Genomic DNA, 57,671 nt, shown 5'->3' on the forward strand with positions numbered 1-57,671 from the left:
GCCATCAGCAACCGCGACCTGATCGTGGTGCGCAACTGCGTGATGCTGCTGGCGGCCATGGTGGTCATCGTGAACTTCGTGGTCGACGTGCTCTATGCCGTCATCGACCCGCGCATCAAGGCCAGCGACATATGAGCGCCATCAACCCGACCTCCGGCGCGCTGCCCGCCGCCACCGGCGTGGCACTGAAAGCCCCCGGCTTCTGGCACCGCGCGCTGCGCCATCGCAGCTTCTGCATCGGCGGCGTGCTCGCCGCGCTGCTGGTGCTGGCCGCGCTGCTGTCCTATCTGTGGACGCCGTACTCGCCCTACGGCATGGACATGGCGAACAAGCTGCAGGCGCCCTCCGGCTCGCACTGGCTCGGCACCGATGCCTTCGGCCGCGACGTGGCCTCGCTGCTGCTGGTTGGTGCGCGCGCGTCCATCCTGGTCGGCGTGATCGCGGTCGGCATCGGCCTCGTGGTCGGCACCGCCCTGGGCCTGCTCGCTGCCGCCAAGCGCGGCTGGGTCGAGGAAGCGGTGATGCGGCTGTCCGACTTCACGCTGGCCTTTCCCGCAATCCTGTCAGCCATCATGATGACGGCCGTCTTCGGCGCGGGCATCGTGAATGCCATCGTGGCCATCGGCATCTACAACATCCCGACCTTCGCGCGCATCACGCGGGCGTCGGCCAATGCGATTTGGTCGCGCGAGTACGTCGCCGCCGCGCGCGCCTGCGGCAAGGGCAGCTTCTCGATCACCATGCAGCACGTGCTGCCGAACATCTCGGCCGTGCTGATCGTGCAGATCACCATCCGCTTCGCCATCGCCATCCTCGCTGAAGCCGCCCTCTCCTACCTGGGCCTGGGCACACAGCCGCCGCAACCTTCGTGGGGCCGCATGCTCAGTGAAGCGCAGACCCTCATGTTCCAGCAGCCGCTGCTGGCCGTCTTCCCCGGCATGGCCATCGCGCTCGCGGTGCTCGGCCTGAACATGCTCGGCGACGGCCTGCGCGACCTGCTCGATCCGCGCCTCGCACGCGCCCGCTAAGCGATATGCCACTCCTCGAAGTCAACAACCTCCAGATCGGCCTGCAGACCCAGCGCGGGCCGGCGCAGGCCGTGCGCGGCATCTCGTTCTCGCTGGAACGCGGCGAGACGCTGGGCATCGTCGGCGAATCCGGCTGCGGCAAGTCGATCACCGTGATGTCGCTGATGGGCCTGCTGCCCTCCAGCGCCAAGGTCGCGGGCAGCATCAAGCTCGACGGGCAGGAGCTGGTCGGCCTTCCCGAAAAGAAGATGTGCGAGATCCGCGGCAACCGCATCGGCATGATCTTCCAGGAGCCGATGACGGCCCTGAACCCGGTGCACACCATCGCGCGCCAGGTGGGCGAGCCGCTGCGGCTGCATCGCGGCCTGACCAAGGAACAGGCCCGCAAGGAGGCGCTGAACCTGCTCGAGCGGGTGGGCATTCCCGACGCGGCCTCGCGCCTCGATGCGTACCCGCACCAGTTCTCCGGCGGCCAGCGCCAGCGCATCGGCATCGCGATGGCGCTTGCCTGCGGTCCCGACCTGCTGATCGCCGACGAACCCACTACCGCGCTCGACGTAACCATCCAGAAGCAGGTGCTCGACCTGATCCAGGGCCTGGTCAAGGAAATGGGCATGGCGCTGATCCTGATCTCCCACGACCTCGGCGTGATCGCCAGCAGCGTGAAGCGCATGCTCGTGATGTACGGCGGCAGTGCGGTGGAAAGCGGACCGACCGACGCCGTCTTCGCCAGCCGCGCCCATCCCTACACCCGTGGCCTGTTCGCGGCACGCCCCGCACTCGGCGCGGTGCGCGCCGGCCGGCTGCCCACCATCAAGGGCAGCGTTCCGGAACTGGTCGACATGCCCCGCGGCTGTGCATTTGCCGGCCGCTGCGCGCACACCATCGACCTGTGCCAGAGCACGAAGCCGCGCGAGACGCTGCTGCCGAACAACCACACGGTGCGCTGCCTGCGGCTGGGCGAGATCGCCGCATCGAACGCCAGGGCCGCCGCCGCATGAGCCAGTCAGCCACCGCCCGCCAGCCCCTGCTGGCCGTGAACAACCTCTATCGCCACTACGCGCTGCCGCGCGAGAAGCTCTTCGGCCCGCCGCCGACCGTGAAGGCGCTCAACGGCGTGAGCTTCGAGGTGCAGGCCGGCCAGAGCATGGGCATCGTCGGCGAGTCCGGCTCGGGCAAGTCGACCATCGCGCGCCTTGTGATGGCGCTCGACACGCCCACCTCGGGCACTGTCTCGCTCGAAGGCCGCAACCTGCACGCGCTGTCGAAGGAAGAGCTGCGCGTGGCGCGGCGCGACTTCCAGATGGTGTTCCAGGACCCTTACGGCTCGCTCGACCCACGCCAGACCGTCGCGCGCATCGTCGCCGAGCCCTTGGAAGCACTGGCCGCAACGAGCCGTGCTGAGCAGCGCGAGCGCGCCAGCGAAACGCTGGCCGCAGTGGGCCTGCGCACCACCGATCTCGACAAGTACCCGCACGAGTTCTCCGGCGGCCAGCGCCAGCGCATCGCCATCGCGCGCGCGCTCATCACGCGCCCCAAGCTCATCGTGGCCGACGAGCCCGTGAGCGCGCTCGACGTGTCGGTGCAGGCCCAGGTGCTCAACCTCATGCAGGACCTGCAGCAGCAGTTCGGCATCAGCTACCTGCTCATCAGCCACGACCTCGCGGTGGTCAACCACCTGTGCGACGAGGTCTGCGTGGTCTTCAAGGGCCGCATCGTGGAGCGCGGCCGACCGGCCGACCTGTTCGAGCACGCGCAGCACGAGTACACGCGCACCCTGCTTTCCGCCGTCCTGCATACGCCCTCCCGTTAGCCGGGCCGGGCCTTCCTTCCCTTTCCACACTCACCTCCAGGAACTATCGAATGTTGAAGCGACGCACACTCATGACTTCCGCCATGGCCGCGGCAATCCCGGGTGTCTTCCTGCCCCAGGCCCGTGCGCAGGCCGGCAAGAACACGCTGACGATCGGCATGCCGCTCGAACCGCCGGGCCTGGACCCGACGAGCGGCGCCGCATCGGCCATCGCGGAAATCACGCAGTACAACATCTTCGAGACGCTCACCAAGGTGAACGCCGACGGCTCGGTCACGCCGATGCTGGCGGAGAGCTGGTCGTCCTCGCCCGACATGAAGACCTTCGTCTTCAAGCTGCGCAAGGGCGTGCGCTTCGAGAACGGACAGCCCTTCAACGCGAACACGGTGAAGTTCTCCTTCGACCGCGCGGGCGGCGCCAAGAGCACGAACAAGGACAAGCGCTTCTTCAGCGAGATCGGCACCGTCGTGCTCGACGAGCACACGGTGGGCGTCAACAGCACGCTGTCGAACCCCGACCTGCCCTTCATGCTCGGCCAGTCGACCGCCTGCATCGTGGAGCCCAAGAGCGCCGAGACCAACGCCACCGCGCCCGTGGGCACCGGCCCCTACAAGTTGAGCGCATGGCAGCGCGGCGCCTCGTGCACGCTGGTGAAGTCGCCGACCTACCGCGACCCCAGCCTCGCGAAGACCGAGAAGTTCGTCTTCCGCTTCATGTCGGACACGGCCGCGCAGACCGCCGCGCTGCTCTCGAACGACATCGACATCTTCCCGCGCGCGGGCACGCGCTCGGTGAGCCAGTTCAAGGGCAACGCGCGCTTCCAGGTGATCGAGGTGGGCACGCGCGGCAAGGTGATCCTGACCATCAACAACCGCAAGAAGCCGCTGGACGACGTGCGCGTGCGCCGCGCGATCCTGGCGGCCATCGACCGCAACGCGATCATCCAGGGCGCGGCCGACGGCTTCGGCAGGCCCATCGGCAGCCACTACGCGCTGGGCGCGCCGGGCTTCATCGACACCACCGCGATGAACCCCTTCGACGTGGAGAAGGCCAAGAAGCTGCTGGCCGAGGCCGGCGTGAAGACGCCGCTCGAACTGCGCCTGCAGCTGCCCCCGCCCTCCTACGCCCGGCAGGGTGGCGAGGTGATCGCCGCGCAGCTCGCGCAGATCGGCATCAACGTGAAGATCCAGAACGTGGAATGGGCCCAATGGCTCAGCGGCACCTTCGGCGGTGCGCACGACTTCGACCTGACCATGGTCGCGCACGTGGAGCCCTTCGACCTGGTGAAGTACACCGAGCCCGACTACTACTGGGGCTACGACTCGAAGAAGTTCCGCGACCTGTTCGTCACCATCCAGAACGAGGAGAACAAGAAGCGCCGCGCCGACCTGCTGGCCGATGCACAGCGCATGCTGGCGACCGACGCGGTCAACGGCTTCCTGTACCAGGCGGTGTTCCCGACCATCGCGCGCAAGGAAGTGAAAGGCCTGTGGCCGAGCATGCCGATCGTGGTGAACGACCTGGCCGCGATCTCGTGGGGTTGATGCGATGAGCACGTCGACATCGAAGCCCCTGTATTCCCTGGGCGTGCAGGAGCTGCACGCGGCCTATGCCTCCAAGGAACTCTCGCCGGTGGAAGTGGCGCGCTCGGTGAACGAGCGCATCGCGGCGTACGAGCCCGAGCTGCATGCCACCTGGCTCTTCCGCCCCGAACTGGCGCTGGAACAGGCCCGCGCCTCCGAGGCACGCTGGCTGGCCGGCAAGCCGCTCGGCACGCTCGACGGCGTGCCCGTGACCATCAAGGACAACCTCGCGACCGAGGGCGATGCGATGCCGCTGGGCACCGCCGCCTACGACCTCGTGCCGATGAGCTACGACTCGCCACCCGCCGCGCGCCTGAAGGAAGACGGCACGGTGCTGGTGGCCAAGACCACCATGCCCGACCTGGGCATGCTGTCGTCGGGGCTGTCGAGCTTTCATGAGCTCTCGCGCAATCCGTGGGACCTGTCGCGCACGCCCGGCGGTTCCAGCGCTGGCGCCGGTGCTGCTGCCGCCGCCGGCTACGGCCCGCTGCACGTGGGCACCGACATCGGCGGCTCGCTGCGCCTGCCGGCGAGCTGGTGCGGCATCTACACGCTCAAGCCCAGCTTCGGTCGCATTCCGCTGAGCTCGCCCTACATGGGCCGCTGCGCCGGCCCGATGACCCGCACCGTGGCCGATTCGGCGCTGATGATGGCTTCGGTCGCGCAGCCCGACGACCGCGACTATTCGGAACTGCCGCCGCCCGTCATCGACTGGAATGCCTTCGAGGTCGATCCGTCGTTCATCAAGGGCAAGCGCGTGGCGCTGCACATGGACGCGGGCTGCGGCCTGCCACTGGACCCGCAGATCGCCGAAGCCGTGCGCCGCGCGGCGAAGCGCATCGAGGCTGCCGGCGCGCACGTCGAGGAAATCCCGGCCTTCATGACCCCGAAGATGCTCAAGGGCATGGACCACTTCTGGCGCATGCGCTCGTGCATCGACATCCAGGCGATGGCGCCGGAGAAGCGCGCGAAGATCCTGCCGTACATCCGCGAATGGGCCGAGAGCGCGGCCGGCTTCTCGGGTGCGCACATCTTCGAGGCCTACAGCGAGTTCGTCGCCACGCGCGCCGCCGCCATCGCCGCGACCAAGGCCTACGACTTCGTGATCTCGCCGGTGTCGCCCAACATGCCCGCGCCGGCCGACCACGCCTCGCCGACCAACGATCCGATGCTGCCGCTGGAGCACATCGGCTTCACCGTGCCCTACAACATGTCGGAGCAGCCCGCTGCCTCGATCAACTGCGGCTACTCGGCCGAAGGCTTGCCCATCGGCCTGCAGATTGCCGGTCGCCGCTTCGACGACCTGGGCGTGCTGCAGTTCAGCCGCGCCTTCGAGCAGATCCGCGAAACGCAGAAACCCTGGCCGGAACCCAACGCGACCCGTTGACCGCCCCCTAGGAGACAAGACACCATGAACGCAGCAGCTCACTACATCGACGGACGCCACGTGCAGTCCGAAGGCAACGCCACCATCGACGTGATCGACCCGAGCGATGGCAGCAAGTTCGGCGAGATCGCACGCGGCACCGCCGCAGACATCGACACCGCCGTGCGCGCCGCACGCCAGGCCATGGGGGAGAACTTCGACGGCCCCTGGGGCGGCCTGACCGCGCTGCAGCGCGGCCGCCTGCTGGCCAAGCTCGGGGCAGCCGTCATGGAGCACCACGAGGAGCTGGCCCAGCTCGAGGCGCGCGACACCGGCAAGGCACTGCGCGTGGCGCGCAACGACGCCACCGCGCTGGCCCGCTATATGGAGTACTACGCCGGTGCCTGCGACAAGCTGCACGGCGACACCCTGCCCTACGAGCGCGGCTACACCGTGCTGACGGTGCGCGTGCCGCACGGCGTGACGGGCCACATCATTCCCTGGAACTACCCGATGCAGATCGCGGGCCGCAGCGTGGGCGCATCGCTCGCCGCAGGCAATGCCTGCGTGGTGAAGCCGGCGGAAGACGCGAGCCTCTCGCTGCTGCGCCTGGCCGAGATCGCGACCGAGGTGGGCTTTCCGGCCGGCGCGCTCAACGTGGTGACGGGCTACGGCAAGGAAGCCGGCGCAGCGCTGTGCGCGCACCCGGGCATCGACCACATCTCGTTCACCGGCTCGACCATGACCGGCCGCAGCGTGGGCCTGGCCGCGGCCGAACGCCACTGCCCGGTGACGCTCGAACTCGGCGGCAAGTCGCCGCAGATCGTGTTCGCCGATGCCGACCTCGACGCGGCCGAGCCGGTGCTGCTCAACGCCATCATCCAGAACGCCGGCCAGACCTGCTCGGCGGGCAGTCGCGTGCTGGTGGAACAGTCGGTCTATGAAGAAGTGGTGCAGCGCCTCGCCAAGCGCTTCACCGCCGTGCGTGCGGGCACGCCCGCCGAAGACCTGGACATGGGCCCGCTCATCAACGAAAAGCAGTTCCGCCAGGTGCGCGACATGGTCGCGACCGCCGAGGCCGCCGGCCTGAAGGTGGCGGCACGCGGCACGGTGTCGCCCAACGCTTCGTCCACCGGCTACTACCAGGAGGCCGTGCTGTTCCGCGACGTGCCGCACGAGAGCGACATCGCGCAGCGCGAGATCTTCGGCCCGGTGCTGGCTGTGACGCCCTTCGCTGATGAAGCCGAGGCGGTGCGCCTGGCCAACGGCACGGACTTCGGCCTGGTGGCCGGCGTGTGGACCCGCGACGGCGCGCGCCAGCTGCGCATGGCGCACAAGCTGCATTGCGGCCAGGTCTTCGTCAACAATTACGGTGCGGCGGGTGGTGTAGAACTGCCTTTCGGCGGCGTGAAATCCAGCGGCTTCGGCCGCGAGAAGGGCTTCGAGGCCCTGCTCGGATTCACGACCCTCAAGACCATCGCCATCAAGCACGGATGAAGACAACACATGACAACCACCACTGAACAGCAGCAAGCGCCGCGCAAGGTCGGCCTCGTCGGCGTAGGCCTCATGGGCCACGGCATCGCCAGCAACATCGTCAAGCACGGCCACCAGCTCACCGTGCTGGAGCACGCGGGCAACCAGCCCATCGACGGCCTGCTGAAGGCCGGCGCCACCTCGGTGAAAGACGTGGCCGCGTTGGCCGCGCAGGTCGATGTGCTGATCCTGTGCGTCACCGGTACCCCGCAGGTCGAGGCCGTGATGCTCGGCGACAGCGGCGCACTGACCACGCTGCGCCCCGGCACCGTGGTGATCGACTGCTCGACGGCCGTTCCCGCCTCCACAGCCAAGGTGGCCGAAGCCGTGAGCGCCAAGGGCGGCAAGTTCATCGACGCGCCCATGACCCGCACCGCGAAGGAAGCCGCCGAAGGCCGGCTGAACCTGCTGGTGGGCGGCGATGAGCAAGTGCTGGCCTCGTGCCTGCCGCTGCTGCGCTGCTTCGCCGAGAACATCACACACGTGGGCGGCATCGGTGCAGGCCATGCGATGAAGCTGCTGCACAACTTCGTCTCGCTGGGCACTGTGGCGCTGCTGTGCGAGGCGGCCGCCTGCGCGGAGCGCGCCGGCGTGAAGCCCGACGTGTTCGTCGACGTGCTCGCCAAGGGCGGCGGCAACGGCGTGGCGCTGGAACGCGTCAAGCCCAAGCTGCTGACCGGCAGCACCGATTCGCTGAAGTTCTCGATGGCGAATGCGAAGAAGGACCTGGGGTACTACAACGACATGGCGGAGCAGTCTTCTTCGAGCCATGGCATTGCGCAGGCCGTGGATGCGCTGCTGACTCATGGGGTCGAGAAGTTCGGTGGGGACCGGATGGTGCTCGATCTGGTTGAAGCGTTGCGCTGATCTCTTGCCCGCACTTGCTCTGTGCGGGCCGCTCGCTGTTCGGGGCGCGTGCGGCTATGAAGTTCGTGGTTCGACCGCTGCGGCGGATTGCGGATGGATATGCGCGGGCGCAACACTGAACATTTGCCGGACCTCGTCCATCCCAGCTCGAAGCACCCAATCTCGCACCATCACTCAAACCGTATCTCAGCCACGGTAGGCGCATTCGGCTCCCTGGTTTGGGCATTCGCAATGCCACCGTCCTTTTCGTTCCTGAACCAGTAGCGGCAGCCGGTTCGAGAAATCATCGTCACGCACATCGAGCCGTCGGAGTTGAGAACCCACTTGCCCGACGCCTTGCCGGGCCCGCTTTGATTGACAAAGTCGACGCGGCCATCCGAATAGAACTGCCAGCGCGACACCATGCCGGTCGAAAGATTGCTTGAAACGATGGGCTTGCCGATCAAGGTGGTCTCTACCTCGGCTTTGGTCAGAAACACCCGGCCATGGATGGGTGCGGACTCCTCGGAGATGGCCGGCACGGCGGCAATGCAAAGCAGCGTGCGGACGACGTATCGTGTGAACATGACATGCCCCTCTGACGTCGCGCAGTCGGCGTGCGTTCAGCCCTGCGCGTGCGTTCAAGCGCCTGGTTGGCCTGTCGGTAACGCCCGATGGCGTTACATGGCATTAACCAAAAAGCGCTACATCTCTGAGCGCTGGATCCGGCCGGTGCACGCGAACGAGGCCTGCTTCTTCCTGCGCTCCACAGCCATGCCGGGAGGTGGTGGCCCGAGATCGAGACGAGGAAGGCGGCGTTCTTTTTCGGCGACGACACGACTTGTGCTCCGATGGCCCTCCGGCAAGGTGGCCGAAGGGCGTTGTGGGGTGGCTTACGCAAACTCCGTAGCAACGCGCCGGCGACGGCGGAAGAGCACTATGAAGGCCACGGTGCAGTTGCTTGTATTGCGCTGTGTCGTGCGTACGGCGCTTGTAAACGGCCCGTTGATTTCCGCGCAGACGTAACCCACGTTTCCGCTGAATCTCGGCCCTTCCCACACCTCGAATCGCAGGCCTTCGCTCCAGTACATCGGCACGCGAATGGTTGAGGCCCCGACTTCAGGGCGAGTCACGCGTGCGGCTCGAGTCGGCCAGAGCTAACTAGTCACGCTCGCCGGCACAATTCGGTCAGAAGCGGTCGCGTGATTTCGCGGGCTGACTCACAGGCTGGGGACGGCACAATCTCACAAGTCATGTTTTCTTGGCCAAGCCTAACCAAAGTGCTGTCTGTTTGGAGCGTCGCAACCTTTTTCGCGTGCGTTGCTTACGTGCTCCATGCCAGGTCCCTGCCGCCTGGTGACCTGGCTATCGCGAGCACTCTCGAGTTTCAGGCAATGATGAGCTTCATCATCGTTGCGCTGCCGAGTGGTGTCTGTCTCTTGTTCTTCTTGGCTGTCGGTGCTCTGATGAAAGGCTGGGTCACCAAGTCCAGATGCGGGGACAGTGATGCGGCCGGCATCGACAAATAGAACTCTGAGGCCTCAGTCGGCCAAAATCCGCCGTTCACTACAGGGATTCGATTTGTGAGCGTGCCTTTCAAGGAAAAATCTGCGCAATCCTGTCCATGCTGCTCTTGCTTCACTCTTCTGGAGCGAGGCGCATACGAGATATGCCCGGTGTGCTTCTGGGAGGATGACGGGCAAGACGAACTGGACGTGTTTGTCGCTCGGGGCGGCCCAAACCGCAGTCTCAGTCTGGCTCAGGCCAGGGCTAACTACAGATCTGTGGGCGCCTGCGATGAGCGAAGCGTGCAGTATGTTCGGCAACCATACTCTTTCGAGCTACCGTGACGCCTTGCGGCCACAACCAGCCGGTCGCGCCGGCGGGCAAAATTCGGCCAGAATCAGCCAATCGCTGCGTCAGGCAAAGTTCGCCCGGAACAGACATCGACTCTCTTCCCCCAGCATCAAGGTCGCCCATGCGCTCAAGAGCAATATCGTCCGGTCTTGCATGTTCCTTATTGACTTTCGGCGCTTCGTCCATAGCATGCTCGCCCCCCAGTGACCCAACCCTTCGGGCCGAGTTCTTTGAGAGTATCAATGGGCGCTACAGATTCTGGGCAGTCGTTCTCGCAGAGGAGTCCGTCACGGTAAGCGCGCAGGGGGTGCGACCTGCGGCGACGATGGCAGGTCTGCGCGTTCGGATCCTGGAAAGCACATATGCAGGTCTTCCCGTGTCGAGAGAGTTCACCTTCTTGGAGGCCGCAACGGGACCGGCCTGTGAACCGAGCTATCGATCACTTTCGATCTTCAAATACCCTGTCGGAACAGAGCTGCAGCTCGGCTCTGAGGATCTGGTTGGCATCCGAGTCCTGGGTTTCTCGCGTGCGGCAACTCGGCAGTGCCCCGAGGCTCTTCCGGCCATGCCTACGCGGACTCGGTCCGAAGGCGAGATCGAGTGGGTTGCGATGCCGAGAACCGTACCTACCGGTTACAGCGGATGTCGGTATTCGTGGTTTCGCTTCATCGGTAGCGCAGCTCCCATGACCTCCGGCGCCACCAGCTACTTTCTGAGTGGACGTCTGCAATGGCTTCGAACGCCGGAGATGTTTTGTACCTACAAAGGCGGCGCACTCGTTGCGGAGGAGTCGTTCGGTGCACATATCTGTCCAGCGTCGGAAACCATTGCGTCGAGACTTTGGAGCTTCTCGTGATTGACCTCTGTGCGGCCGACAGGACATCGGCACGCCGCTGGATCCAGTCGGTCAAGCTGTTCACGGCAAACATCAGGCGCAAAGAAATGCATCGCTTCCTTCTACGAGGCCTTCTCACCTCTGCGGCGCTGGCCAGCATTGCCGCAGTGGCTCAGTCACGCTATGAAAATCCGGTCGATGGGAAGACCTATGAAACGCTTGGCCAATTCCGAACATATGTACCCGCAGTACCGAGGCCGCTCGGTGAGCATCGCACCACCACCGCGGGCGTCACGCTCCTCGTGGGAGAGCCGGAGCTTCAATCTCGCGTGAAGGTAGAGGAACTGGCAGGCTTCATCAAGGCAGTTGAAGCGCGCGCCTATCCCGAACTCGAGAAAAACAAGGCGCCGATGGCGGTGATCGTGCAATTCAACTGCCATCCTGGAAAGTGCGAGGTCAAGCTCATGAGCCAAGGAAACGCAGAAAAGTCCACCCTTCAGGCTTTGTACGATTCGCTCTCGAAGCTGGAGCCTCTCAAGGCAACAGGCGAGGTCATCTTTCAAATCGAATTCCGCATTCGCGCATAGAAGCCGGGGCTGATCGGCCAACCGAGCCTCAAAAAGCTCGCGCGCAGCCGACGCTCGAAGCTGAGCCAAGCAGCTGCAACGAGTTCAACCCACAGATTTGCGGCAGCCGGTCATTTGGAATCAACGACATCGAACTCGAACTGCACCGGCGTGGAGTCTTCGACGTAGGCGGTTATCAGGTAGTGGCCGGCAGGATCGCCACGGACCACGTCCCACGACTTCGAAATGGTGCCGTCGTAGACGTTCAGGGTCACGTCCAGCGAGATGGTCTTGCGATCCGCCGACATACCGTGGGGCTGGCCACCGGTGCCCCACGTCTTCGGGGTTTCCGGCAATGTCATGCGTTCGAGAACGCGGACCTTGCCGGACTTCTGGTTGAGTTTCAGGATCCAGCCGTAGTTCTGGTTGACCGTTCGAGGGACGGTGTTCGAAGCCTTGAAGTCCAGCACGTCGTTGTTGGGCGCGAGCTTGAAGAGGCCGAAGACCGCATCGAGCGGACACGCGCCATTCGTTTTTGGAGCGGCGGCGCAGGCTTTGAACACGGCGGCATTGGATTCGGCCATGGACCCATGCGACGTTGCGCCCACCGTTTGAGCGCCGATCTGTGTGCACGTGAGTGCGGCGAAAAGAACAAGAAGGTGGCGGAAATGGTTCATGGCAAATGAGGCTCTTCAAGCGGCGGTCAAACGATCAAGCCTTGGATGTCTTGTGGCGTGGCTGGGGCCAAGAGCGAGCATCGACCTTCGATGCGAGATACGCCCGCCGGGCTCTTCCGGCGAAACACAGCAGCAGTATCGCCAGCGAAGCCTGCTTGAATGTACGGTGCAATGGCTGGCTTCCGTCAATCAAGCGTACCGGGCGCAATCCTAAGCGTCCGCTTTCGAGAACGTCGTATGGTCGCCTCGAGCCCACACACCGGAAGTTAGTCGGGCTGAATCGAATTGCCAGCAAGCGGTCACCGAACCTTTGGCAAGAAGCCGCTTGCGGCTATGCTAGGTGTTACTCATCTGACTTCAATTCGGCAGGACGCATCAGGCTCAACCAACCTTGAATGGCCTCCCTTCTTGCGCGCAGCGCCCGTTCGCGAGAACCGGCGGCAATCATCGGCCGAATGGACCCCATGGCGAAGGACTCATCCTCCCAGGCCACCCATCGCTTGTTGAACTCCTTCCACGCGGCATGCAAGTCGCGGAATCGTGTGCGCTCCCCTTTCTGGGTCGCCACAGCCAAAGCTGCCCTGATTTCTGTCGCGAGAGCTCGTCGCTCAGCCTTGCAGCAAGACCAAGCCTCGACATTCATTTCGTACTGCGTCAGCGGCAAGTCTTTCCAGACTGTGGACCACATGACGGCATCTAGCGCGTTCACGAACGCGGCACATGAATCGACAGCGGACTTCGCATCGTCAAACGAAAGCTCAAACTTAGTCGCTGCCTCATGCGCCAAGATGTGTCGCCTCTCGAAAGCAAGTGCGAGCCCGCGCCACAAGTCATCTACCGAAGCTACCAGAGTGTCAGCGACGCTTACGTGCCCATTCCGCAGGCGATAAGGGTCGCGTGCTTCTGCAACTAAGATCTTGATATCTGCATCGAGAAGCGCGCGAAACGCGGCCTCAAGACTGGAGACCGCGTTGAAGGGAATGACGTGCGCTACTACCTCACCAATCGTCACTGACTTTCGGTGAAGCAACGGAACGACATCCACTGCGGATTTCAGCCGATCCTTTGCCAATGCGAGCCCGCGCTCGAGATACGGCGAGCCGGCATTGATGATGGATGCCACCGTCGTTTTGAAGTGGCTTTCAAGCACCGCTACAGCGGCGACAGGGAAGTGGCGGAACAGTTCCGGGTCACTCGCCGGACCAATGCCTCGTAGGCTGCGACCAAGCTGCTCCAAGCGCACGCTCGTTTCGAAGAGCTCTACTCCATCCACATGGCCCAACTGCATCCGTGCCCGCATGCTCTGCACCTGCGACTCGATTTCTGCCCCGAACCCTCTTGCCATACTCCGCCCCCCTGTGGTCTGAAGTCGCATTTTGTCTGACTGCAGTGGCGCGCCCTTGGCGCATGGCTCTGGGGAGGGCCGCGGGTAGGCCTCTCGATACCCGACATCGATGAGCTTCCGCTCGTGGCCGATTCACGCCGCTGAATGCGCCGGCGTTCATCGAGCAATACGCGCGGCCAATGCGTCGAACACCTCGGCAAGACCACGATCCTCTGAGCTGTAGGGGTAGTCGAAGTGTTCAACTTGCAGCCACTGCGTTTCCTGGCCGGGATGAACGTACTTCTCGAAGTCGTCGACCAGCAATACTTGGTGGGGATCTACGCCCGGGACAAATTGAAGGTCTTTGGTCTCGCCCTGCCAGGTGATGTACTCCATATCCGCAAACCAGGTGGGCGCGACCTTCTCATCCACCAATAGGCGCGCGATCTTTCGGAATCGCTCTTCCTTGACTGTGGTGAACATGACGATGCGGGGGAACAACTCAGCGCAACGAGTCAGGAACTCAGCCAGGCCTGGCCGCGGTATCTGGCTCATCGCGTTTGAGATCAAGGTGCCTTCGAGATCGAGGGCAAGGACATAGCTATTCATGTGGACTCTGAATCGACTGCGGGAAAGTTTGGTCTTGGCCGACTGAGATCATCGCGCGACAAGCTACATGTCATCCCAGTCCAAGTTTTCGCCATTCCATCTTGCAGCATTCAAACTCTTGGCAAGTTGACGCCAGAATTCGTCGAAGGAGCTCGCCTTGAGCTGCTTCTGATCCTCGTCTCTACCAAAACTGATTACCTGACCAGCCGTGCCGTCTCTGTCCGGGTCAAAGTCAAGGCCGATGTGGTTGCCACTCCAATCGTGGGTAAGCGGAATCCACTTCGGGTTGGTGTACTGAGGTTTGATGACGCCCGTTGGCAACGATGACATGAAGTCAGCGCAATCCGCGTTCATCGAGGCTTCGTCGATTGATCGCCACACGTCCCAGTTGGAGCGAATCTCACCAACAGAGAGCATCTGTTGACCAAAGATCAATTCAGTGCCGCTCGCTGCTTGGCCATCATGCTGCAGCAAGACCTCTCTGAGCGACTGTGGAAGCTCGACACCGATACGGCGCTCTAAATCCCGAATCGAATCCTGAGTTGCCCCTGCATTGAGTCCAATCTCGGTTCGGCAACCTAGATTCACCAGGGCCCTTTCGACTCTTTCCCAGCGATCTCTCATATTCAGCTCAAACCCTTCTCGTTGAAAGCTTGGCCCGAAGGACCACTTCTGGCCGATAACGCGAGTACAACACGAGTGACCAACTGACAGCAATCGCTGCAAAGCAGCTGCTCGCGTTGTCTTTCGACGATCAGCTGGAGCGCATCGCTGACACCGCCCCCACAAGCAGCCTTAACCGAACCGAATGCACTCCATCACGAGGACTTCAACCGCCGTACCCCAAAAGAGCCCGCTCTCCAGGGCGGGCCGCGAAACGCGGCCCGCAGACCGGCCACTAACCGCCAGTCTCAGGCGCCCCACGTCGCGCCCTCTCGCCCAGTTGAAACAGCTCACCAGCCTTGCGAGCAAGTTCAGCCGCAAGCCAGAGCAGGTTGTCCAATCGTCGAGGCCCATCCCCGCTGCACCAGTCGATGTCTTGCCCGTGGCAGACCCACAGTAGAGCTTCGAGCTGAGAGAGGGTGTTTTCAAGAAGATCCGCCGGGTCTTGGGCGTTTTCTTCGGAAGCTACCGGCGTAGTTGGCCGGGCTATAGTCTTGGTAGCCATTTTTGTGCGTTCCTTCCAAGGTAGTTGCACGAACTTGGTTAGACGGCTGGGGTGCTCGCTACATCCCGGCCGTCGCCTTTTGATACCTCGCATCTGCATCGCTGCTTTCGCACCGACAACCTGCCGCGAGGCAAGCAGCCTTCGAACATCTCGGAGATGGCTTGGTGTATTGCGCCTTTCTGTTCCCCTTGGTGGGGTATCGAGTGACAGGGGCATTCACTCTAGAGAAGAAGCCGGCAAAGCAGCCGCTGCCACAGCACGAAGTCACGGAGACTGCGAACTAATGCAGCTTCCGCAACACGCCGCGCGCAGGCCTCGCGAGCCCCGAGCCATATCAGCCCACAGCGGCTCCAAAACGCTCACGCCGATGGGGTACCTTGCGCAGCGAAATAAAGGGGGAGGCCGAAGGCCGGAGGACATTCGCGGAGCAAGGTACCCCGTCGGCGTGTGCGTCGCCCTGAATGAACCCGAACCCGAGCCCCTGCCTCAAGACATCCCACGTGCCAGCAAGTGATCCACCAGCCGCCGCTGCGGAAAACTCAACGCCTCCTGCCGCGTGCACAGGTACATCCGTCGTGAAGCCCACGCATCGGTGAGGTTGATGAAGCGCAGCTTCATCTCCTTGCGATAGGTCACCGCGGCGCCTTCGGGCAGGATGCCGACGCCCATGCCCGCTTCGATCATCCGGCACACGGCCTCGAAGCTCTTCACCCGCACGCGCAGGCGCAGCACCTTGCGCGCGCTCATCGCAGCGTCTTCCATGGTGCGCGAGATGGCCGAGTCGTCTTCCAGGCCGACGAAGTCGTAGTCGAGCAGTTCCTCGAACGACACCTCGCGGCCGCGCCACGGATGCTTCTGCCGCACGATGGCCACCAGCCGGTCGGTGCGGTACGGGATGAAGTGCAGCGCGGGATCGGCCGCCTCGCTGGTGATGACGCCGACGTCGGCCTGCCGGTCGCGAATCGCCTGCACGATGTAGACGCTGCGGTGCTCTTCCACGCTCACGCGGATCTCGGGATAGCGCTGGCGGAAGCTCGCCACGTCGTCGGGCAGGAACTGGCCCATGGCCGACGCGTTGGCATGCAGCCGCACGCGGCCGGTGGCGCCCTGCGCGTAGTCCGAGAGATCTGCGCGCATGCGATCGACGTCGCGCAATATCTGCCGCGCATGCACGGCCAGCGATTCGCCGGCGCCGGTGGGCGTCACGCCCCTCGAGGTGCGGTTGAGCAGCGCCACGCCCAAATGCTCTTCGAGGATGGCCAGCCGGCGGCTGGCGGCCGACAGCACCATGTGGCTCTCGGCCGCGGCCTTCGACAGGCTGCCGTGCTCAATGGCGCGCAGGAAAAGCGCCAGCGAATCGAGGTCGGGTCTCATGGTGTGCGGGGTCGGTCTGCGAGGCCGACATTGTCGGGCCAGCAAGGGCCATGGCCTCGGCCGAAATACTTTCGGCGGATCGCGCCCGCAAGAGACAGATCTTCCGCAAAGCGCCGCGCTTTGCCCAAACGAAGAAGCACTTTCCGCGGGCGAAGCGGAAGAATCGTTGCTGTTCCGGCGTCTACCCCGCCGGGGCGTTCCGCGAGCCGGCCCTCTACCGGGGCCATGCCCGCATTCCAACGAGTCCTACCCGGAGTCTTTTCCTGTCATGGCATCCCACGAACTGGCCAGCGTTGCGCTGGACGACAAATACACGGCCACCGAAGGCCGGATCTACCTCAGCGGCATCCAGGCGCTGGTGCGCCTCATGCTCGTGCAGAAGTGGCGCGACCAGAAGGCCGGGCTGAACACCGCGGGCTTCGTCTCGGGCTACCGCGGCTCGCCGCTCGGCGGCCTCGACGAAGCGCTGTGGAAGGCGCAGCCGCAGCTCGAAGCCAACGCCGTGAAGTTCCTGCCCGGCGTGAACGAAGAGCTGGCCGCCACCGCCGTCTGGGGCACGCAGCAGGTGCACCTGACGGGCGAGTCCGCCGTCGATGGCGTCTTCGCCATGTGGTACGGCAAGGCGCCGGGCGTGGACCGCTGCGGCGACGTGTTCAAGCACATGAGCCACGCGGGCACCTCGCCACACGGCGGCGTGCTGCTGGTGGCGGGCGACGACCATGGCGCGTCTTCGTCGACGCTGCCCAACCAGAGCGACCACCTGTTCGCCGCGTCGATGATCCCGATGCTCTATCCGCAGAGCGTGGAGGAGTACATCGAACTCGGCCTGCACGGCTTCGCGATGTCGCGCTTCGCGGGGCTGCCGGTGGGCTTCAAGGCGCTGGCGGACACGGTGGAATCTTCGGGCTCCATCCCGGCCGGCGCGCTCGACGTGCACACGCGGCTGCCTTCGGACTTCGTGTTCCCGCCCGGCGGCGTGCACGCGCGCCTCTCAACCGACACGCTCGGCGTGCAGGCCCGCAAGCAGGAAGCGCTGATGCAGGACTACAAGATCTACGCAGCCATCGCCTATGCGCGCGAGAACAAGCTGAACCGCGTGACCATCGATTCGCCGAAGGCACGCCTTGGCATCGTGGCCTCGGGCAAGTCGTACCGCGACGTGCTGGAGGCGCTGGAAGAACTGGGCATCGATGCCGACGAGGCCGCGCGCATCGGCATCCGGCTCTTCAAGGTGTCGATGCCCTGGCCGCTGGAACCCGATTCGATCCGCGAGTTCGCCGACGGGCTCGAGGAGATCCTGGTCGTGGAAGAAAAGCGCCAGATCGTCGAATACCAACTCAAGGAGCATCTCTACAACTGGCGCGAGGACGTGCGTCCGCGCGTGATCGGCAAGTTCGACGAGCAAGGTGAATGGGGAGCGCATCCGCGCGGAAAGTGGCTGCTGCCGGCCACGGCCGACTTCTCGGTGGCGCAGATCGCGCGCGTGATCGCGGGGCGCGTGGCGCGCTTTCACACCAGCGACCGCATCCGCATGCGGCTCGCCATCCTCGACGCGAAGGACGTGGTGCTGGGCAAGGCCGTCGCCACGCCCTCGCGCCCGGCCTGGTACTGCTCGGGCTGCCCGCACAACACCTCGACCAAGGTGCCCGAAGGCAGCCTCGCGCTCGCGGGCATCGGCTGCCACGTGATGGCCACCGCCATCTACCCCGAGCACAACCGCACGACCACGCACATGGGCGGCGAAGGCGCGCCGTGGCTCGGGCAGGCGTGGTTCTCCAAGCGCAGGCACGTATTCGCGAACCTGGGCGACGGCACCTACTACCACTCGGGCTCGCTCGCCATCCGCGCCGCCGTGGCAGCGGGCGTGAACATCACCTACAAGATCCTCTACAACGACGCGGTCGCCATGACCGGCGGGCAGCCGGTGGACGGCCCCATCACCGTACCCCGCATCGCGCACCAGATGGCCGCCGAGGGCGTGAAGCGCCTCGCGCTGGTGGCCGAAGACCCGTCGCGCTGGGCCGACCGCAGCGTGCTGCCGCCGGAGCGCGAGGGCTTCGTGCTCACCGTGCACCACCGCGACAGCATGGACGCCGTGCAGCGCGAGCTGCGCGAGTTCGAGGGCGTCTCGGTGCTGATCTACGACCAGGTGTGCGCCGCCGAGAAGCGCCGCCGCCGCAAGAAGGGCGAGTTCCCGCAGGCCGCGCGGCGCGTGTTCATCAACGACGCGGTGTGCGAAGGCTGCGGCGACTGCGGCGAGCAGTCGAACTGCACCGCACTGCTGCCGAAGCAGACCGACCTGGGCCTGAAGCGCGCCGTAGACCAGAGCGCCTGCAACGCCGACGAGTCGTGCATCAAGGGCTTCTGCCCCAGCTTCGTGACGGTGGAAGGCGTGAAGCCGCGCAAGCAGGCGCCGGTGGCCGCGAAGGCTGCGGCCGAAGAAGCACCGCTCCCTGAGCCGAAGCAGCTCGCGCTCGACGGCATGCACAACATCCTCATCACCGGCATCGGCGGCACGGGCGTCATCACCATCGGCGCGCTGATCGGCATGGCGGCGCACCTCGAGGGCAAGGGCGTGAGCGTGCTCGACATGACGGGCATGTCGCAGAAGAACGGCTCGGTGACTTCGCACGTGCGCATCGCGCGCGATGCTGCGCAGCTGAAAGCGCAGCGCATTCCCACCGGCGAGGCCGACCTGATCCTGGGCTGCGACATGCTCACGGCCGGCGCGCCCGACGCCATCGCGCGGATGCGGCCGGGCCGCACCTATGCGCTGGTCAACACCTTCGAGCAGCCCACGGGCCATTTCGCGCAGCAGCCCGACTGGCAGTTCCCGGCCGCGCAGGTGCGCGCGCTGATCGAGGAATCGGTGGAAGGCCGCGCCGACTTCGTCGATGCGACGCAACTGGCCACGCGGCTCATGGGCGACGCCATCGCGGCCAACCTGTTCCTGCTGGGCTTCGCCTTCCAGAAGGGTTATGTGCCGCTGTCGGCCGAGGCGCTGGACAAGGCCATCGAGATCAACGGCGTGGCGGTGAAGGCGAACCAGTCGGCATTCCGCTGGGGCCGCAAGGCGGCGCTCGACCTCGCGGCGGTGACGCGCGAAGCCTCGCCGCAGAAGGTGGTCGCTCTGCAGCGGCCGCAGAGCTTCGAGGCGCTGGTGAAGAGCCGCACCGAGTTCCTCGTCTCGTACCAGAACGCCGCTTACGCGCAGCGCTATGCGGAGCTGGTGGAACGCGTGCGCGCGGTCGAACAGCGCGAGCGCGGCAGCAACGTGCTGGCGAAGGCGGTCGCGTCGGGCCTCTTCAAGCTCATGGCCTACAAGGACGAGTACGAGGTCGCGCGGCTGTACACCGACAAGCGCTTCATGGAAAAGCTCGGCGAGCAGTTCGAGGGCAAGCCGGTGTTGCGCTTCCATCTCGCGCCGCCGGTGCTGGGTCGCCGCGACGCCGAGGGGCGTGCGGTGAAGACCAGCTTCGGGCCCTGGATGATGGGCGCGTTCCGCATGCTCGCCGCTTTGCGCGGCCTGCGCGGCACGGCTTTCGACGTGTTCGGGCGCACCGCCGAGCGGCGCATGGAGCGGCAGCTCGTCGCGGACTACCGCGCGATGGTCGAGGGCCTGCTCGCGCGCTTCGACTCCATCGACTTCGACACTGCGCTCTCGCTGGCACGGCTGCCCGAGCAGATCCGCGGCTTCGGGCACGTGAAGCAGGAAAGCGTGGTGTCGGCGCGGGTGCGTTGGGAGGCGCTGGCAAGCCAACTGGACGCGACCCCGGCGCAACGCGCGCCGAGGCAGCTGCAGCCGGTCGCGGCCTGAGCGAACCGGGCAGAGGGCGAGCGGCAAGGGCCCTGCCGGGAGGATCAGGGCAAAATCCGTCCGCCGCGCCGGTCGGCCCTGTTCCCCCATGCCGCCCACCACTCCCGAAACGCCAACACCCTCCCCGGCCGTCAGCCCGCGCCGCCGGCGCCGCAACGTGGTCGCCTGGACGGTAGCGTGCGTGCTGGCCCTGCTGCTGATCGGCCTGGCCGGCCAGTGGGCTGCGCGCCGCGAGGCGAACTTCCAGGCCGATTCGATCCGGCGCGCCATGGAAGTGCACGTGCTCGGCCTGCGCGATGCCGCCGGCAAGTACAACTACCTGCCCTTCACCACCGGCCTGCATCCGCTCGTGCTGGCCGCGCTGGACCATCCGGGCGACCCGGCCGCGAAGCAGCGCGCCAACCTCTATATCGAAGGGGTGAACCGCCGCGCTGGTTCCGACGCGCTCTACCTGATCGACATGCAGGGCCTCACGCTGGCGGCCAGCAACTGGGCGACGCCGCAGAGCTTCGTCGGCCAGTCCTACGCCAACCGGCCCTACTTCATCGACGCACGCGCGGGACGCAACGGCCTCTTCTACGGCGTGGGCCAGACGACCGGCGAGCCCGGGCTCTTCATCTCCTCGCCGGTGCGCGGCACGGACGGCGAGGTGCGCGGCGTGTTGACGGTCAAGGTGAGCCTGCGCCAGGTGCAGGAGACATGGACCTTCGTGCGCGACCCCATCCTGCTGACCGACGCGCGCGGCGTCGTGTTCCTGAGCTCGGTGCCGTCGTGGATGTACCAGTCCACTCGCCCCCTGGCAGCCGCCGAGCTCGAGGGCATGCGGCGCGACCAGCAGTACGGCACGCGCACCAGCTTCCAGGCGGTGCCGTGGAAGGTTGAGCACGAGGAAGGCGCGCACAGCTATCTGGTGCGCGCCAGCGTCGGCGGCCGGCCGCGCCACTTTCTCGCGGTCGACGAGCGCCTGCCCGACCTCGGCTGGACGCTGACCGTGATGGCCGACCACGCCGACGTGGACGTCGCGCGCGAGCGCGCCTGGATGCTGGGCCTGCTGCTGGCCGTGGTTCTGCTGCTGGCCGGCCTGTACTGGCAGCTGCGCGAACGCCGCTTCGCCGAGCAGCGCGACGCGCGGCGCGACCTGGAACTGCGCGTGCGCGAACGCACCCACGAACTCGACGAGGCCCATGCCTTCCGCAAGGCGATGGAAGACTCGCTGCTGGTGGGCATGCGCGCGCGCGACCTGGAAGGCCGCATCATCTACGTCAACCCGGCCTTCTGCGAGATGACCGGCTACGACGCCGACGAGCTGCTGGGCAAGCTGCCGCCCTACCCCTACTGGCACCCGAACGACGTGACCCAGCACTGGCGGCAGTACGACGCCATGATGAGCGGTCAGCCCGCGCACTCGGGCTTCGAATCGCGCCTGCGGCACCGCGATGGGCACGAGGTCATCACCATGGTCTACACCGCCGCGCTGATCGATGCCGACGGCAGGCACAGCGGCTGGATGAGCTCGGTGGTGGACATCACCGAGCAGAAGCGCGCCGAGCTGCGCCAGCGCCAGAACGACGAGCAGCTGCAGCACGCCCAGCGCCTCGCGAGCCTGGGCGAGATGGCCTCCACCCTGGCGCACGAACTGAACCAGCCCCTGATGGCGCTGAGCAACTTCGCGAGCGCCGCCAAGGCCTTTGCCGAGCAGGGCAACCAGCAGCTGCTGGTGAGCAGCCTCGACGAAGCCATGACGCAGGCCCGGCGCAGCGCCGAGATCGTGCGGCGCATCCGCGGTTTCGTGCGCCAGCGCACCGTCGGCACCGAAGACTGCGCGGTCGCCGCGCTGGCCGGCAACGCGCTCGCGCTGCTGCAGGGTGAGATCCGCATGCGCCAGGCACGCGCAGAACTGCGCATTCCGCAGGGGCTGCCCGACGTGCGCGGCGACCGCGTGCTGCTCGAGCAGGTGCTGCTGAACCTGCTGTCGAACAGCCTGCACGCCATGCAGGCCGTGCCGCCGGAGCAGCGGGTCGTGGAAGTCGAGGCCGGGCTTGAGGGAGGCCGCATGCACATCCGCGTGGCCGATCGCGGCCCGGGCATCGACCCGGCCGTGGCCGACCAGGTGTTCTCGCCCTTCTTCACAACCAAGACCGGCGGGCTGGGCCTGGGCCTCAACATCTGCCGCACCATCGTCGAGGCGCACCGGGGAAGCCTGTACTTCGCCGACCGGCCCGGCGGTGGCACAGTCTTCACACTCGAGCTGGAAACATCCCCGCCATGAACGCCATCACCGCAGCGAGCGCTCCCGCCAACAACCTGTGCATCGTGGACGACGACGAGGCCGTGCGCCGCTCGCTGGGCCTGTTGCTGCTGTCGCGCGGGTACGCGGTGCAGACCTTCGCATCGGGCGAGGCTTTTCTCGAAGGCACCGACCTGCAGCGCGCCGGCTGCGTGATCCTGGACCTGCGCCTGGGCGGCATGAGCGGCCTGCAGGTGTTCGACGCGCTGCGCACGCAGGAGAGCCCGCTGGTGGTGATCTTCCTGTCGGGCCACGGAGACATTCCCGTGGCCGTGGAGGCCGTGCAGAACGGCGCCTTCGGCTGGCTCGAGAAACCCTGCAACGACGAACGCCTGCTCGACACCATCGCCCGCGCCCTGCAGCAGGCCGGCGAAGTCGCCGCCCGCCGCCAGGCCCGCCAGGCCGCGCAGGCCCTGTGGGACAAGCTCACTCCGCGCGAGATGCAGATCGCCCGCCTCGTGGCCGAGGGCAAGCCCAACAAGCAGATCGCGCAGGAACTCGCGCCGCTGGAACAGCGCACTGTGGAAACGCACCGGGCGCATGTGTTCGCGAAGCTGGGGCTGGCGAACAGCCATCAGCTGGATCGGTTTCTGCGGGAGCATGCGCTGTAGGTGGCGCCGGCGCGAGCGCTCTAACGCGGATTCATGGCATCGAACGTGGCCTCGTAGCGACCGTCGCGCTCGGCCCATCGCCTGGCTCGATCGCGTTCGACAAGCAACTCGCCCCTGGGATGGTCCTTGCGCTCCAGCAACTGCATGACCTCCGCGACGTACGCAGCCACGGGCATGGCGCGCGGGTCGGACGCCTGCCTCGCGCCCGTCAGTTCCGTCTGCACGTAAGGCGGCGCAAGCTCGAGGACTTCGACGGGAATCTTGCGCAGCTGATGGCGCAGCGACTGGAGCCATGAGTGCAGGAACGCCTTGCTGGCGCAGTAGGCCGGGAAGTCGGCGCGGGGCACGAAGGCGAGGTTGGAGCTGGTCGCGATGATCGTGGCGCCCGGCTGTCGCTTCAGCACCGGCAGCAGCGCCGCCGTCACGCGCAGCACGCCCAGGACGTTGGTCCGCACTATCGCCTCGGCGCCGGAAGCGTCCCAGCTGTCGGCGGTCATGTCCTCCGCCTGCGAGATCCCCGCATTGGCGACGAGCACGTTGAGCTCGGGAAAGCGCGCGCGAACCTCGCCGGCGAGGCGCGACAGCGCTGCCGGGTCGTCGATGTCGAGCGGTATCCCGAAGAAGCCGGGACGGTTCGCGGTGATCTGGTCGAGCAGGGCCTGTCGCCGCCCCGTGACGATGACGCGGTTGCCGCGCGCCAGCAGGGCTTCGGCAAGCGCGCGGCCGATGCCGCTGGTGCCGCCGGTGACGAGAATGGTGTTGCCTGTCGTGTTCATGGTTGCTGCCTTTCTTTCGTTGAGTCGGATGACTCGAAAGGCGGCGGCAGGCCTGGAACACCGGACTCGCGAACGGCCACGGCAAGACGGCGCGCATGGGCGTCTCGATCGGGCGGTCGCGAGGCAGGAGGATGGGGGCATACCGTGGCGCCTTTCGATGCTTCGAGATTTCCCTGCTGGGACCCTCTCGACGAAGGACGCGTTGGATGACGGTAACGCCTACGGAAGCGCCATCTGGTGACGGCGGCTGCGGGCGGATTGTCGGCAAGGCGCCTTGCGACCGTCAAGCCCCTGCTCCCGATGCCAGGCCCGCCGGCCCCCTCCAGGCCTCTCTAGGTATTTACCCTTGCGTATCGATACGTAGACGCCCCGCCCCCAGCTACGGACGACAGCGCGACTCGAGGCGGACAGACTCGGCCGAACGGCCTCCGCGTGACTTTTTTCTTAACGCGGCGGGCCCCAGCCAGAGACAAGGACCCCTTTTCATGACCGCCACCGCAAGCGCGGCCGCCGGTGCTTCCAGCGCCGACGCGGCACCCGCCACCAGCAGCAACACCCCCTATACCTTCGAGGAAAAGCGCAAGCGCATCTTCGCCATCTTCGCCGCCTCGTCCGGCAACCTCGTGGAGTGGTTCGACTTCTACGTCTACGCCTTCTGCGCCATCTATTTCGCGCCGGCGTTCTTCCCCAAGTCCGACCCGACCGTGCAGCTGCTGAACACCGCCGGCGTGTTCGCCGCCGGCTTCCTGATGCGCCCGATCGGCGGCTGGCTGTTCGGCCGCATCGCCGACCGCAAGGGCCGCAAGACCTCGATGGTGACCTCGGTCGTCATGATGTGCGTGGGTTCGCTGGTCATCGCCTGCCTGCCCACCTACGCGCAGATCGGCGCGGCCGCTCCGGCGCTGCTGCTGCTCGCGCGGCTGTTGCAGGGCCTGTCGGTGGGCGGCGAGTACGGCACCACCGCCACCTACATGAGCGAAGTGGCCATGCGCGGCCAGCGCGGCTTCTTCTCGTCGTTCCAGTACGTCACGCTGATCGGCGGCCAGTTGCTCGCGGTGGTCGTGGTGGTGGTTCTTCAGCAACTGCTGGACGAGGCCGAACTCAAGGCCTGGGGCTGGCGCATTCCCTTCGTGCTGGGTGCCGTGGCTGCCGTGGTCGCGCTGCTGCTGCGCCGCACGCTGACCGAGACCGCCAGCACCAAGACCCGCGCCGCCAAGGGCGCTGGCACGATGCGCGAGCTGTTCACCCACCACAAGCGCGCTTTCTTCGTGGTGCTGGGCTACACGGCCGGCGGCTCGCTGATCTTCTACACCTTCACCACGTACATGCAGAAGTACCTGGTGAACTCGGCCGGCATGTCGATCAAGACCGCCAGCAATGTGATGACGGCCTGCCTGTTCATCTACATGTGCATGCAGCCGGTGTTCGGCGCGCTGTCGGACCGCATAGGCCGCCGCAGCAACATGCTGCTGTTCGGCGCGCTGGGCGCGCTGATGACGGTGCCGGTGCTGAGCAACCTGCAGAACGTGGGCAGCCCGCTGGCGGCCGGCCTGCTGATCACGCTGGCGCTGGCGGTGGTGAGCTTCTACACCTCGATCAGCGGCATCGTGAAGGCCGAGATGTTCCCGCCCGAGATCCGCGCGCTGGGCGTCGGCCTCTCCTACGCGGTGGGCAACGCGATCTTCGGCGGCAGCGCCGAGTACGTGGCGCTGGGGCTGAAGTCGATCGGGCACGAGTCGTACTTCTACTGGTACGTGACGGCCATGATGGTCGTGGCGTTCACCGTGAGCCTGCTGCTGCCGAAGCAGGCGAGCTATCTGCACCACGACAAGTAGCACAGGCAGGCAGACAGGGGCGCCATCGCCCCGCCGGGAGGCTTGCCACCTCCCGAAGCGATATCCCGGGAAAGCTTTTTCGAATCGATCGATCCACCAGAAAGCATGAGGGTAAAGCCATGGCGAGACGGATGGTCCACAACGCAACCATCACCTTGAAGCTGCCGTTCGACCTCGACACGGAGGCCAGGGTCAAGGCCCTTCGGGCGGCCGGTGTTCCGGTGGATGCGGAAGGCAACGCACGACAGGGCTTTCTCTTCGTGCGCTCGGGTGACGGCTACAGGAGCCGCGTCGACATCTTCCGGTGGTTTCCCGACGAGGTGAGCCCGATCGCGCGCGATGCGGCCGCCATGGCGAAGCCCCTGCGCGAACAGCGCCCCGCGCCGCCGCCGGGCAACACGCTCGACCACTGGCTGGCCCAGATCCTGACGCAGCCCATGCCCAGCCACGACGCCGCGCTGCGCTACGAGCCGGAAGCTCCTTCGACCACGTTCGGCTGAGACTGCTCGCTCAGGGCATCGCTCAGAGCCGGATGCTCTCGAAGCTCCTGACGAGCACCAGCCCCTCGCCCACGCGCGGCTGAGCGTCGTCAGCGATGGTGTCGGCGCCCCGGACCAATTCGCCGAAATCGAGGCCCGTCCGGGCCTCGATCTTCTCGATGGGCACGCGCCACTGGTTCACGTCCACCGAGGCCAGCGCCTGTGGCGAACCCAGGCTGCGCCGGGGTTCGGAAAGCAGCTTCGACTGATCGGCCACCAGCCCCACGGCCCTGGGGCCGGCCTGCCCCTTCCAGACCACGACCTTGAAGAACGACGAGGGGATCTGCACGTCGTCCGCCCACAGGTCGATCTTGTCGTCGAAGATGGGCCCCTGGAAGACGGCCAGCCTGCGCCGCACGTCGCCCGCGAGCGTGCCGTTCTCGAGCACGTAGCGCTCCAGCCCCTGCCAGTACCTCGCGCTCTGGTTGAACCTGAAATGCTGCGGCGAACAGTTCGTGAAATGGAAGGTGTCGGCATTGGCGCGCGCGGCGTCTTCCGCCGAGCCCCAGGTCGGGTCGGTGCGCCGCGTGAGGTGGCCGCGGTCGAAGTAGGTCGACCATGCCGAGTAGAAGCTCTGGTCGAGCACGAAGCTCGCGCTGACGCGCGGGTCCTTGAACCAGACCTCTCCCTCGGACGCGTTGGGCTGGCCGGTCTTCCTGTCGATTTCGAGATAGGTCTCGCCGTCGATGTTGGTTGCCGTGAAGAGCGCGATGCGCTTCGACTTGTTCAGCTTCAGGCTGAAGTGTTCGTACTTCAGCTCGCCCTCGGCGGCATCGGGCTCCTCCGCCCGCAGCGGGGCGACCTGCTTCGCCAGAGCCGGCGAGGGCTGCGGCAGCGGCAACTCCAACCCGGGAACGAACGCTGAGTCGTAGCCGTTGCGGTTGCCGTAGTCCTGGTCGACCTGCACGGCCTCGGCGCCACGGGCCAGCACCTTCGGCTGCAATGAAGCGGAGGCAAGCGATGACCGGGAGGTGCCGACGACGACAGGCTGCGCCTGCACCGCCTGCCCGATGCTGATCGTCAATTCGATGGGCACGGTCAGCCGGATGGAACTGGAAGGCGATGCGCTGCTCGGGGTGTCCATGGTGTGAAGCTCCGTGGTTGGGTTCGTGATCTCGACTTCCTTGGCCTCCCGTGCCGACGGCCGGGGCGGCGATAGCCTGCGGTCGCTTCCCACGGCGGCCGCGCTGCCGGGGTCTCCGAGCGCAAGCGCATCGCGCAGCAGCGACTGCCACTGCGCCGGCAGCCCGCTCAGGCGACCGGCGAGGTCGCGATAGATGGCGCTGATGCGAACGCCCTCGTTCACGTTCACCGGCGGCTTGTCGCCAAGGGCATTCCGGTCGATGAAGGGCTCGCCCCAGTGATGGAGCGCAACCAGTTGCCAGTCGTCGTTGAACACCGGCGAACCCGAGGAGCCCTGCTCGGTATCCGTCTCGTACAGCAGCGTGCGGTCGGTGCGCGCCGTGAGGATGTTGTTGCGCACCGTGATCATCTTGGGCCAGCCCGAGGGGTGCTGGACGATGTTGGTGTTCATCCCGAGCACGTGCTTGTCCGGCTGGTCCGAGAGCGCGCAGAAGCCCAGGTCGCCGGCCTCGGCCTCGCCGGACTGCCTGCGGCCCAGCGCCACGAGGGCGTAGTCGAGCTGGTCGTCGGGCGAGAACAGCGCGAAGCGGTCGGGGTCGAGCAGGAAGGTGGTCGTGGGCCTCGGCACGCCGCGCTCGTCGAGCTCGCGGAAGAAGGTCACCTGCGTGCCTCGCGCCGCGGACTCGTGCTGGATGACGTGGCGGTTGGTGATGAAGAGCGCCGGGCTGACCATGAAGCCGGTGCCGATCTCCGCCCTGGTTCCGTAGTTGACCTCGACGTAGCCCACGGCCCTGGCGCTGCGTGCTCCCTGCGACAGGAAGCTGGCCCGCTGGAAATCCTCGGTGGCGCCGGTGATGGACTCCGCGCCGCTGGACGACATGAGCGTTCGATGGCGCGTCGCATAGGCGCGCGAGCGTTCGACGTCAGGTTCTGCATCGCGCCAGCGGCCCTCGGCCACCAGCTTCCTCACCTGTTCACGCTCGGCGGCGGTACTCTGCAGGCTGGCCTTGAAGGCGTCGATCGCTTCCTCGTTCACGGCGTTCCTCCTTGTGAAGGCGCGGGACTTGGGCGTGAACCGCGCGACTGCGGTTCATTGAAGCGGCCGATGGCGTCATCCGGATGACAGTCCGGCCTGGTGCAGGGCCGTGCGAGGTGCGGGAAGAAAGGCGACAGCGGTCGGCATCGAGGCGGTTCCCTGAGCGGATTTTTTCTCCCTGGCCTCTACCAGCGCCGAACCGCTGTCGGGACGCAGTGTGCGCGCCGTGGGTGAATTCGCAGTGAAGTTCAGGAGGGAGTTCCGTGAAACGATACCTGCCGTCCCGCTTCGCGCGACTCCCGGGCTGAAACCCGCCGGGCAACCCGCCCCGTCCGGAAAAGAAAAAGCGCCGTCGGCGCCGACCCGGTTTCCGGGCGGTGCCGACAGCGCCGCTGGGTTGGGCGTTCGCCGCCGTGCTCTTCGCGCTACTCCTGCGGCTCGAGTGCCACGGGCACCGCCGGAGCGGTCTTCTTCCGCGCCTGGAGGACGAACGAAACGACCTGCCACACGACGAAGACCGCGATGAGGCTCAGCAGCGTGCCGCTGATCGGCCGGGAGACGAAGGTGCCGAAGCTGCCGCGGCTCAGCAGCATCGCGCGGCGGAAGTTCTCCTCCAGCATCGGCCCGAGGATGAAGCCGAGCATCAGCGGCGCCGCATCCAGCTCCAGGCGCATGAACATGTAGCCCATGAAGCCGAAGGCCGCCGTGATGAAGACGTCTTCCAGGTTGTTGTTCACGCTGTAGGTGCCGATGCAGCAGAAGAACAGGATCGATGGGAACAGCACGCTGTACGGGATCTTGAACACCGACAGCCAGTAGCGCACCAGCGGCACGTTGAGCACCAGCAGGAAGACGTTGCCGATCCACATGCTGGCGACCAGGCCCCAGAACAGCTCGGGGTGGCTGCCGATCATGTTCGGCCCGGGCTGGATGCCCTTGATGATGAAGGCGGCCAGCATCAGCGCCATCACGGCGTTCTCGGGGATGCCGATGCTCATCAGCGGAATGAAGCTTGTGCGCGCTGCCGCTTCGTCGGCTGCAGCCTGCCCGGCCACGCCCTCGATGCAGCCGGAGCCGATCTCGTGCTTGTACTTGCTGACCTTCTTGTCGATCGCGTAGGCCGCGAACTGCGCGATCGTCGGGCCGCCGCCGGGCAGGATGCCCAGGAATGAACCGACCACGCTGCCGCGCAATGCGCTGGGAATGATCCGCTTGAACTCCGCCCAGGTGGGAATCAGGTTGATCTTGCCGTTGAAGGGCGAGCGCTCTTCACGCGAGTCGAGATTCTTCGTGATCTCGGCAATGCCGAAGCAGCCCAGCGCAATGCTCACGATGCCGACGCCGTCCACCAGGAAAGGCAGGTCCAGCGTGAAGCGCTGCATGCCGCTGTTCACGTCGGTGCCGATGGTTCCGAGCAGCACGCCGATCATGCACATGGCCAGGCCGTTGAGCAGGCTGCCCGTGGTCACGAAGCTCACGCACACGAAGCCCACCAGCATCATCGAGACGTAGTCGGCGGGACCGAACAGGAAGGCCACCTCGCCGAGCACGGGCGCCAGGAACGACAGCACCAGGATGGCGACCGTGCCGCCGATGAAGCTGGAGAAGCCCGCCGTGAACAGCGCCAGGCCCGTCTGCCCCTTCAATGTCATCGCGTACCCGTCTATGCAGGCCACGATGCTGCTGGCATGCGGGATCTTCATCGTGATCGCGCTCACGCTGTCGCCGTACTGCGCGCCGTAGTAGATGCCGGCCAGCATGATGAGCGCGCCGGTCGTGGGAATCGAATAGGTCAGCGGCAGCAGCAGGCTGATGGTGGCCAGCGGGCCGAGGCCGGGCAGCAGCCCGACCAGCGTGCCCACGGTGCAGCCGATGGCGCAGAACATCAGGTTCTGCCAGGTCAGGGCGTGAGAAAAGCCGAACGCCAGGTTGTTAAGGACTTCCATCGTCGTGACCTCAGTAAAGCGGCAGGTTCAGGCCGAGGAGTTTCTGGAGGGCCAGAGCCATCACGATCAGGCCGGCCGAGATCTTGATGCTGCGCACCCACGAGGGCGAGCTGCCTGCGAACGACGAGCAGAACACCATGAAGACGATGCCCGCGATCATGTTCACGTACTGCGAGATCAATGCGAACCCGCAAAGGCTCGCGAGGATGAGACCGATGTTCTTGAAGTTGAAGACCAGCGGCACCTGCGCGACGAAGAAGGCCCGGATCACCGTCGCCACGCCGATCACCAGCAGCATGCCGCTCACAAGGGCCGGAAAGAGCCCGGGCCCCGCGCGGCTCAGGTCTCCAATGGGGTAGCGAAGCGCCGTGAGGCCGAAGGCCAGCGCGATTGCCATGAGGAATAGTCCCCTGACAAGATTTCTGTTTCTCATACGTTCCCGATGTACTGGGTAGTTGAATGCCACCGGCGCGGGTGAATCCGCCCGGTCCCGTCTCCATCCGGATGGAAATCCGGACGATGCGATGCTCTTGGGGCTAGCTGATCGCTGTCTGACGACGGCGTGAGGGGAACTACGTACCCAACGCCTGGGCGGGCAGCGCGCGGCGCCGGTGCCCGGGGGGGAAGGAACCGGCCGGATCGGCGGTATCCGTCCGCGCCGGCCATACGGCCTCCCATATAGCTCTTTTTTCTCAGTGACCTTCTGCACTGGCAGCCAGGGCCTGATTTGCTTAACTTCCGGGCATACGCAACAACCCAGGGAGCGATCAATCATGGCAGTAGACATGTTCATGCGCGTCGAAGGCGCGAACGGTGAATCGAAGGACTCGAACCACAAGGAGTGGACGGACATCAAGTCCTTCGCGTGGGGCGCGACGCAGCCCGGCAACATGGTCAGCGGCGGTGGCGGCGGTGTCGGCAAGGCCAGCTTCAACGACCTGCAGGTGCTCGCTCGCATCGACAAGGCGGCACCGTCGGTGCTGAAGAACTGCGCCAGCGGCAAGCACCTGAGCAAGGTGGAGGTGTCGGTGTGCAAGGCGGGGGGCTCGCAGATCGAATACACCCGCGTCACGCTTGAAGAGGTGCTGGTGACCTCCGTGCAGTACACGGCCGAGCAGGGCTCGGACGCGGTGTTCGTTCAGTACGCATTCCAGGCCGCGAAGGTGAAGCAGCAGTACTGGGAACAGACCGACAAGGGCGGCAAGGGCGCCGAGACGGTTCTGGCCTGGAACATCAAGGAGAACAAGGAGACCTGATTCCCGCCGCCGTCGGCCGAGCGTCAGGATGACCCGCAGTTTCATCGCCCACAGCTCGCTGGGCGAGCGCCTCAAGTTCCGTTCGATGACGGGACAGGAGCGCATCTCCACCCTGTTCGAGTCGCGCGTGCGGCTCGTGAGCGACATGCAGGGCATCCCGCCGAAGCAACTGCTCGGCGAGGACATGACCATCGAGATCAATCTCGCCACCGAACTGGGCGGGCCGGGCCTGCGCTTCCTCAGCGGCCAGGTCGCGCGCTTCGCCTGCGTCGGCAAGGACGACGGCGACATGTGCGTGTACGAGGCCACGCTGCGCCGGTGGCTCTGGTACGCCACGCGCCGGTCGGACTTCAGGATCTTCCAGTTCAAGACGGCGCCGCAGATCCTGCAGGAGGTGCTGGCGCCCTACGGCTTCGCCATCGACGCCAGGCTGGGCGGCAACTACCGCACCTGGGAGTACTGCGTGCAGTACGCCGAGACCGACTTCAACTTCGTCAGCCGGCTGATGGAGCAGGAAGGCATCTACTACTTCTTCTCGCACGCCAAGGGCAGCCACCAGCTGGTGCTGTGCGACGGCCCCGACTCGCACGCCGACCTGCCCGCCGGACCGGCGAAGGTGCCCTACCACGCGGGCGTGCTGGCGGCGCAGATCCTGGAGCAGGACTTCATCGACACCTGGCATCACGCAGAGGACATCGCCCCGGGCAACTTCGCGGCCGACGACTACGACTTCAGGAAGCCTAACGCCGAGATCGACACGCTGCGCCGCCAGCCCGCGGGCCACAGCCACGACAGCTTCGAGATCTACGACTGGCCCGGCGGCTACACCGAGATGGGCGACGGCGAGAACTACGCGCGGCTGCGGCTGGAGCAACTGGCCGGGAGGCGCGAGCTCGTCAGCGCCGAAGGCAACCTGCGCCACATGGCGCCCGGCTACCTGTTCGAGCTGGCGCGCCATCCGAGCGCCGAGGACAACCGGCGCTACCTGATCGAGGCCGTCACCTACGACTTCCAGGAGAACGCCCTGCGCGTGGCGGGCGCCGCCGACGCGGCCTACCGCGAATCGACCAGCAGCACCAGCTACCGCCAGGCCTTCGAGGTGCTGCCCGACAGCGCGCCCTACCGCACCGCGCGCGTCACGCCGCGCCCGCGCACCACCGGGCCGCAAACGGCCGTGGTGGTGGGCCCCGCCGGCGAGGAGATCCACACCGACGAGTACGGCCGCATCAAGGTGCAGTTCCACTGGGACCGCTACGGCAGGCGCGACGAGAACTCCTCGTGCTGGATACGCGTGTCGCAGACCTGGGCCGGCAGCAACTACGGCGCGATGCACATCCCGCGCATCGGCCAGGAAGTGATCGTCGACTTTCTCAACGGCGACCCCGACCACCCCATCGTCACCGGCTGCGTCTACAACGCCGCGCAGATGCCGCCGTGGGAGCTGCCGCGCCACAAGACCCAGACCGGCTTCCAGACCAACTGGAGCAAGGGCGGCGGCGGCAAGCACATGCTGCGATTCGAGGACAGCCGAGGCACCGAGCACATCGAGCTTTCCACCGACCACGGCAACACCCACCTGCACATGGGCTACCTGATGAACCAGGGCTCTGGCGTGCAGCGCAGCTACGGCTTCGAGCTGCGCACCAACGAGTGGGGTTCCATCCGCGCGGACAAGGGCCTGCTGCTGACCACCTACACGCAGGACTTCGCGCAGAAGACCTCGCGCGACAACCCCGACGGCCACGAGCACATGGGTGCCACGCTCGCGCAGAGCAGCGCGCTCATGCAGGCGGCGGGACAGGCGGTCGCGGCAACCAAGTCGCTCGTGAGCGCCATGGCACAGGGCAAGAACCAGCTGCTCTCGGGGCTGGTGCAGGGCGTGCAGTCGGTGGGCGGCATCTCGCAGGCCATCACCGCGCTGGCCGCCGGCGGATCGCCCGAAGCCGGCGTCTCGGACGACCCCGACCCGGCCATGGCCGATGCGCAGCAGATGCTCGACCTCTCACGCAGGATCGACAAGCCCGTGGTCTCCATCGTGAGCCCCGAGGGCCAGACGATGATCAGCCCCCGGCCCATCGTCATGAGTTCGGGACAGAGCGTGTCGATGCGCTCCACCTCGGCGATGACCATGACCACCGGCGCCCAGCTCACGCAGCTGGCCGCCAAGGGCATGCTCACGCAGGTGAGCGAGGGCGGGCAGGTCAACGTGGTGTCGGACGGCGACATCGTCTCGCACGCGAGCGCCGGTGCGATCAACCTGGTGTCGAAGACCGACGCCTCGGTGACTTCGACCACGGCCAACGCCAACCTCACCGGCCGGAAGTCGGTGCTCGTCCAGGCGGCCGAGCAGGACGTGTTCGTCACGGCCAAGACCAGCATCTCGTTGATCTGCGGCAAGTCGTCGATCGTGCTGCTGGCGGATGGGACGGTGAAGATCAACGGAGTGAAGGGGTTGGTGAACTTCACGGACAACCTGGATCAGCGGGGAGGGAAGATTTTTCTGAATTGCGAGGCGCCGATCGGGGGAGAGAGTTCGACGCAGGCCGATCTGGTCGAAGAGGAAGTCGGCGCACCTGCACACCCTGGCAAGCAAGTGCCGGCCAAGACCCCACCGGATCCGACGCGTCCATTCTTCACCCCGACTGAAGCGACCGAGCCGCCCGCCACGGCCCAGACCCTGGCTACGCCGATGTCACCCACCGGCGCACCGGCTCAGGTGAATCTCTCGGCCCTGAACGACAAGTTCGGCTATCAGATGAAATCGAGCTTTCCGGGGGGATTTTTTCAGGAGCAGGGCAGCACGCTGGTATCGGACGAAACAGGTAAGTTGAAGCTCGTCAACCCGCCCCCCACCAGCCCTTTCAGCAAGAGCACAGCCAAGGGCACCGCCACCAGTTTCAAGCCCGATCTCAATGTGGCCGAAGGCCGCACGGTGCAAGGCGTTTTTCATACCCACGGCTACGACTGGGACCCGAAGACCCAGACGGGCGGCCACGTCGGTGTTTCCTTCAGCGGCAGGGACGCGGCATACCTGGTCAACAGCAAGCAGAACGTGATGATTGCGCAAAGCGGATCGGACCAGTTCATGTACATGCGCACGGCCGCTACACCCGCCTCCGTCAACTCCAATCTGCTGAAGGTCCAACAAGCGGCGCGCGTCAATGAGCTGACGAACGGAGGAAAGCCCGGAGGGATGTCGTTCCCGGCAGCCACGCGCAGGGCGGCGCGGGAAACAGCGGAGAAGCTGAACCTGGCCTATTACCAAGGCAGTGGAGGCGTGCTGGAACGAGTGTGGCCCTAACAGGCTGCCAACTTGTAGCCAATAGATGCAGGTCTCGGAACGAGCGACAAGAAATGAACAGCAGTGACAGACTCATCAAGGAAATCGAAGCGATCCTGGAGATCGCCGATCAAGGCATTTCCCGTGAACAGTGGGACCTTGTCCGGCTGCAACTCGATCGCGGGATCGCATTAATCGGCGACCAATACGTTTCGCCCGACACGATCGATTCAAGCGACATGATGCTGGTGCTTTCCGACATAGAGGCAGGAGCGGGCAAGGCATTGGGCGCAGCAAAACTCAGGCGGACCGTTCTTTCTTCGCGACTGGAACAGCTGCAACACAAGTTGCAGGCACCCGGCACGCCTCCGACGTCCTCCGCTCCTTTGCATTGAGGAGCGGTTTGGTCATGCGCTACCACCTCAACGAAGGCCAGTTCGACATCCCCGACGACGGCCGCATCGACCGCTCGATGAACGTCCTCGCGATGCCCGACGGCTCGGGCACCACGCTCGTCGTGAGCCGCGACGCGCTGCGAACGCAGGAAACCCTTCCGCAGTTCGTCACGCGCCAGATGAACGACCTCACGCGGCAGGTGAGCCAGCTCAAGGAACTGTCGCGCGGCGAAGTCGCCATCGGCTCGCCGATGCTGGACCTGCGCGGCATCGAGCTCGCCACGCAGTTCAGGCAGAACGGGCAGGCGCTGCACCAGCGGCAGGCCGTGTTCCTTCCGTCGGCCTCGAGCCGGAACGTGCTGATCCTCACGGCCAGCAGCCCCCTGCCCTTCGACACCGAGGGCATCGCGATCTGGCAGCGGGCACTCGCGAGCTTCCAGCCGCGAGGCTGACGCCGCCAAGCCACGCACGCAAGCGCACCATGGCCGGCCAGCCCGCAGCACGCCTGCACGACCCCATCGCCCACACGAATGCGCACGCGCGGTTCTGGGCGAAGTTCGCCGGCGGGCTGATCGGCGGCATCGCCGTGGGCTTCGCGGCGGGGCTGGCCGCGGCGGCCATCGTCGGCACCGGCGGGCTGGCCGGTCCGCTCGTGGCCGGGCTGGTGGTCGTGGGCGCGCGTGCCGCCGGCGGCTACATCGGCGCGGGGCTCGGCGAGGCTGCCGCCGATGCGCTGGTGCCCGAGACGCTCACCGTCACCGGCGCGATCACCAGTGGCTCGTCGGACGTGTTCATCGACAGCAAGGCCACCGGCGCGGCGCGTGCCTCGCCCGACGTGCCCATGGACACCGTGAGCTGCTCCAGGGACTCGCCGCAGATCCTGCTGGCCGAAGGCTCCGAGACCGTCTTCATCAACATGGGCGTGGCCTCCCGCAAGGACGACCACACCGAGTGCGGCGCCAAGATCAGCGAGGGCTCGCGCACCGTATTCATCGGCGGGCCGACCGCGCGCGTGCGCGAGGTGGCCGACGAGGTGCCGCTGATCTCGAAGGTGCTGGTGACCATCTTCAACGTGGTCATGATCTACAAGGGCCTGCGCTGCCTGCCGAAGCTCGCGCGGCAGGGCAGGAACGCCCTGCCCTGCCTGATCGAAGGCGCCGTGGGGCTGGGCATGGGCATCCACGGCATGGTGAGCTCCTTCGGCAACCCGGTGCACGCGGCGACCGGCGGCAAGTTCCTGGGCGGCGAGAGCGAGCTCGACTTCACCCTGCCGGGGCCGCTGCCCATCGAATGGCAGCGCTTCTACAGCAGCCACGACACGCGCCGCGACGGCGCGCTGGGACAGGGCTGGAACCTGCCCTACGCGATGGAGCTGCGCCCCGGCACCGGCGCGGCGGGCGAGCCTGTGCTCACGCTCGTCGACGAACAGGGCCGGCTGCTGGAGCTGCCCGACATCGAACCCGGCACGCGGCAATACAGCCCGCGCGACGGCCTGGACCTGTGCCGCACCGAGAGCGGCCACTACTTCATCCATGTGCCGGGCGGGCTGTTCTTCATCTTCCAGCCGCCGCGCGAGGACCTGCCGCGCGAACAGACGCTGAAGCTCTCGCGGCTCGAAGACCGCAACGGCAACTTCATCGAACTGCGCCACGACGCGCAAGGCCGGCTGGGCGAACTGACCGACAGCACCGGGCGCCTGCTCGCGCTCGACTACGCGGGCGACGGCCGGCAGCTGCGCGCGGTCCGCCTCGCGGCAGGCGCGCCGGGCGAAACGCCCTGCCTGCTGGTGGCCTACCGGCACGACGCGGAAGGCCGGCTGCTGGAGGTGACCGACCGCAACGGCGAGGTGGTTCGCCGCTTCGGCTACGAAGCACAGGGCAAGGTGCAGAGCGGCCTCATGAACTTCCACGCCGACGCCGCGGGGCTCGAGTGCCACTACGCGTGGACCGGAATCGGCAAGGACGCGCGCGTGCGCCGCCACTGGACCAACGACGGCGAGAGCTGGGACGTCGACTTCTCTCCGCTGCAGGGAGAAGGCCCGGAAGCCTTCGGCGAAACCCGCGCAGTCGACCAGCTCGGCCGCGTCTTCGCCTGGCGCTGGAACGCGCAGCACCGACTGCTCTCGTACACCGATGCCTCGGGCCGGCACTGGCAGGCGCACTACGACGAGCTGGACCAGCTCGTGGCGATGACGGAGCCCGGCGGTGCCGTCACCCGCTGCACCTACGACTCGCAGGGCTTCATGAGCAGCCGTACCGACGCGCTCGGCCGCACGCACAGCACCGGCTGGACCGAGCTCGGCCTGCCCTGGCGCGAAACCCTGCCCGACGGCAGCGCCTGGACCTATGCCTACAGCGACGAGGGCAACCTCGTGCGCGAGACCGATCCGCTCGGCCACGTCACCGAATACAGCTACGACAGGCGCGGCCTGCCCATCTCCATCACCGATGCCAGGGGGGCGTCAGCAAGCTGAGCTGGAACGAATGCGCCCAGCTCGTCGCGCAGACCGACTGCTCCGGCAAGACCACGCGCCATGCCTACGACGACCGTGGATACCTGAAGACGCTGACCGACGCCGCGGGCCAGCAGACGCGGTTCACGCACGACGCCATGGGGCGCCTGCTCGGCGTCTCGCAACCCGACGGCAGCCACCAGGCGTTCCACCGCGACGCGGCGGGCCGGCTGCTCGCAAGCACCGACGCACTGAGCCGCACCACCCGGTTCGCACTCGGCCGCCGCGGCGAGCCGCTGTGGCGCCAGGACGCGGAGGGCAGGCACGTCGCCTGGAACTACGACAGCGCCCGCAGGCTGCAGTCGCTGGTCAACGAGAACGGCCTGCGCTTCGAGTTCGCGTACGACGACGCCGACCGCGTAGTGGAAGAGCGCCGCGTGGGCGGCACGCGCGTGCAGGTGGAGTACGGCGCCGACGGATGGCCGGTCGCCATCACCCACCATCCCGGCATCGGCGACGAAGACCTCGCGCCCGACGACCCGAAGGCCGGCCCGCGCCGCGCGGCGCAGCCGCTGCGCACCGAGCTCGTCCGCGACGCGATGGGCCGGCTCGTGGAGAAACGCACGGCCACGCACCATTACCGCTATCGCTACAGCGCGCTCGACCAGCTCATCGACGCCGTCAAGCTGGAAGTGGTGAGCCCGCTGGCCGAGGGCAAATCGGTGCAGCTGCGCGCGCTGCACCGCAGCTGCTTCGCCTACGACAGGCTCGGCCGGCTGGTGGGCGAGACGGCCATCGACGAAGTCACCGGCGAGCGCCACCAGTTGCGCCACGAACACGATGCGCTCGGCAACCGCACGCGGACCCTGCTGCCCGCGCTGGCGGATCAGGCCGACGAGCTGCGCGCGCTGAACTACCTGCACTACGGCTCGGGGCACCTGCACCAGGTCAACTTCTCGCTGCAGCGCGGCGACGCGCCGGCCGTGCACCAGCTCATCAGCGACATCGAGCGCGACGACCTGCACAGGGAGATCGCGCGCAGCCAGGGCACGCTCTCCACGCGCTTCGCGCTCGACCCGCTGGGGCGCCGCGCCGCGGCCTGGAGCCGGCCGGGGTCGCTGGCTTCTTCCTTCACCACCCGGGACAACTCATGGCGCCAGGCCATGGACAGCGCGGGCACCGCCGACGCCCGCCTGCTCGACGGCCTGATGAAGGAATACAGCTACGACCCCACGGGCGAACTGCGTCAGAGCCGCCACTCGCTGCGGGGCGCGACCGGCCATCGCTACGACGCCACCGGCCGCATCGAGGAAACCGTGCGCATGCCGCTGCCCGCAGCGCAGGCCGTGCGCGACGCAGCCAACCAGGAGCGCTTTGCCTACGACGCGGCCGGCAACCTGCTCGATGCGTCGCTGGCCGCCGCGCCCCGGGGCGAGATGCGCGGCGAGGTACGCGGCTATGTGCGCGACAACCTCGTGCGCGTGTTCGAGGACAAGCGCTACATCTACGACGGCCACGGCCGGCTCGCGTGCAAGAAGTCGGGCAGGCACACCGAGCAGCGCTTCGAATGGGACGACGAGAACCGCCTCGTTGCCGTGCACACCACGCGACGCCCGCACACGCCGGAGGCCACCACCCAGGTCGCACGCTTCGACTACGACGCCATGGGCCGCCGCGTGGCCAGGCACGATGCCTTCGGCACCACGCGCTTCATCTGGGAAGGGCTGCGGCTGATCGAGGAGCGCCGTGGTTCGCAGGTGGTCAGCTACGTGTACGAGCCCGACAGCCACGTGCCCATGGCGCGCGTGGACGCGAGGACATCGCCCGCGGCGGCAGCGGCGGCGGCGGCGTCAGCCTCGTTGCCCTCCGCGCGGGTCCTGCACTTCCACAACGACCCCGCCGGCATGCCGGAGGAGCTCAGCAGCGACGACGGCAACCTGTGCTGGCGCGCGAGCTACAGGACCTGGGGCGCGACCGTCGCCGAGCAATGGGAAGTCACCGCGCTCGACGGCCGCCCCGTCCGGCAGGGCGAGGAAGCGCCACGACCGGTGGAGCAGAACCTGCGCTTCCAGGGGCAGTACCTCGACCGCGACACCGGGCTGCACTACAACACCTTCCGCTTCTACGACCCGGACATCGGGCGCTTCATCAGTCCCGATCCGATCGGGCTCGCCGGGGGCTTCAACCTGCACGGCTACGCGCCCAACCCGATCCGGTGGATCGACCCGCTGGGTTGGATCTGCGGCGAGACTCTCTCGCGGCCGGTCGGCTTCAACCGGGGCAGCCGCAACTTCGTGCTCGAGCAGGGCAATGCGGCTTCGGGCTGGAAGCACATCTACGACCGGCACGTGGACCCGCTGCGATTCCCCAAGAAGTCGAAGTTCAACTCGAGCATGAGCCAGGACGACATCGCCTCGATGCTCGGCAAGACACTCAAGCACGGCAAGGAGTCGAGCTACGAGGGCAAGCCGGTCTTCGAGTCCAGGCTCAAGTACGGCGGAGAATACAAACGCTATCGGGCGACCGTGAACGAAGACGGGACCGTCCAAACCTTCCACCCGCTGGACTGACTGCATATGCTGGACATCTACTACGCGCCCTCCTCCACCAAGGCCATGCCGGAAGACCCCGGCAGCCTGGAGTTCGCCGGCTCCATCGATCTCGATGCGCATCGTTCGCTCGCCGCCCTGTTCGACAAGGGCAGGCAGGCAGGCGCCGATCTCAGGTACTCCGACGATTCGATGCTCGAGCCCGCGCAGGTGGCGACGCTGCTGAAGGTCTTCACGGTGAATGCAGGCGAGCTGTCGGGAAACCGGCAGGCGCTCGCGGCATTCGCCGCCATGCGCGAGCTTCTCGAAGCCGCGGTGGGAAAGGGCTGCGGGCTCGTGGCCTTCGGCGACTGACTTTGCGCAGGCCTCTTTCGTTCGTCACAAGGAACCTCTTGATCCACCGCATCCGCTCGGCCCTCCTCGCCTGCGCCCTCTGCACCGCTGCGCTGGCCGCATCAGCCCAGGTGAAGATCGGCTTCATCGGCACGCTCTCCGGACCTTCGGCGGCACTCGGGCAGGACCAGTACGACGGCTTCATGCTGGCCGTGGAACAGCGCAACGGAATGCTCGGCGGCGTGCCCGTGGCGGTCGTCAAGGAAGACGACCGGCAGGACCCCGAGCTCGGTGCGCAGTTGGTGGAGAACCTGGTCCAGAAGGACAAGGTCAGCTTCATCACCGGCGTGACCTCTTCCGACGTGATGATGGCAATGGCCAGGCCGCTCGCCAGATCGGGCGTGCTGTTCGTCGGCTCGAACGCCGGCCCCGCGCCGCTCGCTGGCAGGCAGTGCAACAACAGGTTCGTCTTCACCTCGTCCCAGGACGAGTACCAGGCCGGGATCGTGGGCAGGCATGCGGTCGACAAGGGCTGGTGGAAAACGCTGTTCCTGGCGCCCGACAGCCCGTCGGGCCGGGACCAGCTGCGGGGCTTCAGGCACTTCTATTCGGGCGAGGTGGTGAGCGAACTCCACGCCCGGCCCGGCCAGGCCGACTACTCGGCGGAGCTGGCGAAGATCAAGTCCGTCGCGCCGGACGCGGTGGTCGCCTTTCTTCCGGGCCAGATGGGCGTCGACTTCATCAGGCAGATGAACCGGTCGGGCCTGCTGGGGAAGGTTCCCCTGCTGACCATCGGCACCGTCGACGGCACGACGCTGCCGCTGCTCGGCGATGCCGCGCTCGGCGCGCTGGCGGGCTCGGTCTGGGGCCCCGACCTGCCGAGCCCGACGAACAAGGCTTTCGTTCCGGCCTTCGAAAGGAAGTACGGGCGCATCCCGTCGCAGTACGCCGCGCAGGGTTTCGATGCGGCACTCCTCATCGACAGCGCGCTGAAGGAAACCGGAGGCTCCGTCGCCAATCGCAGCGACCTGCGCAACGCACTCAGCAGGGCCGACTTTCCGTCGGTGCGCAGCGGCTTCAAGTTCCTGCGCAACGGCTTCCCTGTCCAGGACGGCCACGTCTTCGTGGTCGCCAGGGATGCCCAGGGCCGCGCGTCGCTGAAGCGGGTCGCGACGCCGCTCGAGGCGAACGTCGACGCCTACTGGAACGACTGCAGGTAAGAAAAGGGAAGCGGCGCGGACCCAGGCAAGGGTTTTCACCTATCTCCCGGCATGTCGATTCTCCTCACGCTCGCCCGACGTGCTGCTGAGGGTCATCCTCGGTTCTTCAGGAGTAATCAACCATGGCTACCAACACCAATACCGTCCGCCTGCACCGTGTCCTGCGCGCCCCGCCGGAGCGCATCTATCGCGCATTCACCCAGCCCGGCGCCTTCGAGCGCTGGCTGCCCCCGTTCGGCTACACCGGCAAGGTCCACACGATGGAACCGGTGGCGGGCGGCGTCTGGCGCATGTCCTTCACCAACTTCGGCACCGGCCACAGCCACTCGTTCGGCGGCAAGTACCTGGAGCTCGTTCCCCACACCCGCATCGCGTACGACGCGAGCTTCGACGATCCCAACCTTCCGGGCACCATGAAGACGACCGTGAGCCTGACCGCCGTGTCCTGCGGCACGGACGTTTCCATCGTTCAGGAAGGCATTCCCGCCGTGATTCCCGCCGAGATGTGCTACCTGGGCTGGCAGGAGTCGCTGGTCTCGCTGGCCCAGTTGGTCGAGCCGAACATCCCGGGCTGAGCGCCCGCGGGCTTCGCTGCGGCGAACCCGTGACCCTGCTGCCGGAACCCGCTCCGGCAGCAGGCCCCATCTCCCCAAAAGGCGACTCCACGCCTTGATTCCCCGGCCTACGCCCGGGAATACCCTCTGACGCCTCTTCGTTTGTCTTGCCTACATTTCTTGCATGCAAGAGATGGCATCGCTTGCATGCAAAACCCAGACACGACAGACAGACAGGAGACTTCATGCCCCGCTTCGCCAAATCGCTATTCGGTCAGGTGGTCATCGCGCTGGTGCTCGGCGTGCTCGCGGGGCTTCTTGCGCCCGAGTACGCCGTCAAGCTCAAGCCGCTCGGTGACGGTTTCATCAAGCTGATCAAGATGATCATCCCGGTGCTGGTGTTCTGCGTGGTGGTGCACGGCATCGCCGGCGCGGGAGACCTCAGGCGCGTGGGCCGGGTGGGCGTGAAGTCGCTCATCTACTTCGAGGTGCTGACCACCATCGCGCTGGCGATGGGCCTGGTGCTGGCCTTCGTGTTCCAGCCGGGCACGGGCATGAACGTCGATCCGTCCAAGCTCGATCCGGCCGCGATGAGCGCCTATGCCTCGAACGCCGACAAGCTCACGAGCGGCGGCACGGTCGAGTTCCTGATGAAGCTCATCCCGACCACGGTGGTGAACGCCTTCGCCACCGGCGACGTGCTGCAGGTGCTGCTGTTCGCGGTGCTCTTCGGCTGCGCGCTCACGCTGCTGGGCGAGCGCGGCAAGCCGGTGGCCGTGGTGGTCGACGCGCTCTCGCTGGTGCTCTTCAAGATCATGGGCATCATCATCAAGCTGGCGCCGCTGGGCGTGCTGGGCGCCATCGCGTTCACGGTGGGCCAGTACGGCATCGGCTCGCTCAAGCAGCTGGGCATGCTGGTCGCCCTCTTCTACGGCGCGGTGCTGGTCTTCGTGTTCGTGGTGCTCGGGCTGGTGATGCGCATGTCGGGCTTCAGCCTGATCAAGCTGCTGCGCTACCTGCGCGAAGAGCTCGCCATCGTGTTCGCCACCACCTCGTCGGACAGCGTGCTGCCGCAGGTCATGGCCAAGCTGCGCCGCATGGGCATCCGCGATTCGACCGTGGGCCTGGTGATTCCCACGGGCTACTCGTTCAACCTCGACGCCTTCTCGATCTACATCACGCTGGCGGCCGTGTTCATCGCGCAGGCCACCAACACGCCGATCTCGATGGCCGACCTGATGACGATCCTGGCGATCGCGCTGGTCACCTCCAAGGGCGCGCACGGCGTGCCGGGCTCGGCCATCGTGGTGCTGGCGGCAACGCTGCACGCCATTCCGGCGATTCCCGCCATCGGGCTGGTGCTGGTGCTGTCGGTCGACTGGTTCATGGGCATCGCCCGCGCGCTGGGCAACCTGATCGGCAACTGCGTGGCGACGGTGGCCATCGCCGCCTGGGAAGGCGACATCGACCGCGAACGCGCGCACGCGGTGCTCGACGGCACCTATTCGCCCGACGACGAGCCGCTGGCCGAGGCCGAAGACGCAGCCGTGGTAAACACCACGGCCACCGCCTCCGCATCGAGCGCCCACTGAACAGGGAACAGAAGAGAAACATGCCCGCCGACGTCAGCCCCACCGTCATCGCCGAACGCGTCGTCGAGGCCATCCTCGCGCAGAAGCTCGCGCCAGGCGAGCGGCTGGGCGAGCAGGCGCTGGCCGAGAACTTCTCGGTGAGCCGCACGATGGTGCGCGAGGCGCTGATGCAGCTGCAGGCGCGCGGTTTCGTCGAGGTGCAGTCACGCCGCGGCTGGTACGTGGTGGAGCCTTCGGCCGAAGAGGCGCGCGACGCCTTCTCGGCGCGGCGCATCGTGGAGGCCGGCATCCTCGAGGCCAGCGCGGGCCGGCCGCTCTCGAAGGTGATCCGCAAGCTGCGCGACCACATCGCCGACGAGCAGCGCGCCATCGAGGGCGCTGACGCCGCCACGCGCGCCTTCCTGCTGGCCGACTTCCACGTCTGCCTGGCCGAGCAGATGGGGCACCAGCTGCTGGTCGACGTGCTGCGCGATCTCACGGCCCGCACCACGCTGGCGGCCACGCTCTACCAGTCGAAGCACGAGGCCGGGCAGTCTTGTGCGGAGCACGGGGCGATCGTTGCGGCGCTGGAGGCTGGGGATACGGCCCGGGCGCGGCGGCTGATGCTGGAGCACATCGGCAATGTCGAGCGGGCGCTGGAGGTGGATGCTGCGGCGGAGCCGGATGCGACCAGCAGGCTGAGGGCTACGCTGGCGCCGGTGGCGTTGCCGCGGGCGCGGCGCTGAGGGTCTCAGGTCGCACGAGCCCGCGCCGTCGAACCGTTGGTGCGGCTGGCAGTGACGCCAGATTCCATTGATCCATGGCTTGCCATGCAATGCGCCTTTCGCGAATCGTCACTTCCTAGCAACGGTCGTCAGATACAGGCTCGCAAAGCGATTAGCGCGGATAGCGATGGCTTGGAATTCGCCCCCACTGAATTTGCACTTTGAATTTCTATTGCCTGACGTCGATGCCATGCGGTCCGATGGCATCGACCACCTCTACATCCAAGCCGAACTCTCTTGGCTGCGGCTCACGCCCCGCCAATTTCTCATAGAGCGCGCGCAAATAGCCCGACTTGTCCTCGACCTCATCAAGCGGCACGGCATGTGGCACTACGTATCCCCAAAGCTTGTCGATCTGACCCGACGACAGGATGAACTCAATTGCCTCCAAGACTCGCTGCTTGCTCAGAGGGCCGAAGCGGTCGAAGTCACGCTTCATCGCGTCAAATAACTTAGTGCGGCAATCAGCCTCATTGATGTAGAAATCGGCCAAATCGTCGTCGCTCATGGACCCAAGGTAATAGTCCAGTTCGCGAATGTAGTCAGGGAAGATTTGCTTCATATATCAAGGTCCAAGTTCTGGGTATGCGGTGATGACTCCATTTGCCCCCCGAAATACGGTTGCCTTCGTGGCTGTCTCCGGACAGCCTCCACCTCTCCTATATCCTTCACCAATAACACGCTTCATATCAATAGTTGCGCGTGAACTTCCAGTCTTATCCATCTCCTGATTCGCACGCTGGATGGCATCCAACTGATCGACGTTGCTCAGGAACCGGGTGGAATTCACCGGCCTTGGTCTTCTCGGGCAAGGGTCATCCGGAGGAATACCGGTTTTGGCTCGATGTTCCTGCTCTGCCATGGTCGTGTGCGCCCCGTGCCGCGAATAAGGATGACCGCCCGATGCTGCTTCTTGATCTCGAAGAATTTGTCCGGCCCTACGGTTGGCAAGATTGCCGATCAGCCCCAATGGATCAATCCACTGCACCGGGTTCGGCGCGTACTGCTGGAGATTCAAGCCACCAAGGAGCTTGATCGGATCATTGCTTATGAACCGTCCCACAACTGGTTCGTAGTACCGATACCGGTTGTAATGCAGCCCCGTCTCTTCATCCCAATACTGCCCCTGAAACCGAATCGGATTCCGAAAACCCGCTTTCCTCCCCGCCTCACTGATCGCCTGCCTCGCCTCCCCCCAAGCCTTGTAGCTCGCCGACCACGCCACACGCCCCTCATGATCCGTCAGCTCCTGCGGCGTGCCCAGGTGGTCGCACTGGTAGAAGGCGATTTCTTCCTTGATGAACGGTGCAGGCGTTCGAGTTTGTTCGCCATTCCATAGCGGGTCGAGCTCGATGTCGTAGCGACCGCCGTTGTCGGCCATCAGCGCCTCCACATCCGTCGTCTGGCTCAACACGACTGCCTGGGCCTGCCGGATCTGTACCAGCGGCACGAACGAGCCGGGTTCATGGATGTAGTGAATGCTGTCTCCTCGCCACGCATGCTCCCGCCAACCCTCTGTGCTTTGCGTGCTCTCGAACGCCAGCGTGTCGCCGTCCCAGCCGAACAAGGTGCTTCCATGCCGCGTGCACTTGGCGATGCGCCGGCCCAGCGGGTCGTAGCTGAAGGTCGTGGTTTCGCCGAAGGTTTCGGCGCTGCGCATGCGGTTGTAGCCGTCCCAGGTGAACACGGTCTTTTCGCCGTTGCGGCTGCGCTCGATCAGGTTGCCGCGCTCGTCCCATTTGTAGCGGGTGCCGGCGTAGTCCTTCAGCAGGTTGTCCATCAGCTTGCCGGACGTGCTGCGGCCATCACTGCCCGCGCGAACGGCGACGCGATTGGTGATGCGGCCTGCCGGCTGCGCTGTGCCTTCCGCTTCTGAAGAGGGGTTGCCGATGTTTCCCGCCGGATCGAACGCGAACGTCTCCCGTCCCAATCGGCTATTGGCTTCGAGCAGCCGCCCTACCGGGTCATAGCGGTAGCTGAGGTTGCCGCGCCGGCTGTCGCCGATGGCGATCAACTGGCCGGCTTTGTCGTATTGGTAGCTGCGGCGGATGCCGGCGGATTGAAAGGCGCCGCGCCTGGTCTGGAAGATCTGCTGCTCCAGCAAACGGCCGGCCGGGTCGTAGCTCTGTTTCTGCAGGAGCCCATTGCCCTGTTCGCGCCCGATCTCGCGGTGCAGGTCGTCGCGCTCGAAACCCAGGATGTCCTGCCCGTCGACGAGCAATCCGTGCACGTGGCCGGAGCCATAGGTGAGCCACTGCGTCACGTGACCGTCCGGGCGGATGGTCGCGACGCGCTGATTGAGTTCGTTGTAGCCGTGCTGCCAGACCGCGGTGCAGGCGCCTTCCAGGTAGTGTTGGTGCTCGCGCGTTAGGTTGCCCGCGGGGTCGTAGAACCATTGCAGCTTCGCGTCGCTGTTGCTGGCTTCGACCAACCGGCCGTTCCGATCGTAGGCAAAGCTCTCGGCAACGCCGCCGGCCGTGCGCTCGATCAAGCGGCCGATCAGGTCGAATTGCAGTCGCGTGGTGTGACTACCTTCGACCACTTCCGACAGCACGCCCGTGGAGTCCTCATAGCAGAAGCGTGTGGTCTTGCGGTCGAAGCCCACTTCTTCAAGCAAACGGCCTACGGGGTCATAGCGGAAGTCGTAGCGGCTGCCGTTCTCGTTGTGCAGTTCGCTCAAACGTCCCAGCAGATCCCAGCGGTACTTGAGCGTGCGCCCCGCCGCATCGGTGCGCCGGGACACGAGGCCGGATCGCGTGTAGTCATAGCTCGTCCTGCGCCCGAGCGCGTCGGTGTGCGTGAGCAGGCGTCCCTCGGCGTCGTGCACGAAATGCTCGCTGCTGTTGTCCGGCAGGATGATTTCCTCGAGTCGGCCCGGACGGTTGGCGTTCGTCGCGGCGGTGGCCTTGCGCTCTTCCTTCGCGTTCGCGTAGCGATACCGCGTGCTCTGGCCCATGGCATCGGTAGCCTTGACCAGGCGCCCCCGCTCGTCGTACTCCCACCGCGTTGTCTTGCCCGAGCAATCGGTGTGGCTGGCAAGCTGGCCCGCCCAGGTGTAGGTCAGCGTCTTGACGCCGTCCTTCGCATCGGTGATCCGCACGGGCCGGCCAGCCTTGTCGCAGGCGTATCCGGTCTTGTGCCCCAGCGGGTCGATCTCTTCGACGAGATTGCCGTCAGCGTCGTAGTCGCGCGTCCAGACGCCACCTTCGGCGTCGCGCAGCCCTGTCATGCGTCCGCGCTGGTCGTGCGCGAAATGCACCTGGCTGCCGTCGGCCCGGGTGTGGGTCCGCAGGTTGCCGTCGGCGGCGTAGCTGAAATCGTCCGTGCTGCCGTCGGTATGGACATGACGCGTGATGTTCTTCGCTTCATCGCGAAAGAACCATTCCTGGCGCTTGTCGGGATGGATGATCCGGTAGGTGTAGCCGAGGATGTCGTAGTAGTACCAGGTCTCTGCGCCGAGCGCGTCGGTCACGTAGGTCAAGCGGATGTTCCTGTCCCACTCCAGCCTGAGGGCAAAGCTCCCGTCATCGCTCCATTCGCGAACCGCCCTGGCATCGACGCCGGTGCCGTCGTATTCGAGGTTCATGCCCCGGCCCGTGCGGTCGGTGTATCGGGTCACGAGATGGTGGCTGTAGCGGTAGTTCCAGGTTTCGCCGTTCTCGTCCTGCGCCGATACGAGGTCGCCTTCGGCGTCGTGCACATAGGTGGCAAGTTGGCGGACGACCTGGCCGTCCTTGATCTCCCACAGGCTGTTGATCAATCCGCTTCGCGCATCGGGCGCGAGTGCCCACATGGGCAATCGTGCGATCGCCCTGCTTGCTGACGATGTCGCTCAAGACCTGTTCGCCAGTGGCTGCGATCACGTGGTCGTAGCGCAGGCCGATGCTGGCTTCCTTGCCGGCATGCAGCGCGACGAGACGAAAGTGCTGCCTGCCCTGCGTGGATACCTTGCGAGCCGAGGTATCCACCAGCTCGTAGACCTCGCGCCAGTCGCTGGCCTCGCCCGCCGTTGCGGCCTTGCCGAAATCCACGGTCAACAGCGTCTCGCTCAGCCGTGTGAGCGTCGCTTCTTCGATGGCATCGCGGTAGCTCTGGCCCGCGGCCAGCAGCGGGTAGGCATGGCTGCGGCCGTCGGCACCGTGATAGATCAGGCTGAGCTCGCCGGCCCGCGGACCTTGGGCCGGCGTGGCGATGTCCACGCGAGTGCTGTATGGGGTAAGCCATCTCGCGCCGAGGCTGCCCTCGTCGAAGGCGCCGAGGTTGCTCCGGTAGGTGCGCGCCCAGGTGATAGGCATCGGCGCAACCAGCGCGAAGTCGACGTGGGTGAAGCTTTCGCAGCCGGTCGCCAGGCTGATGGCGAACCTGCTTGACGAGGGAACCTGCGCGCCGGAAAGCGGACAGTTCTTGCAACCGGGATCACCCCTGACCGACGCCTGCACGCGGAGGTGTTCGACCCGGGTGTCGGGCCTGTTTCTTGTTGCTTCGCCACCGGCACCTGGCGGCACGATGGCTGCGCGCAGGCTCTTCTTCTGTGCCATGGCCAACAGCAGCTGGCGCAGCAGCCACATGATGCTGCCCTGCAGTTCCTGGTCGGCGAGGTCGGTCAGTTGCTTGCGGAAGTCCGCCTTCAAGGCCCCCAGGCTCTGGATCACCGCGTTGACCCTGGCCCTGACGCTTTCGGGCAGGTAGGCGGCCGCCTTCCTGGCAGCGTAGTTGGCGGCGCGCCTGGCCGTGCCCTCGGAGTACTTCACCGCCCGGCGCCACATGCCGCTCCACGTGCTTTGGGTCTTGGGGTCGTATTCGTTGATTTCCGCGGCGCCCGGTTTGGCGACGGTGAAAAGGTCCTGCCCGCCGAGCATGCGCTGAAGTATGCCGATCAGATCGTCCAGGATGCTGTCGGAGAGCTTTGCACAATCTTCCAGAATGCCCGAGAGCCTTGCGATGGCCCCATCGATGAAGGTCTCCAGCTCACCGACGATCGATGCATTGAGGTGCCCCGCCAGCATGGTGACGATGGTCCCGCCGAGATTCCTGGCCCCATGCATGAGCTCCTGCTTGAGCAGATGCAGCGTGGGTCGAAGGCTCATGCGCGCTGCGGCCATGGTGGGTGGCGCCGGGATCAGGCCGATGAGGTTGATGCCGAGGCTCGCCCAGTTCAGGAACCTGGTGACGGCATCGGTCGACTTCTTCTCGAGGATGGTGACGATGTCGAGAAACACATCCACCAGCGCCATGACGTTGCCCACTATGGGGATACTGCCCAGCACCGTGGTCAGCCGATCGAGCGTGACGTAGCCGCCGGTGAAGGACCGCAGCCACTCGTCCACTACCTTGCTCGCGGCGGCAATGTCTTCCTTGGCGATGGTGTTCAACGGGGCGACGGCCGTCTGGGGCTCGCGCTCGGCGATCGGTGTTGGTGCGGGCTGGCCTTGATGTGTGCCCGATGGTGGCCGCTGGGGCGTGCCTGATCCCATTGTCCAGTCTCCCTGACTGCGTCTGCTTGTGTCGTGAAAATCGATTGGTAAAAAAAGAGGCTCAGTCGCGCATGCGCACGGGACCGGCTTCGTAGCCGGGCTTCCGGCTTGCGGAATTACGGCGCCTCTGCCGACGGGATCTGAATCCGGCGTGCCGGATCATGAGAGGGCCGATGTATGCAGATACGGTGAGAAGTCCACGGGCAAATCCATGGACGAATCCATGGGCAAATCGTTCTGCACGAATAACAATTGCAAATTGAGCTCACGCTCACCTCCCTCTCTTATTTCTTGCAGGCAATCCTAGGACTCAGGCCGACACGAATTCGGCCATCTGAAATAAACGAGCGAGCTTTGGTGCGATTTATCTCGATATTCCCGCCCCAGGACGGCAGATCCTCGATCGATCGAGTGAGCCGCGGCCGGCGGACGGCTTCCGCCGTCGCTGTGCTCGGCTACAGTCCGAGACACTTATGAACTCACCCCAACTCCAGCGCGGCGTGTTCCTCGCCCTTCTCGCCGTCGTGACCGTCGCCTTCCTCTGGGTGCTGATGCCGTTCTTCGGCGCGGTGCTGTGGGGCGTGGCGCTGGCGATCCTGTTCACGCCGCTCTACAAGCGGCTGCTGAAGAAGATGCGCGGCAGGCCCAACGCGGCGGCACTGTCCACGCTGGCCATCTGCCTGTTCATCGTGATCCTGCCGCTGGCCATGGTGGGCGTGTCGCTGGTGCAGGAGATCGCGCTGGTCACGCAGAGCATCCGTTCCGGGCAGCTCAACTTCGCGGCCTACTTCCAGCAGATCCTGGACGCCTCGCCGCAGTGGCTGCTGAACCTGGTCGAGCGCTTCAACCTCGGCGACATGGCGGCCTGGCAGGCGCGCATCTCGGCCGCCGCCGGGCAGGCCAGCCAGATCATCGCGAGCCAGGCGCTGGCCATCGGCCAGAACACCTTCGACTTCATCGTCAGCTTCTTCGTGATGCTGTACCTGCTGTACTTCCTGGTGCGCGACGGCGCAACGCTGTCGAAGACGATGCGCGACGCGGTGCCGCTGGCCAAGCCGCACACGCACTACCTGCTCAACAAGTTCACCACCGTGATCCGCGCCACCGTGAAGGGCAACGTGGCGGTGGCCGTCGCGCAGGGCGCGCTCGGCGGGCTGGCGTTCTGGTTCCTCGGCGTGCAGGGCGCGCTGCTGTGGGCGGTGCTGATGGCCTTCCTGTCGCTGCTGCCCGCCGTGGGCGCGGCGCTGATCTGGGCGCCGGTGGCCATCTACTTCCTGGCCACGGGCCATTTCTGGCAGGGCGGCGTGCTGATCTTCGTGGGCGTGTTCGTGATCGGCCTGGTCGACAACATCCTGCGCCCCGTGCTGGTGGGCAAGGACACGCAGATGCCCGACTACATCGTGCTGATGTCGACCATCGGCGGCATGGCGATCTTCGGCATCAACGGCTTCGTGATCGGGCCGGTGATCGCGGCGCTGTTCATGGCCGCGTGGAGCCTGTTCGCCGATTCGGGCCACGTGGGCAACGGCCACGAGGCAGCCGAAGGCGCGGAAGGCGCCGAGAACAGCGACAAGAAGAAGGGCTGAGGCGGCTGAGGCAGGCGCGGGCACCCGCCCGCTCCTGCGTTCCGCCCCCGCCGCGCGCATTTCGCGCGCGCAATCCTGCGTTTCGTCACATGGCGCTGGGCACCGTGCCCGGCCTGCGAGATCGTCGGGCCTCCAACTTCCAACGAGGCCCGCCATGCAACTTCCCGCATTCATGTCCCGCCCGGCCGTGCACGCCCTGTGTGCCGCCGCGATCCTCCTGCCCGCCGGCGCCTTCGCCGCCGACCTGAGCCTGAGCGTCGCCGACGGCCCCGCCGCCAATGCCACGCTCTACGTCGCGCTGTACAACGACGCCGCCAGCTACGCCGACAGCAAGGCCGTGGCCTCACAGACCGCGCCGATGCAGGACGGCAAGGCCCGCCTCGTGTTCGCGGGGCTGGCGCCCGGACGCTACGCGCTGCGCGCATTCGCCGACGAGAACGGCAACGGCAAGCTCGACACCAACCTCATGGGCATGCCGATCGAGCGCTACGGCTTCTCGAACGACGCCAAGGGCAACCGCGCCGCGCCCGACTTCGAGGCCGCCGCGATCGCCGTCGACGCCGACCTGCAGACCGTCATCCACCTGCGCTGAGGAGCACGACGCCATGGAACGACGCGAACTCCTGCGCCTGCTGGCTTCGGCCGGCGCCCTGCCCCTGCTGGCACCGCTGGCGCGCGCAGCCGGCACCGACGATTGGCAGACCCAGTTCGAGGCTGCCGACGCCCCCTGGAAGACCGGCTTCGCCACGCCTGCCGACGACTTTCCGCTGACCCGTGCCACGGTGCGGGGGCGCTTCCCCGACGCCGTGGCGGGCACGCTGTTCCGCATCGGCCCGGCCGGCCACGACCTGGGCGGCGAGCGCTACCACCACTGGTTCGACGGCGACGGCATGGTGCATCGCTTCGTGATCGAGGGAACCGACGTGCGTCACCAGGGCCGCTATGTCGCCACGCCCAAGCGCGTGGCCGAGACGAAGGCCGGCCGCCGCCTGTTCGAGGCCTTCGGCACCATGCCGCCGGGCGTGGAGCCGCCGACTTCCGCCGACAGCATCAACGTCGCCAACACCAGCGTGCTGCCGATGCGCGGCGAGGTGCTGGCACTGTGGGAAGGCGGCTCGGCCACGCGCATCGACGCGCTCACGCTCGACACGCTGGGCGTGAAGACCTGGCGTGCCGATCTCGCGGGCATGCCGTTCTCGGCCCACCCCAAGGTCGATCCGGACGGCACGGTGTGGAATTTCGGCGTGAGTTCGGGCCAGGGCCTGCTGGCGCTGTACGAGATCGCGCCCGAAGGCGCGCTGCGGCGCGCGGCCGTGGTGCCGGTGGCAGACATGCCGATGGTCCACGACTTCGCCGTCACCGAGCGGCACCTGGTGTTCCTGCTGCCGCCGCTGGTCTACGACAGCAAGCGCAAGGCCGCCGGCGCGAGCTTTCTCGACGCGCACGTCTGGCGGCCGGAGCTCGGCATGCGCGCGCTGGTCATCGACAAGCGGAACTGGGAAAAGCGCCAGGTGCTCGCGCTGCCGGCCGGCTTCCTGTTCCACGTCGGCAACGCCTGGGAGGAAGACACGCCGCGCGGCACGCAGATCCACATCGACTACGTGCGCTCGGACAACGCCGACTCGGTGTTCATCACCAGCCGCGAACTGATGCGCGCCCGCCGCGTGAAGACCACCGAGCCGCACCTGACCGTGGCCACGCTGAACCTGTCCACGGAGCGCGCCACGCAGCAGACGCTGGCGCAGGAAGCCGAATTCCCGCGCATCGACCCGCGCCGCGTCGGCCTGCGCCATCGCCAGGTGGTGCACGCCACGCAGATCCGGCGCGACCTGCCCGGCTTCGGCGCGATCGCGCGCACCGACGTCGAGACCGGCCGCAGCCAGCGCTACAGCTACGGCGCGCAGGCCATGGTGGAAGAACACGTCTTCGTGCCCGACGGCTCGAAAGCGGGCTGGGTGCTGGGCACCGTGCTCGACTTCGGCAGGCAGAAGACGGCGCTGTCGTGCTTCGCAGCCGACAACCTGGCTGCGGGACCGGTGGCGCAGGCCACGCTGCCTTACGCTCTTCCTCTAGGCCTGCACGGTGCCTTCGTGAGCGCCTGAAGAAGAAATTCAGGCCTCCCACCAGCCTTCGTCGAAGCGCCCCTGCAGGAAGGCCACGAAGCCCGACACCTTGCCCGGCACCAGCTTGGGCGACGGGAAGACGGCGTGTATCTCCTGCTCGGGCAGCGCGTGGTCGCCGAGCACCTCGCGCACCTTGCCGGCCGCCAGCGAGTCGCTGGCCACGTAGCGCGGCATCAGCGCGATGCCCAGGCCGTCGCGCGCCGCCGCCAGCACGGCCGAGAGGTTGTTCGAACGGAAGCGGCCCGACACCGGCACCGTGACCGGCTCACCCCTGGGCGTGTGCATGCGCCAGAACTCGTCGCCCACCACGCTGCTGTAGATGAGTGCCACGTGCGCGCTCAGGTCCTGCGCGCGCTTCGGCGTGCCGTGCTTCTTCAGGTAGGCGGGCGAGGCAACCATCACCCACGGATTGGCGCCCAGGTAGCGCGCGCCCAATGACGAGTCGGCCAGCTTGCCCATGCGGATGGCCACGTCGATGCCCTGCGCGATGAGATCCACGTAGCGGTCCTCGAAGCTCAGGTCGAGCTGCACCTGCGGATGCCGGCTCATGTATTCCAGCGCCAGCGGCACCACGACGCGCCGCCCGAAGGCCACCGAGGTGCCCACGCGCAGCAGCCCCTGCGCCTGGGTCTGCCGCAGTTGCACGATGCTGTCGGCCTCCTCGGCCTCGCGCACGATGGTCTTGCACTTCTCGTAGTAGAGCGCGCCCGGCTCGGTGAGGCTCACGCCGCGCGTGTTGCGGTTGAGCAGGCGCACCTTCAGCCGCTCCTCGGTGGCCGCAATCTGCTTGGTCACCGTGGGCTGCGTGGTGTTGAACTCGCGCGCGGCCTTCGAGAAGCTGCCCGTCTCGACCACGCGCACGAACATTTCCATTGCCAGCAATCTGTCCATGGGCCGGATGGTAGTCACTTATTCCGCCGTGGAATAGGTTTTATGGTCCGCAGCCGTCTTCTTGGAAACAGCCCCGCTTCCTACAGTGAGCCCATCCCAAAGGAGACTCAGATGGCAAAGATGACAGCGGTCCAGGCCGCGGTTCTGGTGATGGAGAAGGAAGGCGTGACGCAGGCCTTCGGCGTGCCCGGCGCGGCGATCAACCCGATGTACTCGGCCCTGCGCCAGCGCGGCAGCATCGCGCACATCCTCGCGCGGCACGTGGAAGGCGCCTCGCACATGGCCGAGGGCTACACCCGCGCGGTGGCGGGCAACATCGGCGTGTGCATCGGCACCTCGGGCCCGGCGGGCACCGACATGATCACGGGCCTGTACTCGGCCTGGGCCGATTCGATCCCCATCCTCTGCATCACCGGCCAGGCGCCCCGCGCACGCCTCTACAAGGAAGACTTCCAGGCGGTGGACATCGAGTCGATCTCCAAGCCCGTCACCAAGTGGTCGGTCACGGTGCGCGAGCCGGGCCAGGTGCCGCAGGTGTTCCAGCAGGCCTTCCACCTGATGCGCTCGGGCCGCCCGGGCCCGGTGCTGATCGACCTGCCCTTCGACGTGCAGATGGCGCAGATCGAGTTCGACATCGACAGCTACGAGCCGCTCAAGCCCTACAAGCCGGCCGCCACGCGCGCCCAGATCGAGAAGGCCATCGGCATGCTCAACGCGGCCGAGCGCCCGCTGATCGTGGCCGGCGGCGGCATCATCAACGCCGACGCGTCCGACCTGCTGGTGCGCTTCGCCGAGGCCACCGGCGTGCCGGTGATCCCCACGCTCATGGGCTGGGGCTCCATTCCCGACAACCACCCGCTGATGGCCGGCATGTGCGGCCTGCAGACCAGTCACCGCTACGGCAACGCCACGATGCTCGCCAGCGACTTCGTGCTGGGCATCGGCAACCGCTGGGCCAACCGCCACACCGGCTCGGTCGACGTCTACACCAAGGGCCGCACCTTCGTGCACGTGGACATCGAGCCCACGCAAATCGGCCGCGTGTTCACGCCCGACTTCGGCATCGTGTCCGACGCCAAGGCGGCGCTCGAACTCTTCGTCGAGGTGGCCGAGGAAATGAAGGCCGCCGGCCGCCTGACCGACCGCCGCGAGTGGGCCAAGGCGTGCATCGAGCGCAAGAAGACCATGCTGCGCAAGACCAACTTCGACGAAGTGCCGATGAAGCCGCAGCGCGTGTACCAGTGCATGAACAACAACTTCGGCAACGACACCTGCTACGTGAGCACCATCGGCCTCTCGCAGATCGCCGCCGCGCAGTTCCTGCACGTGTACAACCCGCGCCACTGGATCAACTGCGGCCAGGCCGGCCCGCTGGGCTGGACCATTCCCGCCGCCCTCGGCGTGCGTGCAGCCGACCCCACGCGCAAGATCGTCGCGCTCTCGGGCGACTACGACTTCCAGTTCATGATCGAGGAGCTGGCCGTGGGTGCGCAGTTCAAGCTGCCGTACATCCACATCGTGGTCAACAACTCCTACCTCGGCCTGATCCGCCAGGCGCAGCGCGGCTTCGAGATGGACTACTGCGTGCAGCTCGCGTTCGACAACATCAACGCGGCGCCCGACGCGGGCATCGAGAGCAGCTACGGCGTGGACCACATGAAGGTGGTCGAGGGCCTGGGCTGCAAGGCGATCCGCGTCAACCGGCAGGAAGAGATCGCGCCGGCCATCCGCCGCGCCGAGGCCCTGATGGCCGAGTTCAGCGTGCCGGTGGTGATCGAGGTGATGCTGGAGCGCGTGACCAACATCGCGATGGGCACCGAGATCGACAACATCACCGAGTTCGAGCCGCTGGCCGAGACGCCGGCCGACGCGCCCACCGCCGTCGCGGCGCTGCTCGACTGAGACGAAGGAAGAGAAAAGACATGCCCAAGTTCGCAGCCAACCTGACGATGCTCTTCACCGAGCTGCCCTTCATGCAGCGCTTCGAGGCCGCCGCCAAGGCCGGCTTCAAGGGAGTGGAGTACCTCTTCCCCTACCCCTTCGAGAAGAAGGAACTCGCCGCCGCCCTGCGCGACAACGGCCTGCAGCAGGTGCTTCACAACCTGCCCGCCGGCGACTGGGACAAGGGCGAGCGCGGCATCGCCTGCCATCCCGACCGCACCGGCGAGTTCGCCGAAGGCATCGGCGTGGCGATCGACTACGCCACCGCGCTGGGCTGCCCGCAGGTCAACTGCCTCGTGGGCAAGGTGCCCGCGGGCGTCGACAGGGACGCGGCCCACAAGACGGTGGTGGCCAACCTTCGCCTCGCCGCGCGCGAGTTGGAGGCAGCGGGTCTGCGCCTGCTGATCGAGCCCATCAACACCTTCGACATCCCCGGCTTCTTCCTCACGCGCACCGACCAGGCACTGGCGCTGATCGAGGAAGTCGGCTCTTCCAACCTGCGCGTGCAGTACGACATCTATCACGCGCAGCGCATGGAAGGCGAGCTGGGCAACACGCTCACGAAGCACCTCGCGCAGATCGGCCACATCCAGCTGGCCGACAACCCGGGCCGCGGCGAGCCGGGCACGGGCGAGATCAACTACCCGTGGCTCTTCAAGCACATCGACTCGCTGGGCTACGACGGCTGGATCGGCTGCGAATACAAGCCCCGCGCCACCACGGTCGAGGGCCTCGGCTGGCGCCAGGCG

The 57,671-nt window shown here is 66.2% G+C and carries 44 protein-coding genes and 1 pseudogene (1 of these 45 running past the window's edge); 31 read left to right on the forward strand and 14 right to left on the reverse strand.

The window, feature by feature from the left end; all coding sequences use genetic code 11:
• The 8 genes and pseudogenes from BMY35_RS37630 to BMY35_RS09235 all read left to right on the forward strand — a co-directional run.
• Positions 1-135: pseudogene (locus BMY35_RS37630) on the forward strand (ABC transporter permease); the annotation flags it as partial.
• Positions 132-1,028, forward strand: a complete 897-nt coding sequence (locus BMY35_RS09205; protein ID WP_093197286.1) for an ABC transporter permease — start codon at positions 132-134, stop codon at positions 1,026-1,028. The pseudogene BMY35_RS37630 and the gene BMY35_RS09205, both read left to right, overlap by 4 nt.
• A gap of 5 nt (positions 1,029-1,033) precedes the next feature.
• Positions 1,034-2,029, forward strand: a complete 996-nt coding sequence (locus tag BMY35_RS09210; protein WP_093197289.1) for an ABC transporter ATP-binding protein — start codon at positions 1,034-1,036, stop codon at positions 2,027-2,029.
• Entirely contained in the window at positions 2,026-2,841 is an 816-nt protein-coding gene (locus tag BMY35_RS09215; RefSeq protein ID WP_093197291.1) for an ATP-binding cassette domain-containing protein, read from the forward strand. Before BMY35_RS09210 ends, BMY35_RS09215 begins: the two co-directional genes overlap by 4 nt.
• A gap of 50 nt (positions 2,842-2,891) precedes the next feature.
• On the forward strand, positions 2,892-4,385 hold the full coding sequence (locus tag BMY35_RS09220; RefSeq protein WP_093197294.1) for an ABC transporter substrate-binding protein: 1,494 nt from the start codon (positions 2,892-2,894) through the stop codon (positions 4,383-4,385).
• A 4-nt stretch (positions 4,386-4,389) separates the two neighbouring features.
• Positions 4,390-5,811, forward strand: a complete 1,422-nt coding sequence (locus tag BMY35_RS09225) for an amidase (RefSeq protein WP_093197296.1) — start codon at positions 4,390-4,392, stop codon at positions 5,809-5,811.
• A gap of 24 nt (positions 5,812-5,835) precedes the next feature.
• Positions 5,836-7,287 carry an aldehyde dehydrogenase family protein gene (locus BMY35_RS09230; protein ID WP_093197299.1) on the forward strand — a complete coding sequence of 484 codons (1,452 nt, stop codon included), beginning with the start codon at positions 5,836-5,838 and terminating at the stop codon, positions 7,285-7,287.
• Positions 7,288-7,296: 9 nt separating this feature from the next.
• Positions 7,297-8,193 carry an NAD(P)-dependent oxidoreductase gene (locus tag BMY35_RS09235; RefSeq protein ID WP_093197301.1) on the forward strand — a complete coding sequence of 299 codons (897 nt, stop codon included), beginning with the start codon at positions 7,297-7,299 and terminating at the stop codon, positions 8,191-8,193.
• Between the two features lie 170 nt (positions 8,194-8,363).
• On the opposite strand, the gene BMY35_RS09240 is transcribed toward BMY35_RS09235, so the two are convergent.
• On the reverse strand, positions 8,364-8,759 hold the full coding sequence (locus BMY35_RS09240) for a hypothetical protein (RefSeq protein WP_093197304.1): 396 nt from the start codon (positions 8,757-8,759) through the stop codon (positions 8,364-8,366).
• 1,002 nt (positions 8,760-9,761) lie between these two features.
• Here BMY35_RS09240 and BMY35_RS39090 point away from each other — a divergent pair.
• Positions 9,762-10,022 carry a CPCC family cysteine-rich protein gene (locus tag BMY35_RS39090; protein WP_093198421.1) on the forward strand — a complete coding sequence of 87 codons (261 nt, stop codon included), beginning with the start codon at positions 9,762-9,764 and terminating at the stop codon, positions 10,020-10,022.
• A gap of 859 nt (positions 10,023-10,881) precedes the next feature.
• Positions 10,882-11,451 (forward strand): hypothetical protein, encoded by a 570-nt coding sequence (locus tag BMY35_RS37635; RefSeq protein ID WP_143080665.1) that lies wholly within the window; start codon positions 10,882-10,884, stop codon positions 11,449-11,451.
• A 110-nt stretch (positions 11,452-11,561) separates the two neighbouring features.
• On the opposite strand, the gene BMY35_RS09260 is transcribed toward BMY35_RS37635, so the two are convergent.
• From BMY35_RS09260 to BMY35_RS09285, 5 genes are all read right to left on the reverse strand, one after another.
• Entirely contained in the window at positions 11,562-12,107 is a 546-nt protein-coding gene (locus BMY35_RS09260) for a hypothetical protein (RefSeq protein WP_143080666.1), read from the reverse strand.
• A gap of 343 nt (positions 12,108-12,450) precedes the next feature.
• Positions 12,451-13,407 carry a hypothetical protein gene (locus BMY35_RS09265; RefSeq protein WP_143080667.1) on the reverse strand — a complete coding sequence of 319 codons (957 nt, stop codon included), beginning with the start codon at positions 13,405-13,407 and terminating at the stop codon, positions 12,451-12,453.
• Positions 13,408-13,608: 201 nt separating this feature from the next.
• Complete coding sequence (locus BMY35_RS09270; RefSeq protein ID WP_093197318.1) at positions 13,609-14,040, reverse strand: NIF family HAD-type phosphatase; 432 nt, start codon at positions 14,038-14,040, stop codon at positions 13,609-13,611.
• Positions 14,041-14,103: 63 nt separating this feature from the next.
• A complete protein-coding gene (locus BMY35_RS09275) occupies positions 14,104-14,664 on the reverse strand; it encodes an SMI1/KNR4 family protein (protein ID WP_093197320.1) in 561 nt (186 codons plus the stop codon).
• Positions 14,665-15,694: 1,030 nt separating this feature from the next.
• Positions 15,695-16,582 carry a LysR family transcriptional regulator gene (locus tag BMY35_RS09285; RefSeq protein ID WP_093197325.1) on the reverse strand — a complete coding sequence of 296 codons (888 nt, stop codon included), beginning with the start codon at positions 16,580-16,582 and terminating at the stop codon, positions 15,695-15,697.
• A gap of 268 nt (positions 16,583-16,850) precedes the next feature.
• Between BMY35_RS09285 and BMY35_RS09290 the strand changes: the two genes are divergently transcribed.
• From BMY35_RS09290 to BMY35_RS09300, 3 genes are all read left to right on the forward strand, one after another.
• Complete coding sequence (locus tag BMY35_RS09290; protein WP_093197328.1) at positions 16,851-20,399, forward strand: indolepyruvate ferredoxin oxidoreductase family protein; 3,549 nt, start codon at positions 16,851-16,853, stop codon at positions 20,397-20,399.
• Positions 20,400-20,487: 88 nt separating this feature from the next.
• Positions 20,488-22,668, forward strand: coding sequence for an ATP-binding protein (locus tag BMY35_RS09295; protein WP_093197330.1), 2,181 nt, complete (start codon positions 20,488-20,490; stop codon positions 22,666-22,668).
• On the forward strand, positions 22,665-23,297 hold the full coding sequence (locus BMY35_RS09300) for a response regulator transcription factor (protein WP_093197333.1): 633 nt from the start codon (positions 22,665-22,667) through the stop codon (positions 23,295-23,297). Before BMY35_RS09295 ends, BMY35_RS09300 begins: the two co-directional genes overlap by 4 nt.
• Positions 23,298-23,317: 20 nt before the next feature.
• On the opposite strand, the gene BMY35_RS09305 is transcribed toward BMY35_RS09300, so the two are convergent.
• Positions 23,318-24,073 carry an SDR family oxidoreductase gene (locus BMY35_RS09305; protein ID WP_093197335.1) on the reverse strand — a complete coding sequence of 252 codons (756 nt, stop codon included), beginning with the start codon at positions 24,071-24,073 and terminating at the stop codon, positions 23,318-23,320.
• A 485-nt stretch (positions 24,074-24,558) separates the two neighbouring features.
• On the opposite strand from BMY35_RS09305, the gene BMY35_RS09310 reads away from it, so the two are divergent.
• Both BMY35_RS09310 and BMY35_RS38265 read left to right on the forward strand, forming a co-directional pair.
• Entirely contained in the window at positions 24,559-25,908 is a 1,350-nt protein-coding gene (locus tag BMY35_RS09310; RefSeq protein ID WP_093197337.1) for an MFS family transporter, read from the forward strand.
• 119 nt (positions 25,909-26,027) lie between these two features.
• On the forward strand, positions 26,028-26,408 hold the full coding sequence (locus BMY35_RS38265) for a hypothetical protein (RefSeq protein WP_218152979.1): 381 nt from the start codon (positions 26,028-26,030) through the stop codon (positions 26,406-26,408).
• A gap of 22 nt (positions 26,409-26,430) precedes the next feature.
• Here BMY35_RS38265 and BMY35_RS09320 read toward each other — a convergent pair whose 3' ends face one another.
• The 3 genes from BMY35_RS09320 to BMY35_RS09330 all read right to left on the reverse strand — a co-directional run bounded on the left by BMY35_RS09320 (position 26,431) and on the right by BMY35_RS09330 (position 30,945).
• On the reverse strand, positions 26,431-28,566 hold the full coding sequence (locus BMY35_RS09320) for a DNA/RNA non-specific endonuclease (RefSeq protein WP_093197340.1): 2,136 nt from the start codon (positions 28,564-28,566) through the stop codon (positions 26,431-26,433).
• Positions 28,567-28,991: 425 nt separating this feature from the next.
• Positions 28,992-30,512, reverse strand: a complete 1,521-nt coding sequence (locus tag BMY35_RS09325; protein WP_093197342.1) for a tripartite tricarboxylate transporter permease — start codon at positions 30,510-30,512, stop codon at positions 28,992-28,994.
• A gap of 10 nt (positions 30,513-30,522) precedes the next feature.
• Positions 30,523-30,945, reverse strand: a complete 423-nt coding sequence (locus tag BMY35_RS09330; RefSeq protein WP_338067634.1) for a tripartite tricarboxylate transporter TctB family protein — start codon at positions 30,943-30,945, stop codon at positions 30,523-30,525.
• A gap of 340 nt (positions 30,946-31,285) precedes the next feature.
• Here BMY35_RS09330 and BMY35_RS09335 point away from each other — a divergent pair, with 340 nt between their 5' ends.
• The 11 genes from BMY35_RS09335 to BMY35_RS09385 all read left to right on the forward strand — a co-directional run bounded on the left by BMY35_RS09335 (position 31,286) and on the right by BMY35_RS09385 (position 44,868).
• The gene (locus tag BMY35_RS09335) at positions 31,286-31,768 is read left to right on the forward strand and encodes an Hcp family type VI secretion system effector (RefSeq protein WP_093197348.1); all 483 of its coding nucleotides are present in this window, start codon (positions 31,286-31,288) and stop codon (positions 31,766-31,768) included.
• A 28-nt stretch (positions 31,769-31,796) separates the two neighbouring features.
• Entirely contained in the window at positions 31,797-35,069 is a 3,273-nt protein-coding gene (locus BMY35_RS09340) for a type VI secretion system Vgr family protein (RefSeq protein ID WP_256228274.1), read from the forward strand.
• A gap of 53 nt (positions 35,070-35,122) precedes the next feature.
• Positions 35,123-35,443 carry a hypothetical protein gene (locus tag BMY35_RS09345; RefSeq protein ID WP_093197350.1) on the forward strand — a complete coding sequence of 107 codons (321 nt, stop codon included), beginning with the start codon at positions 35,123-35,125 and terminating at the stop codon, positions 35,441-35,443.
• Positions 35,444-35,457: 14 nt separating this feature from the next.
• Entirely contained in the window at positions 35,458-35,895 is a 438-nt protein-coding gene (locus BMY35_RS09350; protein ID WP_093197353.1) for a DcrB-related protein, read from the forward strand.
• Positions 35,896-35,924: 29 nt separating this feature from the next.
• On the forward strand, positions 35,925-37,916 hold the full coding sequence (locus BMY35_RS09355; RefSeq protein WP_093197356.1) for a DUF6531 domain-containing protein: 1,992 nt from the start codon (positions 35,925-35,927) through the stop codon (positions 37,914-37,916).
• Positions 37,913-40,465, forward strand: a complete 2,553-nt coding sequence (locus tag BMY35_RS38525; RefSeq protein ID WP_256228303.1) for an RHS repeat-associated core domain-containing protein — start codon at positions 37,913-37,915, stop codon at positions 40,463-40,465. Before BMY35_RS09355 ends, BMY35_RS38525 begins: the two co-directional genes overlap by 4 nt.
• Before the next feature lie 6 nt (positions 40,466-40,471).
• Entirely contained in the window at positions 40,472-40,798 is a 327-nt protein-coding gene (locus BMY35_RS09365) for a hypothetical protein (RefSeq protein ID WP_093197362.1), read from the forward strand.
• A 38-nt stretch (positions 40,799-40,836) separates the two neighbouring features.
• Positions 40,837-41,997, forward strand: a complete 1,161-nt coding sequence (locus tag BMY35_RS09370) for an ABC transporter substrate-binding protein (protein ID WP_177213598.1) — start codon at positions 40,837-40,839, stop codon at positions 41,995-41,997.
• 122 nt (positions 41,998-42,119) lie between these two features.
• Positions 42,120-42,572 carry an SRPBCC family protein gene (locus BMY35_RS09375; RefSeq protein WP_093197365.1) on the forward strand — a complete coding sequence of 151 codons (453 nt, stop codon included), beginning with the start codon at positions 42,120-42,122 and terminating at the stop codon, positions 42,570-42,572.
• A 224-nt stretch (positions 42,573-42,796) separates the two neighbouring features.
• On the forward strand, positions 42,797-44,143 hold the full coding sequence (locus BMY35_RS09380) for a C4-dicarboxylate transporter DctA (RefSeq protein ID WP_093197367.1): 1,347 nt from the start codon (positions 42,797-42,799) through the stop codon (positions 44,141-44,143).
• Positions 44,144-44,163: 20 nt separating this feature from the next.
• Complete coding sequence (locus BMY35_RS09385; protein ID WP_093197370.1) at positions 44,164-44,868, forward strand: GntR family transcriptional regulator; 705 nt, start codon at positions 44,164-44,166, stop codon at positions 44,866-44,868.
• Positions 44,869-45,076: 208 nt separating this feature from the next.
• On the opposite strand, the gene BMY35_RS09390 is transcribed toward BMY35_RS09385, so the two are convergent.
• The 3 genes from BMY35_RS09390 to BMY35_RS38725 are packed head-to-tail and all read right to left on the reverse strand — an operon-like array spanning position 45,077 to position 50,279.
• Positions 45,077-45,469 (reverse strand): hypothetical protein, encoded by a 393-nt coding sequence (locus BMY35_RS09390; RefSeq protein ID WP_093197373.1) that lies wholly within the window; start codon positions 45,467-45,469, stop codon positions 45,077-45,079.
• Positions 45,470-45,472: 3 nt separating this feature from the next.
• A complete protein-coding gene (locus tag BMY35_RS38720; protein WP_256228304.1) occupies positions 45,473-48,493 on the reverse strand; it encodes an RHS repeat-associated core domain-containing protein in 3,021 nt (1,006 codons plus the stop codon).
• Positions 48,432-50,279, reverse strand: coding sequence for a DUF6531 domain-containing protein (locus BMY35_RS38725; protein WP_256228275.1), 1,848 nt, complete (start codon positions 50,277-50,279; stop codon positions 48,432-48,434). Before BMY35_RS38725 ends, BMY35_RS38720 begins: the two co-directional genes overlap by 62 nt.
• 575 nt (positions 50,280-50,854) lie before the next feature.
• On the opposite strand from BMY35_RS38725, the gene BMY35_RS09400 reads away from it, so the two are divergent.
• From BMY35_RS09400 to BMY35_RS09410, 3 genes are all read left to right on the forward strand, one after another.
• Positions 50,855-51,967: an AI-2E family transporter gene (locus tag BMY35_RS09400; protein WP_093197375.1), complete on the forward strand. Its 1,113-nt coding sequence runs from the start codon at positions 50,855-50,857 to the stop codon at positions 51,965-51,967.
• 154 nt (positions 51,968-52,121) lie between these two features.
• A complete protein-coding gene (locus BMY35_RS09405; protein WP_093197378.1) occupies positions 52,122-52,559 on the forward strand; it encodes a DUF2141 domain-containing protein in 438 nt (145 codons plus the stop codon).
• 13 nt (positions 52,560-52,572) lie between these two features.
• The gene (locus BMY35_RS09410) at positions 52,573-54,069 is read left to right on the forward strand and encodes a carotenoid oxygenase family protein (RefSeq protein WP_093197380.1); all 1,497 of its coding nucleotides are present in this window, start codon (positions 52,573-52,575) and stop codon (positions 54,067-54,069) included.
• Positions 54,070-54,078: 9 nt separating this feature from the next.
• On the opposite strand, the gene BMY35_RS09415 is transcribed toward BMY35_RS09410, so the two are convergent.
• Complete coding sequence (locus tag BMY35_RS09415; RefSeq protein WP_093197383.1) at positions 54,079-54,981, reverse strand: LysR family transcriptional regulator; 903 nt, start codon at positions 54,979-54,981, stop codon at positions 54,079-54,081.
• A 111-nt stretch (positions 54,982-55,092) separates the two neighbouring features.
• Between BMY35_RS09415 and gcl the strand changes: the two genes are divergently transcribed.
• Together gcl and hyi are read left to right on the forward strand one after the other, a co-directional pair.
• Complete coding sequence (gene gcl / locus BMY35_RS09420; RefSeq protein WP_093197385.1) at positions 55,093-56,883, forward strand: glyoxylate carboligase; 1,791 nt, start codon at positions 55,093-55,095, stop codon at positions 56,881-56,883.
• A 20-nt stretch (positions 56,884-56,903) separates the two neighbouring features.
• Positions 56,904-57,671, forward strand: the 5' portion of a protein-coding gene (hyi, locus tag BMY35_RS09425) for a hydroxypyruvate isomerase (RefSeq protein ID WP_093197388.1). 15 nt of this gene lie beyond the right edge of the window; 768 of the gene's 783 nt are visible here — the first part of the coding sequence; its start codon is at positions 56,904-56,906; its stop codon lies beyond the right edge, outside the window.

The sequence above is a fragment of the Variovorax sp. YR750 genome (assembly GCF_900109805.1).
Lineage (GTDB): Bacteria > Pseudomonadota > Gammaproteobacteria > Burkholderiales > Burkholderiaceae_C > Variovorax > Variovorax gossypii.

Bases quoted from the DNA above. Each gene is read 5' to 3' on its own strand.
- BMY35_RS09205 (WP_093197286.1), top strand. From the start codon at position 132: ATGAGCGCCATCAACCCGACCTCCGGCGCGCTGCCCGCCGCCACCGGC.
- BMY35_RS09210 (WP_093197289.1), top strand. From the start codon at position 1,034: ATGCCACTCCTCGAAGTCAACAACCTCCAGATCGGCCTGCAGACCCAG.
- BMY35_RS09215 (WP_093197291.1), top strand. From the start codon at position 2,026: ATGAGCCAGTCAGCCACCGCCCGCCAGCCCCTGCTGGCCGTGAACAAC.
- BMY35_RS09220 (WP_093197294.1), top strand. From the start codon at position 2,892: ATGTTGAAGCGACGCACACTCATGACTTCCGCCATGGCCGCGGCAATC.
- BMY35_RS09225 (WP_093197296.1), top strand. From the start codon at position 4,390: ATGAGCACGTCGACATCGAAGCCCCTGTATTCCCTGGGCGTGCAGGAG.
- BMY35_RS09230 (WP_093197299.1), top strand. From the start codon at position 5,836: ATGAACGCAGCAGCTCACTACATCGACGGACGCCACGTGCAGTCCGAA.
- BMY35_RS09235 (WP_093197301.1), top strand. From the start codon at position 7,297: ATGACAACCACCACTGAACAGCAGCAAGCGCCGCGCAAGGTCGGCCTC.
- BMY35_RS09240 (WP_093197304.1), bottom strand. From the start codon at position 8,759: ATGTTCACACGATACGTCGTCCGCACGCTGCTTTGCATTGCCGCCGTG.
- BMY35_RS09260 (WP_143080666.1), bottom strand. From the start codon at position 12,107: ATGAACCATTTCCGCCACCTTCTTGTTCTTTTCGCCGCACTCACGTGC.
- BMY35_RS09265 (WP_143080667.1), bottom strand. From the start codon at position 13,407: ATGCGGGCACGGATGCAGTTGGGCCATGTGGATGGAGTAGAGCTCTTC.
- BMY35_RS09270 (WP_093197318.1), bottom strand. From the start codon at position 14,040: ATGAATAGCTATGTCCTTGCCCTCGATCTCGAAGGCACCTTGATCTCA.
- BMY35_RS09275 (WP_093197320.1), bottom strand. From the start codon at position 14,664: ATGAGAGATCGCTGGGAAAGAGTCGAAAGGGCCCTGGTGAATCTAGGT.
- BMY35_RS09285 (WP_093197325.1), bottom strand. From the start codon at position 16,582: ATGAGACCCGACCTCGATTCGCTGGCGCTTTTCCTGCGCGCCATTGAG.
- BMY35_RS09290 (WP_093197328.1), top strand. From the start codon at position 16,851: ATGGCATCCCACGAACTGGCCAGCGTTGCGCTGGACGACAAATACACG.
- BMY35_RS09295 (WP_093197330.1), top strand. From the start codon at position 20,488: ATGCCGCCCACCACTCCCGAAACGCCAACACCCTCCCCGGCCGTCAGC.
- BMY35_RS09300 (WP_093197333.1), top strand. From the start codon at position 22,665: ATGAACGCCATCACCGCAGCGAGCGCTCCCGCCAACAACCTGTGCATC.
- BMY35_RS09305 (WP_093197335.1), bottom strand. From the start codon at position 24,073: ATGAACACGACAGGCAACACCATTCTCGTCACCGGCGGCACCAGCGGC.
- BMY35_RS09310 (WP_093197337.1), top strand. From the start codon at position 24,559: ATGACCGCCACCGCAAGCGCGGCCGCCGGTGCTTCCAGCGCCGACGCG.
- BMY35_RS38265 (WP_218152979.1), top strand. From the start codon at position 26,028: ATGGCGAGACGGATGGTCCACAACGCAACCATCACCTTGAAGCTGCCG.
- BMY35_RS09325 (WP_093197342.1), bottom strand. From the start codon at position 30,512: ATGGAAGTCCTTAACAACCTGGCGTTCGGCTTTTCTCACGCCCTGACC.
- BMY35_RS09330 (WP_338067634.1), bottom strand. From the start codon at position 30,945: ATGAGAAACAGAAATCTTGTCAGGGGACTATTCCTCATGGCAATCGCG.
- BMY35_RS09335 (WP_093197348.1), top strand. From the start codon at position 31,286: ATGGCAGTAGACATGTTCATGCGCGTCGAAGGCGCGAACGGTGAATCG.
- BMY35_RS09340 (WP_256228274.1), top strand. From the start codon at position 31,797: ATGACCCGCAGTTTCATCGCCCACAGCTCGCTGGGCGAGCGCCTCAAG.
- BMY35_RS09345 (WP_093197350.1), top strand. From the start codon at position 35,123: ATGAACAGCAGTGACAGACTCATCAAGGAAATCGAAGCGATCCTGGAG.
- BMY35_RS09350 (WP_093197353.1), top strand. From the start codon at position 35,458: ATGCGCTACCACCTCAACGAAGGCCAGTTCGACATCCCCGACGACGGC.
- BMY35_RS09355 (WP_093197356.1), top strand. From the start codon at position 35,925: ATGGCCGGCCAGCCCGCAGCACGCCTGCACGACCCCATCGCCCACACG.
- BMY35_RS09365 (WP_093197362.1), top strand. From the start codon at position 40,472: ATGCTGGACATCTACTACGCGCCCTCCTCCACCAAGGCCATGCCGGAA.
- BMY35_RS09375 (WP_093197365.1), top strand. From the start codon at position 42,120: ATGGCTACCAACACCAATACCGTCCGCCTGCACCGTGTCCTGCGCGCC.
- BMY35_RS09380 (WP_093197367.1), top strand. From the start codon at position 42,797: ATGCCCCGCTTCGCCAAATCGCTATTCGGTCAGGTGGTCATCGCGCTG.
- BMY35_RS09385 (WP_093197370.1), top strand. From the start codon at position 44,164: ATGCCCGCCGACGTCAGCCCCACCGTCATCGCCGAACGCGTCGTCGAG.
- BMY35_RS09390 (WP_093197373.1), bottom strand. From the start codon at position 45,469: ATGAAGCAAATCTTCCCTGACTACATTCGCGAACTGGACTATTACCTT.
- BMY35_RS38720 (WP_256228304.1), bottom strand. From the start codon at position 48,493: ATGAACCTCGAATACGACGGCACCGGCGTCGATGCCAGGGCGGTTCGC.
- BMY35_RS09400 (WP_093197375.1), top strand. From the start codon at position 50,855: ATGAACTCACCCCAACTCCAGCGCGGCGTGTTCCTCGCCCTTCTCGCC.
- BMY35_RS09405 (WP_093197378.1), top strand. From the start codon at position 52,122: ATGCAACTTCCCGCATTCATGTCCCGCCCGGCCGTGCACGCCCTGTGT.
- BMY35_RS09410 (WP_093197380.1), top strand. From the start codon at position 52,573: ATGGAACGACGCGAACTCCTGCGCCTGCTGGCTTCGGCCGGCGCCCTG.
- BMY35_RS09415 (WP_093197383.1), bottom strand. From the start codon at position 54,981: ATGGACAGATTGCTGGCAATGGAAATGTTCGTGCGCGTGGTCGAGACG.
- gcl (WP_093197385.1), top strand. From the start codon at position 55,093: ATGGCAAAGATGACAGCGGTCCAGGCCGCGGTTCTGGTGATGGAGAAG.